The 41,203-nt window shown below is 72.0% G+C and carries 32 protein-coding genes; 10 read left to right on the top strand and 22 right to left on the bottom strand.

The window, feature by feature from the left end:
* On the top strand, positions 1–938 hold a 938-nt coding region (locus E1262_RS26445), incomplete at its 5' end, for a L,D-transpeptidase family protein (protein ID WP_203454483.1).
* A 22-nt stretch (positions 939–960) separates the two neighbouring features.
* Here the strand turns inward: E1262_RS26445 and E1262_RS26440 are convergent.
* Genes E1262_RS26440 through E1262_RS26430 form a run of 3 tightly spaced genes read right to left on the bottom strand, consistent with a single transcriptional unit; the run spans position 961 to position 4,393 of the window.
* The gene (locus tag E1262_RS26440; protein WP_132107285.1) at positions 961–1,623 is read right to left on the bottom strand and encodes a class F sortase; all 663 of its coding nucleotides are present in this window, start codon (positions 1,621–1,623) and stop codon (positions 961–963) included.
* Entirely contained in the window at positions 1,620–2,450 is an 831-nt protein-coding gene (locus E1262_RS26435; RefSeq protein ID WP_132107283.1) for a DUF4397 domain-containing protein, read from the bottom strand. The genes E1262_RS26440 and E1262_RS26435 overlap by 4 nt, the downstream gene beginning before the upstream one ends.
* Positions 2,447–4,393: a hypothetical protein gene (locus E1262_RS26430; protein ID WP_132107281.1), complete on the bottom strand. Its 1,947-nt coding sequence runs from the start codon at positions 4,391–4,393 to the stop codon at positions 2,447–2,449. The genes E1262_RS26435 and E1262_RS26430 overlap by 4 nt, the downstream gene beginning before the upstream one ends.
* A 358-nt stretch (positions 4,394–4,751) precedes the next feature.
* Between E1262_RS26430 and E1262_RS26425 the strand changes: the two genes are divergently transcribed.
* Positions 4,752–8,468, top strand: coding sequence for an ABC transporter ATP-binding protein (locus E1262_RS26425; RefSeq protein ID WP_162606090.1), 3,717 nt, complete (start codon positions 4,752–4,754; stop codon positions 8,466–8,468).
* 52 nt (positions 8,469–8,520) lie between these two features.
* Here the strand turns inward: E1262_RS26425 and E1262_RS26420 are convergent, their stop codons facing one another.
* From E1262_RS26420 to E1262_RS26385, 8 genes are all read right to left on the bottom strand, one after another.
* A complete protein-coding gene (locus E1262_RS26420; RefSeq protein WP_132107277.1) occupies positions 8,521–9,807 on the bottom strand; it encodes a sugar phosphate isomerase/epimerase family protein in 1,287 nt (428 codons plus the stop codon).
* A gap of 417 nt (positions 9,808–10,224) precedes the next feature.
* Entirely contained in the window at positions 10,225–13,506 is a 3,282-nt protein-coding gene (locus E1262_RS26415) for a family 78 glycoside hydrolase catalytic domain (RefSeq protein WP_203454481.1), read from the bottom strand.
* A 134-nt stretch (positions 13,507–13,640) separates the two neighbouring features.
* Positions 13,641–14,732, bottom strand: coding sequence for a rhamnose ABC transporter substrate-binding protein (rhaS, locus tag E1262_RS26410; RefSeq protein WP_132107275.1), 1,092 nt, complete (start codon positions 14,730–14,732; stop codon positions 13,641–13,643).
* Between the two features lie 23 nt (positions 14,733–14,755).
* Positions 14,756–15,799, bottom strand: a complete 1,044-nt coding sequence (locus tag E1262_RS26405) for an ABC transporter permease (RefSeq protein WP_132107273.1) — start codon at positions 15,797–15,799, stop codon at positions 14,756–14,758.
* Complete coding sequence (locus tag E1262_RS26400; RefSeq protein ID WP_132107271.1) at positions 15,789–16,829, bottom strand: ABC transporter permease; 1,041 nt, start codon at positions 16,827–16,829, stop codon at positions 15,789–15,791. The genes E1262_RS26405 and E1262_RS26400 overlap by 11 nt, the downstream gene beginning before the upstream one ends.
* The gene (locus tag E1262_RS26395) at positions 16,826–18,349 is read right to left on the bottom strand and encodes a sugar ABC transporter ATP-binding protein (protein WP_132107269.1); all 1,524 of its coding nucleotides are present in this window, start codon (positions 18,347–18,349) and stop codon (positions 16,826–16,828) included. Before E1262_RS26395 ends, E1262_RS26400 begins: the two co-directional genes overlap by 4 nt.
* A 152-nt stretch (positions 18,350–18,501) precedes the next feature.
* Positions 18,502–22,359, bottom strand: coding sequence for a family 78 glycoside hydrolase catalytic domain (locus E1262_RS26390; RefSeq protein WP_203454479.1), 3,858 nt, complete (start codon positions 22,357–22,359; stop codon positions 18,502–18,504).
* A gap of 152 nt (positions 22,360–22,511) precedes the next feature.
* Positions 22,512–23,201: a FadR/GntR family transcriptional regulator gene (locus E1262_RS26385; RefSeq protein WP_203454474.1), complete on the bottom strand. Its 690-nt coding sequence runs from the start codon at positions 23,199–23,201 to the stop codon at positions 22,512–22,514.
* Between the two features lie 65 nt (positions 23,202–23,266).
* Between E1262_RS26385 and E1262_RS26380 the strand changes: the two genes are divergently transcribed.
* Both E1262_RS26380 and E1262_RS26375 read left to right on the top strand, forming a co-directional pair.
* Positions 23,267–24,478, top strand: a complete 1,212-nt coding sequence (locus tag E1262_RS26380; protein WP_132107267.1) for an alpha-hydroxy acid oxidase — start codon at positions 23,267–23,269, stop codon at positions 24,476–24,478.
* 30 nt (positions 24,479–24,508) lie between these two features.
* On the top strand, positions 24,509–25,360 hold the full coding sequence (locus E1262_RS26375) for a fumarylacetoacetate hydrolase family protein (RefSeq protein WP_132107265.1): 852 nt from the start codon (positions 24,509–24,511) through the stop codon (positions 25,358–25,360).
* Positions 25,361–25,475: 115 nt separating this feature from the next.
* On the opposite strand, the gene E1262_RS26370 is transcribed toward E1262_RS26375, so the two are convergent.
* The 3 genes from E1262_RS26370 to lysS all read right to left on the bottom strand — a co-directional run bounded on the left by E1262_RS26370 (position 25,476) and on the right by lysS (position 27,977).
* On the bottom strand, positions 25,476–25,811 hold the full coding sequence (locus E1262_RS26370; RefSeq protein WP_132107292.1) for a histone-like nucleoid-structuring protein Lsr2: 336 nt from the start codon (positions 25,809–25,811) through the stop codon (positions 25,476–25,478).
* A gap of 76 nt (positions 25,812–25,887) precedes the next feature.
* Positions 25,888–26,475: an amino-acid N-acetyltransferase gene (locus E1262_RS26365; RefSeq protein WP_132107262.1), complete on the bottom strand. Its 588-nt coding sequence runs from the start codon at positions 26,473–26,475 to the stop codon at positions 25,888–25,890.
* Entirely contained in the window at positions 26,472–27,977 is a 1,506-nt protein-coding gene (gene lysS, locus E1262_RS26360) for a lysine--tRNA ligase (protein WP_420810561.1), read from the bottom strand. The genes E1262_RS26365 and lysS overlap by 4 nt, the downstream gene beginning before the upstream one ends.
* A gap of 223 nt (positions 27,978–28,200) precedes the next feature.
* Here lysS and E1262_RS26355 point away from each other — a divergent pair, with 223 nt between their 5' ends.
* Positions 28,201–28,533, top strand: a complete 333-nt coding sequence (locus E1262_RS26355) for an STAS domain-containing protein (protein ID WP_132107260.1) — start codon at positions 28,201–28,203, stop codon at positions 28,531–28,533.
* 7 nt (positions 28,534–28,540) lie between these two features.
* On the opposite strand, the gene E1262_RS26350 is transcribed toward E1262_RS26355, so the two are convergent.
* Positions 28,541–29,476 (bottom strand): NAD-dependent epimerase/dehydratase family protein, encoded by a 936-nt coding sequence (locus E1262_RS26350; protein WP_132107258.1) that lies wholly within the window; start codon positions 29,474–29,476, stop codon positions 28,541–28,543.
* 70 nt (positions 29,477–29,546) lie between these two features.
* Between E1262_RS26350 and E1262_RS26345 the strand changes: the two genes are divergently transcribed.
* Complete coding sequence (locus E1262_RS26345) at positions 29,547–30,455, top strand: RNA polymerase sigma-70 factor (protein ID WP_203454472.1); 909 nt, start codon at positions 29,547–29,549, stop codon at positions 30,453–30,455.
* 25 nt (positions 30,456–30,480) lie between these two features.
* Here the strand turns inward: E1262_RS26345 and E1262_RS26340 are convergent, their stop codons facing one another.
* The 6 genes from E1262_RS26340 to E1262_RS26315 all read right to left on the bottom strand — a co-directional run bounded on the left by E1262_RS26340 (position 30,481) and on the right by E1262_RS26315 (position 36,476).
* Entirely contained in the window at positions 30,481–31,263 is a 783-nt protein-coding gene (locus E1262_RS26340) for a type III pantothenate kinase (protein ID WP_132107256.1), read from the bottom strand.
* Positions 31,264–31,328: 65 nt separating this feature from the next.
* Positions 31,329–32,219, bottom strand: coding sequence for a carboxylating nicotinate-nucleotide diphosphorylase (gene nadC / locus E1262_RS26335; RefSeq protein ID WP_132107254.1), 891 nt, complete (start codon positions 32,217–32,219; stop codon positions 31,329–31,331).
* Between the two features lie 2 nt (positions 32,220–32,221).
* On the bottom strand, positions 32,222–33,877 hold the full coding sequence (locus E1262_RS26330; RefSeq protein ID WP_132107252.1) for an L-aspartate oxidase: 1,656 nt from the start codon (positions 33,875–33,877) through the stop codon (positions 32,222–32,224).
* Between the two features lie 27 nt (positions 33,878–33,904).
* Complete coding sequence (panC, locus tag E1262_RS26325; protein WP_132107250.1) at positions 33,905–34,783, bottom strand: pantoate--beta-alanine ligase; 879 nt, start codon at positions 34,781–34,783, stop codon at positions 33,905–33,907.
* Between the two features lie 38 nt (positions 34,784–34,821).
* Complete coding sequence (locus tag E1262_RS26320) at positions 34,822–35,835, bottom strand: hypothetical protein (protein ID WP_132107248.1); 1,014 nt, start codon at positions 35,833–35,835, stop codon at positions 34,822–34,824.
* Positions 35,829–36,476: a hypothetical protein gene (locus tag E1262_RS26315; RefSeq protein ID WP_132107246.1), complete on the bottom strand. Its 648-nt coding sequence runs from the start codon at positions 36,474–36,476 to the stop codon at positions 35,829–35,831. The genes E1262_RS26320 and E1262_RS26315 overlap by 7 nt, the downstream gene beginning before the upstream one ends.
* Before the next feature lie 109 nt (positions 36,477–36,585).
* On the opposite strand from E1262_RS26315, the gene E1262_RS26310 reads away from it, so the two are divergent.
* From E1262_RS26310 to E1262_RS26300, 3 genes are read left to right on the top strand one after another with little or no spacing between them, the layout of a single operon-like run.
* A complete protein-coding gene (locus E1262_RS26310) occupies positions 36,586–37,380 on the top strand; it encodes an ABC transporter permease (protein ID WP_132107244.1) in 795 nt (264 codons plus the stop codon).
* Positions 37,373–38,188: an ABC transporter permease gene (locus E1262_RS26305; RefSeq protein WP_203454470.1), complete on the top strand. Its 816-nt coding sequence runs from the start codon at positions 37,373–37,375 to the stop codon at positions 38,186–38,188. The genes E1262_RS26310 and E1262_RS26305 overlap by 8 nt, the downstream gene beginning before the upstream one ends.
* A complete protein-coding gene (locus E1262_RS26300; RefSeq protein WP_132107243.1) occupies positions 38,185–39,177 on the top strand; it encodes an ABC transporter ATP-binding protein in 993 nt (330 codons plus the stop codon). Before E1262_RS26305 ends, E1262_RS26300 begins: the two co-directional genes overlap by 4 nt.
* Here the strand turns inward: E1262_RS26300 and E1262_RS26295 are convergent, their stop codons facing one another.
* On the bottom strand, positions 39,178–40,068 hold the full coding sequence (locus tag E1262_RS26295) for a Rossmann-like and DUF2520 domain-containing protein (RefSeq protein ID WP_238993060.1): 891 nt from the start codon (positions 40,066–40,068) through the stop codon (positions 39,178–39,180). It lies immediately after the preceding gene.
* Between the two features lie 219 nt (positions 40,069–40,287).
* On the opposite strand from E1262_RS26295, the gene E1262_RS26290 reads away from it, so the two are divergent.
* Positions 40,288–41,203 (top strand): DUF222 domain-containing protein (locus tag E1262_RS26290; protein ID WP_132107239.1); only part of this gene is annotated, 916 nt, incomplete at its 3' end.

The following is a 41,203-nucleotide window of genomic DNA, read 5'->3' as shown; positions in this document are numbered from 1 at the left end:
CCCCCACCCCGACGCCGACTCCCACCACGACACCCACGCCGGAGGCGCTGATGGCCGCCGGCGCAAGCGGCGACCAGGTCCGCGAGCTGCAGGCCCGGCTCAAGCAGCTGCAGTGGTACGAGCCCGACATCACCGGCGAGTTCGACGACGTCACCGTCGCCGCGGTCTCCGGGTTCCAGGAGAAGCGTGAGCTGCCGGCCACCGGCGCCGTCGACCAGGCGACCTGGGACACCCTCGTCGGGATGACCCGCACGCCTACTGACGACGAGCTGCACAACCGGCTGACCCCCGGCCCGACCATCCTCGGCCCAGGCGACACCGGCGACCAGGTCCGCGAGCTGCAGGCCCGGCTCAAGCAGATCGACTGGTTCGACGGCGACGTCACCGACACCTACGGCGACACCACCACCGCGTCGGTCAAGGGCTTCCAGGACAAGCGCGGCTTCCCCGTCACCGGCGAGGTCGACCAGCGCACCTGGGACAAGCTGGTCGAGATGACCCGCAACCCCACCGACGACGAGCTGCACAACCGCGAGCCCGGAAACAACGGCGGCAGCGCCGACGGCCTCGACCCGCGCTGCCTCACCGGCCGGGTGCTGTGCATCGACAAGTCGTCGAACTCCCTGCGCTGGGTCATCGACGGCGAGGTGCGCATGACCCTGGACGTCCGGTTCGGCACCGAGCTGACGCCGACCCGCGAGGGCGAGTTCGAGGTGTACTGGAAGTCGCGCGACCACGTGTCGTCGCTCTACGACACCCCGATGCCGTTCGCGATGTTCTTCAGCCGCGGCCAGGCGGTGCACTACTCGCCCGACTTCGCGGCCAATGGCTACAACGGCGGGTCGCACGGGTGCGTGAACGTCCGCGACCGCGACGGCATCGAGTCGCTGTTCGACCAGGTGCGGGTCGGCGACGACGTCATCGTCTACTGGTCCTGACGCGTGGGGGCGGCGGCCGGCCCTAGCCGGTCGCCGTCGCGAACACCACCAGGTTGTCGACGTAGTGCCCGGCGGCCTCGTCGAACGTCTGGCAGGTGATCAGCCGGAGCTGCCGGTCGGGCACCGGGCCGTAGACCTCCTCGGTCGGAAAGTCGGCCTGCGGCACCGTGCGGCTGCCATCGACCTCGAACACCGCGACAGTGCCGTCGCTGAGCTCGACCTCGATCCGGTCTCCGGGCCGGAGCCTGGCCAGGTCGGCGAAGACAGCGGGGCCGTCCGGCGAGTCCACGTGCCCGGCGAGCACGGCCGGGCCGGGCATGCCGGGCACCGGGCCGCCGGCGAACCAGCCGGCCGACTGCCAGTCCTCCGGCGCGGCCAGCCGGCCGTCGTCCTCGCGGTGCAGGGTCTCCATCGCGCTGTCGACCCCGATCGCCGGGATCCGCACTCGCACCGGCACGGTGTCGGCGACGGGGATCGGCCGCGGGCCGGCCGCCGGGCCGCGCCCCGCGCCGGTCGCCAGGTCGGTTGCCGGGTCGGACGGCGTCGGGGGCGCGGCCGCGCCCGACGGGGTAGGCGCGGCCGCGCCGGCTCCGGCCGCCGAGACCGTTCCGTCGCCAGCGCCGCAGGCGCCGGCGGCCGCGACCAGGATGGCCGCGACCGCCAGCGCCGTCGCGGTCCGTCTCATGCCGCCCGGCGGCGCATCCAGGCGCCGGCGCCGGCCAGCAGGAGCACGGCGAGTCCGAGCGTCGCCGCCGGCACCGCGGCGGACCGTTCCTCAGCGAGCCCGCGGCCGCCGGTCTGCATCCCGCCCGCCGGGGCCTCCGGCGTGCCGGTGCTGTCGACCACGCCGATGACGTTCAGCTCACCGTCGATGTCGAGGACGAAGAGCGTATTGACGCTGCCTGCGGCGAGGTCGACGTCGGTACTGCCGGTGCCCGCGTCGCTGCTGATCTCAAGGGTCCAGCGACCGCCGGCCAGCTCGGTGTAGTCCGTCGCCGTGCCGAACGCGGCGTCGGCGGCCAGCACCGTCCCGGTGTCGGTGCTGACGTCGACGGACGGTGACGAGACGGCGGCCGAGATCAGCCGGACGCGCGCGTTGCCGGCCGCCGGCGCCGTCAGGTCGTCGACGAGGATCCGGCCGGACAGGTCGGCGTTCAGGCCGACCGCTGCCACGGTGATCGCGACGCCGTCCTGGATCTCGACCGCCGCCGTGATCACCGGCTCGGAGTCGGCCGGCGCGCCGGCCGGGCGCATCGCGGCGGTGTACGTCCCGACGGGCAGCCGCGCGTAGTTCGACACGTCGCCGTAGCCGACGTCCTGCAGCTCCAGTACGGACTGGCCGTCGAGGCCGGTGAGGCTGACGTCGACCTCCGGGGTGTCCGGCGACAGGTGCGCCAGCCGGGCCCAGCCCGCGGCCGCCGGCTCCTCGGTCCCCTGGGCGCCGGTTGCGGTGCCGGCGGCCAGGGCGATCACTCCCACGGCCGTGGCCAGGGACATGACGATGCGATTCATGCGTTCTCCTCTGGGGTGTCGTCCAACGGTGGAGCGGGGAGCAGACCGCGCGGCGCGGCCAGCGAATAGGTGGCGATGACGGTGGTCCCGTCGGTGTCGACCTGCGTCGGCGTGAACGGCGCCGGTTGGCCGAGCAGCCAGAGCGCCAGCCGGGCCGCCTCGTCCTCCGTCGACAGCCCGCCGAGAACCAGCCGCCGGCGCACCCCGTCCCCCTCGCCCGGCAGCGCCGGCAGCGACACGTCCAGCTCGTGGGTGCCGGAGAGCTTGCCGAGGACGAGCACCAGCCGCGGGTCGATCCGCCCGGCGCCCGCGACGGCGCGCGCGGCGGCGTCGAAGGTCAGGGCGTCGTTGCGCAGCAGCTGGCCGGTCGCGTAGCGGATCGTGCGCCGTTCGTCGGCGGCCACGGCCTCGGCGACCTCGCGGCCCAGCGGGTGGATCGACCGGATCTCCACGCGCCCGTCGCCGCTGCCGAACTCCGCGACGACGGTCGACTCGGCCAGCGCGGACCGGACGTCGGGCCGGTCGGTGTCGTCGGAGCGCAGCGCCGCCGTCGACACGATGAAGTCGTAGTGGGTCCAGCGCGGCGGCCGCGGCTCGAACGTCCGGCGCGGCGCGACGGCGGGGTCGAGCGGCAGCAGCTCCCCCGGCTCTTCGGCGGCGGGGAGGCTGGCGAACGGCACCACCCCGCCGGCGGAGAACCCGGATCGCAGCAGATCCTCGCGGATCGTGTGGTCGACCACCAGCCGGCTGTCGCGGGGCACGTTGGCCTCGAGCCAGCGCTCGGCCTGGTCGACCGGCGCGACCGCGTCGCCGCGCAGCAGGGGACGCAGCTCACCCGGCCAGGTCGCCGTCACCGCGACGACCAACGCGGCGGCCGCGGTCGTCGCCATGATGGCCAGCGGCATCGCCTCCGGCCGGCCGCGTACCGACAGCAGCCGGACGGCCAGCCCGTGCGCGGTGGCCGGCACCAGCAGCGCCGCCAGCGGCACCGCCGCGATCGGCAGGGCGGCCGGCGCCGGGCCGCCGGGCACTACGATCAGCAGCACCAGGGTCAGCAACGTCGCGGCCACCGGGCGCAGCGGCCGGAACAGCAACGCCGTGCCCGCCGCGGCCGGTCCGACGACCACCAGCACCGGATCCAGCGCCCAGAGTCGTTCGGGCGTCTCGCCGCCGGAAACCGGGCCGGCCAGCGAGAACAGCACGTACGCGTAGCCACCGGCAGTCGTCGCGGCGGCCACCCCGGCGAGCACCCGCCGCCACACCGGCGCCGTCACCTGCTGCCACATCGTCCACACCACGAACGGCGCGATCACGAGGAACGTGGTCTGCGTCAGCACGGCCAGCAGTACCGCGACCCCGGCGGCCGGGAACGCGACCGGCTGCCGTCGGCGCGCCGTCGCCAGCGCGAACGCGAGCAGCGTCCACAGCACGGCGACGTTCTCGACCAGCACCATCCGATGCAGGTACAGGGCCAGCGGCGAGACGGCGAAGACGACGACGGCGACCGCGGCGGCCGGCCGGGGCACGCCCAGACGGCGGGCCAGCGTCCACAGCAGGACGACACCCAGCAAGAGCACGAGCAGCAGCGCCTCGCGGCCGCCGGCGACGGCATGCGTGGCCCGGTCCAGCGCGCCGGCCGGGCCGATCCATGCGGCCAGCTGCGCCAGGCCGAGGTCGGCGTGCAGCGACCAGGCGCCGTCGGCGATCCGCGTCACCGTGCGGCCCTCGGCCTCGCTGAACGCGGGCGAGCGGGTCATCCCGGCGGCGTGGACGAAGCCGGCCAGGGTCAGCAGAGGGGCCAGCCAGGCGAAGTCCGGCCCGTGCCGGCGGAACCAGGCGCGCACCGGGCGGGGCCGCGGCGGCCGCGGCGGTACCGGGATGGGAAGGCGCAGGTCGGCGAGGTCCCGCGGCAATGCAGGCAGGGTCGAGACGGTGTCGCGCATCGCCGACGCCTCCCCCCGAGGTGTCGCACAGACCTGCGCGCCGGCCCCATGGCAGGGCAACGCCGAGCCATGATCGCCAGGCAGGTCAGGCTCGCGGTTCCTGACCATCAGGCGAAAAGCGGTGCCTGGTGCGTCTTCGGCGGGAGTGTATACCCGAAACCGACTATATGAACCGGATTGTCGTGATCCACCTGGAGAACACCGGCGATCAGGCGTGCGATCGGGGCGCCGTTCCGGGTCGACATCGACGTCGCGGAGCCGGCTCCGGACCGTTGATCCACGCGGCCGGCCCGGCGTAGGATCGTCGGCGGCCCCAGTCGGGGCGATCACCATCCGACCGCTGCTCCGGGAGATCCCTGTGCCCAGCCGCACCGCGTCCGCCCGTCCCTCAGCCCAGACCGCACAGCCGTCAACGCCCTCGCTGACCGTCGCGTCAGCCGAACCCTCACAGCCGCCCGGCACGTTCCGCCGGCTCGCTCCCTACCTCCTCCGCCACCGCGGCACCCTGATCGTCTCCGTCGTCGTGGCCTTGGCCTGGGCGGTCACCGTCGCCGCCGTCCCCGTCACCCAGGGCCGGGTGGTCGATGACGCGATCGTCGCCCGGTCCGCGCCGCTGCTGCCGATGATCGCGCTGCTCATCGGTCTGGCGGCGGCCCGTTTCATCCTGTCCGGCTGGTGGCGCTACGTCGGTGGCACCACCGCGTTCCGCATCCAGGACGACCTGCGCCGCGACGTGTACGACACGCTGCAGCGCCTCGACTTCACCGGCCACGCGCAGCTGCAGAGCGGCCAGCTGGTGTCGCGCATCAGCGGCGACCTGCGCTACGTGCACATGCTGCTGAGCTGGATCCCGCAGGTGGCGGCGACGCTGCTGTCGTCGCTGCTCGCGGTGGTCGTCATGTTCACGTTGTCGCCGCTGATCGCCGCGCTCGTGGTCGCCGTCATCGTGGTGGTCTTCGCGGTCACCAACCGGCAGCGCCGCCAGGTGTACGCGGCCGGTTGGGACGCCCAGGACCGGGAGGCGGACATGACCTCCCGGGTCGAGGAGGCCGTCACCGGCGTCCGGGTGGTCCGCGCGTTCGGCCAGCAGCCGGCCGAGACCGCGCGGCTGCACGGCGCCCTGCTCGACATGTTCCAGGCCCGGGTCCGGGCGGTCCGGCTGCGGGCGCCGTTCATGGCGTCGCTGCAGGGCGCCCCGCTGTTCGGCCAGGTGCTGGTGCTGCTGGCCGGCGGCCTGCTCGTGATCCAGGGGCAGCTCACCATCGGTGTGTTCCTGGCCTGCATCGGCTACCTCGCCGAGCTGATCGGCGCGGCGCGGGTGGCCGGCATGGTGCTCACCAACGCCCCGCTGTGCAAGGCGGCCACGGAGCGGGTCGGCGAGCTGCTCGACCTGCAGGCGGAGATCACCGAGCCGCTGCGCCCGGTTCCCGCCGAGGAGCGTGGCGGCGCGGTCTCGTTCCACCGGGTCCGGTTCGCTTACGCCGACGGCGACGGCCACCGGGTGCTGCGCCACTTCAGCCTCGAGGTCCGGCCCGGCGAGACGGTCGCGCTGGTCGGGCCGTCAGGCTGCGGGAAGTCGACGGCGCTGTCGATGCTGCCGCGGTTCTTCGACGCCGACGCCGGCACCATCACCGTCGACGACATCGACGTGCGCCGCTGGTCGCTGCCGGAGCTGCGCCGCCGCATCGGGGTGGTGTTCGAGAACAGCTTCCTGTTCTCCGACACCATCGCGGCGAACATCGCCTACGGCCGGCCCGACGCCAGCATGGACGAGATCCGCTCGGCCGCCCGCGCGGCGCTGGCCGACGAGTTCGTCGAGGCGCTGCCTGACGGCTACGACACCGTGGTCGGCGAGCAGGGCATCACGCTGTCCGGCGGGCAGCGGCAGCGGGTCGCGCTGGCCCGGGCGCTGCTGGCCGAACCCGACATCCTGCTGCTCGACGACGCCACCTCGTCGGTCGACGTCAAGGTCGAGGAGCGCATCCACGCCAATCTCGAGCCGTTCCTCGCCGGCCGCACAGTGCTACTGGTCGCGTACCGGGAATCCACGCTGCGGCTGGCCGACCGCGTCGTGCTGGTCGACGACGGCCGGGTGGTCGACGAGGGCGGGCACGCCGAGCTGCTGGAGCGCAACGCGCTGTACCGCGACCTGTTCGGCGACGGTCCCGGCACCGACGACCATCCCGACGACCTCATGTCGCACGCACGGTCCGGCCGATTCGAGGCGACGGCGTCGGCGTGGGAGTCGCGGCAGGACGCCACCGGCTCGCTGCCCAGCCTGCAACTCGCGGTGCCGCCCGCGGTGGCCGAGCGGATCGCCGCATTGCCACCGCCGAAGGACCCGCCGAACGTCGACCTCGATCGCGAGGGTGGCACCCGCGGCCCGCTGCGGCTGCCGTCGTTCCTGCGCCCGTACGTCGGCGGCCTGCTGGTCGGGCTCGTGCTGGTCGTCCTGGAGGCGGCCATCACGCTGGTCAACCCGATGCTGGTGCAGCGGGCGGTCGACGACGGCATGCGCGCGGGCTCGACCAGCGTGCTGCTGTGGGTGTGCCTCGCGGCGACGGTGCTGGTCGGGCTGCTCTGGCTGGACCAGCGCACCGGCTACCTGTGGACGACGCGCAGTACGGAGCGGCTGCTGCTGGCGATGCGGGTGCGCATCTTCGGCCAGCTGCAGCGGCTGGGCATCGACTTCTACGACCGCACCCAGGCGGGCCGGGTGATGACCCGGATGACCTCCGACGTCGACGCGATCGCCCAGCTGTTCCAGGTCGGGCTGATCAACGCCGTCGTCAGCGTGGCCACGTTCGCCGGCATGACGATGGTGGTCGTCGCGCTGGATCCGATGCTGGCGCTGGTCGTGCTGGGGGTCGTGCCGTTCGCCGGGGCCGTCACCTGGTGGTACCGGCGGCGCGCCTCGGTCGCCTACGACGATGCCCGCGAGCTGTTGTCGACGATCAATGCCGACGTGCAGGAGAGCATGGCCGGCATCCGGGTCACGCACGCGTTCCGGCGCGAGGCGGTCAACCTCGAGCGTTTCGCCGGGCTGGGCCGCCAGTACGTCGCGGCCAGCCTGCGCGGGCTGTACGCGACGGCGGTGTACGTCGCCGCGATCGAGCTGCTCTCGGTGCTGGCCATCGCGGCGGTGCTCTGGGTCGGCGCGCAACGCATCGGGGCCGGCACGCTGGCGCTCGGCACGCTGATCGCGTTCCTGCTGTACCTCGCCCAGGTCTTCGCGCCGGTGCAGCAGCTGTCGTCGGTGTTCGACGTGTATCAGCGGGCCCGTACGGGGTTGGTCCGGGTCCGCGCGCTGCTGGCGCTGGAGACGTCGACACCGGTGCGGCCGGACGCCGTCCCGGTCGACGCGATCGCCGGCGATCTGCGGTTCGATCGGGTCCGGCTGCGCTACGCCGGCGCCGCCGCCGACGCCGTCCGCGACGTCGACCTGCACGTGCCGGCCGGCCAGCGGGTCGCGTTCGTCGGACGTACTGGCGCCGGCAAGTCGACGCTGTCGAAGCTGGTCGCCCGGTTCTACGACCCCACCGACGGCCGGGTGCTGGTCGACGGCCGCCCGCTCGACGGGCTCGACGTCACCAGCTACCGGCGGCACCTGGGGTACGTGCCGCAGGAGCCGTTCCTGTTCTCGCGCACCATCCGCGACAACATCGCCTACGCGCGGCCGGAAGCCAGCGACGCCGAGGTCGAGGCGGCCGCCCGCGCCGTCGGGGCGCACGAGTTCGTCACCCGGCTGCCCGGCGGCTACCACCACGTGGTGGCCGAGCGGGGCCGGTCGCTGTCGGCCGGGCAACGGCAGCTGGTGTGCCTGGCCCGGGCGCTGCTCGGCGACCCGTCGATCCTCATCCTCGACGAGGCGACGTCCAACCTCGACCTCGCCAGCGAACGGAAGGTGAACCAGGCGATGCGGGTGGCGTCGGCCGGCCGGACCACCATCGTCGTCACCCACCGGCCGCAGTCGCTGCACTGGGTCGACCGCGTCGTCGAGGTGGCCGACGGGCGCATCGCCACCGACGAGCCCGCGCCCCACTACGTCGCCCGCGTGCTGAGCCGGGCGAGCTGAGGCGAGCTGATTCACCCGGCCGGCCGGGGGCCACCCGGCCGGCCGGGGAGTCTCAGCGGGCCATGTTGGCCATGTTGGTGCCGCTGATCACCGCGTGCCGCAGCGACCGGCCGGGGTCGGCCGCGCCGCCAGGAGCGGTGTCGTCCTCGTAGTTCGGGTTGTGGTAGCCGCGCGGGCGGTGCCGCCGGAAGATCGCGTCGTAGTCGATGTCGCTGCGCGGGTCACCGAACGGGATCATCCGGTAGCCCTCACCGACCCCGACCGGCTGCTCGTCGCGCCGCTCGCCGTCCTTGGCGTGGTAGAGCGGGTAGCGCAGCGGCTGTGCGGCGATCTGGTCGATCGGGCTGAAGATGCTCTCGCGACGCTGGCCCTCCCAGTCGTAGTACCAGCGGAACCGGTGCTGCGCCGAGTGCGCCCAGTAGATGTCGATCTCGCAGTAGCACTTCGTGCTGGGCGTGATGTCCAAGTAGTACTGCATCTTGCGGATGCCGGACTCGCCGCGCACCATCTGTGGCTGCGGGAGCGGTGCACCGGTCACTCGGTCGACCGTCACCTCGACCATCGGGCCGTCCTGCAGGAAGCCGTAGGCGTCGGCGTGGTTGTGCGGGTAGATCGAGATGCGCCACGGGGTGGCGAGGTCGTTGATCGCCTCCCACTTCTGCGCGGCGAGGTCCCAGGCCTCCTTCGCCGAGCTGCCGGTCGGGTCGCCGCCGGTGCCCATGTACGGCAGGCCGAGGATCGAGGCGAACTCGAGCTCGATCTGGAAGCGGTCGTAGTCGTCGGCCGTCATGCCGCCGTTCGGGCCGCCCGGCCAGCTGTTCGGGATGAACCCGTGGTTGCCGATGGCCTCCAGCCCGGCCTCGTCGAGGAAGCCGCGCAGCGTCCGCGCGTAGTCGAGGTAGGCCGGGAAGTTCTCGCGCAGCAGCCGCCCGCTCTGGGTCAGCGGTGGCACCGGCCCGCCCTGGTTCTCGGCGTGCTGGCCGTAGCCGGCGAACTCGACCTGCTTGAAGCCGGCGTTCGCCAGGAACAGGAACACCTCGCGGAAGCCGCCGGGCAGCGGGGCCAGCGGTCCGAGGTCGTTCGGGTCGGCCGGGAAGTTCGGGCCGCCCAGGTAGCCCATGGTCGGGGCCGGGTTGTTCCAGATGCCGCGCCGCGCGGTGGCGTCGCGCTGCGTGTACAGGATCGTGCCGCGCTTGCCCGGCGGGAGCAGCGGGTTGGGCACGTTCTGCACCAGCTGGTCGGCCAGCGCCGGCGTGGCGGGCGCGATGGCCGCCACCGCCAGCGTGCCGGCGCTGATGGTCAGCAGCCGGCGCCGGCTCAACCTGTGTTCCTGAGCCATGGTCGTCTCCTCGCTCCGTCGAAAGTGGGTGACCGTGCTCGAGATCGCATGCGGCATCGGAGCCCGGGCTGCGGCCGACTTTCTACGGGAGCTGTTGAAAGCCGCCCCGATGTTGGAGAAACACTAGCGGCATCCCGCCGTAACTCGCTAGATCCGAATCGTCCGTTTTTGCGGCTCAGTAGGCGGCCCGGCCGCCGGTGAGGTCGAAGGTGAATCCGGTCGTGAAGCTGCACACCGACGACGCGACGAAGGGCTCGGACACGCTGTGATGGACGCCGGTCGACCCGGCCGTGTGGCCACCACTACCGGAACTTCGCCTGTGCCGAACGGGGTGGTGCGTCGAACGCCTGCCGGAAGGATCCCCCGCCCGAGCCCGCCGCATGCGCGGACGAGGGCAGGGCCGCCGCGACAGCCGGTTCACGGCCGGTCCGCCCGCACCGGCGTGTAGGTGGAGGTGCCGGAGCCGACCTCGAAGATCGACCGGCCGTCCTCCTCGCCGATGTACCTGGCCGGGCTGCGGCCGGCGGCCCGGTACGCCAGCCCTTCGGTGACGGGCAGCGCGACGCGGGCCGTCACGTTGACCGGCACATCCAGCTCGAGCCGGACCCCGTCGCCGATGCGCCGCCATTCGACGCTCACGTCGCCGCGCTGGGTCGGCACCATCCCGGACGCCTGCGCCAGGCCGGACGCCGGCGGCGCGATCTCGACGGTGGCCGCGCCGGGTGTGGTCGTCCGCACGCCGAGCAGGGTCTGCTGGATGTCGACGACGGCCTGCGCGCCCCAGCCGTGCGACTGGCTGAAGTTGGACCCAGGGTCGAGCGTCCACGCCTCCCAGGTGAACGTGCCGTCCTGCGCCAGGATGTTCGCCCAGCCCAGATCGTCCTCGTTCGTCAGCAGGTCCAGCACAGCGTCGGGCCGGTCGGCGTCGGCGAGCGCCTGCAGGATCCAGTGCGCCGTCATCGGGCCCTGCTTCATCCCCATGCCGGCGACATACTCGGCGAGCGCCGCCAGGTCGCTCTCCGGCGCCACGCCGTGTGCGATGGCGTACGTCGTGGAGTGCTGTCCGGCGTGCGTGCTCTGGGTGCCATCTGCGTGGAGGCCGTCGACGTACACACCGTCCGGCCGGCGCAGCGTGGCGTTCATCCGCTCGACGAGCTGGTCGGCCCGCTCGCGGAGAGCGTCGACCTCCTCGTCGGGACGGCCGAGCTCCGCGCCCATCGCCGCGACGTCACGCAGCACGGCTACGCTCTGCGCGTTGATGGTGGTGCGGGCGGCGGCACTCATGTCGTAGCCGAACCGGCCCGGCTCGGGCCAGTCGACGATGCCGTACTGATACGCCCCACTGCCGCCCGAAAGCCTGGTCACCAGGCCCGCCGTCGGCCCGTCGGCCGGGATGTGCCGGCGCACGTAGTCGGCGGTCCCGAGGACGAACGGGTACGCCTCCTCGAGCAACTGCCGGTCGCCGGTCTCCTGGTAATAGCGCCACACCCAGTCGACGAACATCAGCGAGTAGTCCGGGATGTCGCGCTTGCCGTCGCCGTTCGGGTAGACCGCGTTGTACCGGCCGACGTCGTTGCCGGTGAACCAGAACCGGCGCGCGGAGTTCACGAACTCGCGGATCGCCTGCTGGGTGGCGTCACGTTCGGCGAAGGCGCCCATGGTGGCGTAGGAGATGTTGACCGCGTCGCCGAGGAACTGGCCCTTCTCGCGCGTCGGGGTGTCGACGAAGGCCTCCTGCACCGAGTAGATCGCCGACCGGACCATGAGGTCCCAGACCTCGTCGAGCGTGGCGTCGGAGCTGTCGAACCTGGCTTCCCGGCCGGGAGGGGTGTCGGTGTGCACCACCGTGGCCTCGACGTCGGCGAGGTCGATATCCTCGCCGGCGTCGGGCAGCTCCAGGTACCGGAAGCCCAGGTGGGTGAAGGCGCGGAACTCCTGTGCGCCGTCGACCTGCGTGTACGGGAAGCTCATATTGGTGCCCTGCGACAAGAGCGTCGACGTGGCCACCCGTCCGGTGTCGGTCAGGTTGTAACCGGCTCTCATCGGCACCGTCCGACCGGCGACTCCGTGGTCGAATCGCACGACGGGCCGGGCCGGGACGACCACGCCGAAATCGACGACGGGCGTGCCGTCGTCGGCCGTCAGCAGCGCGACCGGCTCCACGATGGTCTCGGTCAGCCGGGTCTCCTGGCCGGTCAGGTGGGTGAACGGCGCGGTGGGGTGCGGTCCGAGCACGACGGCGTCGCCCCACCCTGCATCGTCGAAGCCGGTGCGGTCCCAGCCCGCGGGGACCAGCCGGGCGTCGAGGTGCTCGACGTAGTCGCCCTCGCCGTTGCGCCGCGACGTGGCGGCGTACGGTCCGGCGCTGACCTTCCACGAGCCGTCGCTGACCACCACCTGCCGGCTGCCGTCCGCGTAGTCGATCACCATCCGGACGAGCAGTCCCGGGACGCCCGCCGGACGGCCCTGCCCGCCCCCGTACCAGTGCAGGATCGCGCCGAGCGCGATCTCGTCCTTGCCATCGACGAACTCGGTGACGTCGCTGGCCTGGTAGTAGTTCTCACCGCCGTAGCCGAACGACTGACCCCGGTCGGCCCGCTCGCCGTCGATCCGGAGCTCGTAGGTGTGGCTGCCGGCGACGTAGGCGCGGGCCCGGGTGACCGGCTGGTCGCGCAGCACCACCTCGGTGCGGGCCAGCGTCCACTCGTCCGGCTGACGTGCCGGCGGCGCCGTGACCCACGTCGACAGGTCGCCGCTGAAGTCGTCGGCGAAGGCTACGGTGCCGTCGGGCGTGGTCACGACGACGTCGTCGAACTCGCCGATCTCGTTCGACGCCTCGCGCAGGCCGACTCCGCCGGCCGCGAAGCTCGTGTCCTGCCGCTCGTCGACCAGCACGCCGTCGACGTACGTGCGGATGGTCGAACCCTGGAGCTCCATCCGAACCCGGTAGTCGGTGCCGGCCATGACGGTCAGCGGCACCGTCGCGAGCCGGGTGGAGGAGCCGTTCTGGTGCACGTGCGGGTTCAGCCCCTGACCCGGCACCAGCTGCCAGAGGTAGCCGTTGCGCCGGTCGGGGCTGCGGAACACCCAGCCCGCACCCCGGGTGTGCGGCCGGACGGTCAGCTCGAAGGTGTAGTCGGTCAGGGTCCGGTCCATGTCCGCGAGTGTGATGTCGCCGCCGGTCACCCGGACCCGGCCATCGATGATCTCCAGCGGGCTGCGGCCGCCCGGTGGGCGCTGGATCCATCGCGCGCCGTCCCAGGCGTCGTCGGGGATGCCGGTCTCGAACGTCGCCTCGGGCGCCCATGGCGACCGCTGGCCATCGCGGTCCCACGTCCGCACGGTCCATGTGTAGGCGGCGCCCGGCTCCAAAGCCGGGCCCGAGTACGGGACGTAGGACTGTGCGGCGGACGCGACCTTGCCGCTGTCCCAGACGTGATCACCGCCGTGGTCCTCGACGGTGATCTGGTAGGCGGTCTGGATCTCGCCCGGGTCGCGGTCCTGCGGCAGCCAGCCGAACGACGGCGACCCCTCGACGTTCAGCGGATGCACCCGGTCGCCGACCGTGAGGCCGGCCGGTGCGAGCGGCGGCCGGCCGGCGGCTTCAGCGGGACCGATCAGGCCGGCGGCCAGGACCATCGAGCCAACGGCTGCCGCCCCGTAGACGGCTGAGCGACGAAGCGAACTGGAACGGTTCATCTGAACTCCCTGGGCTCTCGCAACACCAGCGGACACGGAGGAGCAGCGCGTTGATCACCAGGGACCGGCTACCCCATGGGGTCTGGCTCCTCGTCGATCACCAGTGCTGCTCGCCGTCGAGGGCGGGCTCGCGGTCAGAAGTCGAAGTCGTCGATGTTGTCGGCGTTGAACCGGGTCGGCGGACCCAGGATGATCACACCGTCGGCGCCGACGGTGTACTCCCCCAGCTCGCCGGCGGTGAAGGTGTCGCCCTCGGCGCCGGTGATGATGCCCGACGCGACGGCGGCGCCGGCGTAGGCGGCCAGCTCGCCGAGTGCGGTCGGGTCCCACAGCGCGAACTCGGTGACGGTGCCGTCCTTGACGAACTCGCGCATCTGGTTCGGCGTGCCCAGACCGGTCAGCGCGATCTGCCCCTTGTACTCCGAGCCCTGCAGGTAGCGCGCCGCCGCGGCGATGCCCACCGTGGTGGGCGAGATGATGCCCTTGAGCTCGGGGTTGGCCTGCAGCAGACCCTGGGTCTCCTGGAACGACTTCTCGTCCTCGTCGTCGCCGTAGACGGTTGCGACCAGTTCGACGTTCGCGTAGTCGGGGTTGTTCGCCAGCTCCTCCTCGATGACCGCGATCCAGGCGTTCTGGTTCGTCGCGTTCGCGGTGGCCGACAGAATCGCGATCTGGCCCTCGCCGCCGATCTGCTCGGACATCATCTCGATCAGCGTGCGGCCGACCTCGGCGCCGTCGACCTGACTGACGAACGCGTCGCGGCAGCTCGGGTCGACGTCGGAGTCGAAGGTCACGACCGAGGTGCCGGCGGCGCGGGCCTGCTCCAGCGACGAGCACAGCGCGTTCGGGTCGTTCGCCGACAACAGGATGACGTCGGCCGCCTGCTGGCTCAGCGTGTTGATGTAGCTCACCTGGGACGACGCCGCGGTGTCGGACGGGCCGGTGTACTCGTACTCGCCCTCGAGCTCGCCGACGGCGGCCTCGGCGCCCTCGCTCGACGCGTCGAAGTAGGGGTTGTTCACCGACTTCGGCAGCATCGCGATGCTCAGGCCGGTCTCGAACTCCCCGCCGGCATCGGCCGTCGCCGCCGGCTCGTCACCGCCGCCGCCCTCGTCCTCGTTGCTGTCTTGGGTGGTGCCTCCACAGGCGGCGACCGTGAGTGCCAGGGACAGGCCCAAGGCGGCTGACGTGAACGCTCTCACCCGGCGGGTTCGGCTGGCAGACATGAGGGTTCCTTTCTCACCTGTTGCTACGACGTCGGAGTCATGCGCAGACGTGCACGGCGACGGGACAGGGTCGTCCGCACCGCGGTGACGACATTGGGGGCGAGGACCGACACGATCAGCAGCGAGCCGGTCACCACGGTCAGCGCCTCGGTGGACACGTCGGCCAGCCGCAATGCGTTCTGCAGCGACGTCAACAACACCACCCCGGCCAGGACGCCCGGCAGCGTGCCCTTGCCACCGAAGATGGAGACACCGCCCAGCAGCACGGCCGCCACCACCGTCAGCTCGAGCCCGGCGGCGTTGTCGGCGCGGGCGCTGGAGTAGCGCAGCGTCCAGAAGACACCGACCAACCCCGCGACGGCACCAGAAGTGACGTAGAGCCAGAACTTGACCCGGCCGACCGGGATGCCCGCGAACGAGGCGGCAGTGGCGTTGGCGCCGGTGGCGACGATGGCCCGGCCAGTGGGTGTCGCATGCAACACAGCGGCGAAGAGACCTGCGATCACGAGCATCGGGATCAGCACGTTGGGGATCGACGACGCCCCGAGGTCGCCAATGGTCCAGCCGGTGAAGTCGCGCGGGAAGTCGGCCACGGCCGTGTCGCCCAGCAGCACGAACGCCAGGCCACGGTACAGCGCCAAGGTACCGATGGTCACGGCGAGGGACGGCAGGCCGAGCGCGGTGACGAAGATGCCGTTGACCGCGCCGAGGACCGCACCGATGACGACGCAGAGCGGCATGATCGTCTCCAGCGGCAGTCCGTTGTTCCACATCACACCCATCGCCGAGCTGGTCAGCCCGACGGTGCTGGCGACCGACAGGTCGATCTCGCCAGTGACGATGATCAGCGTCATCGGCAGCGCCAGTAGCAGCACCGGCGCCAGATCCAGGATCAGGAAGCCGGCGTTGCGCGACGTGCCGAAGTGCTCGACTGTCAGCGCAGCGATCACGATGAACAGCGCCGTGACCACCACGACGGCGCCATCCCAGCCGACCATGCGGCTGGACCGGAGCCGGCCGGACTGTGGCCGATCGGCGACGCGGTCCGGCGCGGTCTCAGTCGACATGAGAGTCCTTCCTCCGCAAGGACGCGGACACCCGCAGCCCCACGAACCGGTCCAGGCCGATGGCGCCGAGAATCAGAGCGCCGACGATGGCCTGCTGCCAGAACTGGTCGACGCTGAGCACCGGCAGCGCGTTGCTGATGACCGTGAGCAGCAGCGCGCCGAGCGCGGCGCCGAACACCGTCCCGCTGCCGCCGAAGATGGCCACACCGCCCACGACAACGGCGGCGACCACGTTCAACTCCATGCCCGAGCCCGCGGAGGCGTCCACCGTCCCGAACCGGGCCGCATGCAGCACCCCGCCGAGACCGGCCAACGCGCCGCACAGCACGTAGGCGGTCAGCAGCCGCCGGCCGGCCGGGATGCCGGCCAGCTTCGCCGCCTCGGGGCTGGAGCCGAGCGCGTACATGTCCCGGCCGGCTCGGTACCGGGACAGAAACACCCCGGCCAGCACCACGACCACCAGCGACACGATGATCAGATACGGAATGCCGAGCACCCGGTCGGTGCCGAAGTCGAGAAAGCCGCGCGGCATGTCCGAAGCGTTGATGCGCGAGCCGCCCGCCACGAAATAGACGATGCCGCGGAAGACGTAGAGGGTGCCGAGCGTGGCCACCAGCGCCGGGACCTTGCCGAAGTGGATCACCGCGCCGTTGACCAGGCCGCAGCCGGCCCCGATGGCCAGCCCGAGCAGCATCGCCACCGGCACCGGGGTACCCGGGTTGACCTGCAGGAAGTCGGCCGTCACGTACGCAGAGAGCCCGAGCACGGAGCCCACCGAGAGGTCGATGCCGCGGGTCAGCACGACCACGGTCATGCCGACGGCCAACAGGATGGTGATGGCCGCGCCGAGAAGGATGTCACGGATGCTCTGCTGGCTGACGAACCGGGAGTTGACCGCCGCCGTCGCCGCGACCATCGCGACCAGCGCGATCAACAGGCCCAGCGCGCGGAACCGCAGCACGGCGTCGAGCAACGTCGAGCCGGTCCTCGTCGTGGGCGCGGAGTCGGTCGGACGTGCGACAAGGGTCATGCCGCCGCCCCCCGACCGGTCGCGAGGAACATCACGGACTCCTCGGTGGCCTCGGCGCGGCTCAGCTCGCCGGCCAGCCGGCCTTCCCGGATCACCAGGACTCGATCGGCCATGCCGAGCACCTCGGGCAGCTCCGACGAGACCATGACGATGGCGACTCCGTCGGCGGCCAGCTGCGACATCAGCCGGTGCACCTCGGCCTTGGTGCCGACATCGATGCCACGGGTGGGCTCGTCGACGATGAGCACCTTCGGGTCGGTGGCCAGCCACTTGGCCAGCGCAACCTTCTGCTGGTTGCCGCCGGACAGGGTGCCGGCCGGGTCGGTCAGCCGGCCGTAGCGGGTCTGCAGGCGCCGAGTCCACTCGGCCGCTTCGCGCCGTTCGGCACCGCCGGTGAGGAAGCCGAACCGGGACAACCGGTTGCGCCGGACCAAGGTGGCGTTGCGCATGATCGACAGGTCGAGGATCAGCCCCTGCTGCCGCCGGTCCTCGGGAACCAGTGCCACCCCGGCCCGCATAGCCGCCTTCGAGTTGCCGGCCGGAAGCGTTCGGCCGGCGACCCGGACGGTGCCGGCGTCGCGCGGGTCGATCCCGAACACTGCCTGCACCACCTCGGACCGGCCCGAACCGACCAGGCCCGCCAGCGCCACGATCTCACCGGCACGGACCTGGAACGAGACGTCGCGGAAGAGACCGGCGCGGCTCAGAGCTTCGACCTCGAGCACGACCGCGCCCGGAACGACGTCCTGCTTGGGGAAGAGCGCACCCAGCTCACGGCCGACCATCCGCCGCACGATCTGATCGATCGTCATCTCAGCCATCAGGTCGGTCGATACGTGCGCACCGTCACGCATCACCGTCACCCGCTGACACAACGCTTCGACCTCGTCGAACCGGTGCGAGATGAACAGCACCGCCGCCCCGGCGTCGCGCAGCCCTCGCACGACGGCGAACAGCCGCTCGACCTCGACACCTGACAACGCCGCCGTCGGCTCATCCATGATCAGCACAGTCGCATCGACGGAGATGGCCTTGGCGATCTCGACGATCTGCTGGTCGGCGATGGACAGCCCCTTCGCCGGCCGCTCCGGGTCCAGGGGCACGCCCAGTCGGGCGAACAATGCTGCGGCCTCGCGGTTCATCACGGCCCGATCGATCAGGCCGAGCCGCGCCCGCGGCTGGCGGCCGACGAAGATGTTCTCGGCGACCGACAGGTCGGGGAAGAGCGTGGGCTCCTGATAGATGACGGCGATGCCGGCGTCCTTGGCGGCGGCGGTGTTCGTGAACTCGACCGTCTCGCCGTTCACCGTGACGATCCCGGTGTCGGGCCGGTGCACCCCGGCAAGGATCTTGATCAGCGTCGACTTTCCGGCGCCGTTCTCACCGACCAGAGCGTGCGCCTCGCCGGGGAAGAGCTCGAGACGGGCGTCGCGAAGGGCCACCACCGAGCCGAACGCCTTGGTCACCCCGTCCAGCGACACGACCGGCCGGAGCTGTGGGGGCTCGGGCGCACTCCCCATAGCGGACAACAGTGTCCTCCAGATGACTGAATCGTTTCATGATCTTGCGTGGACTTTAGGCCTGGCCGTGGCAAAGGTCAACCCTGTCCGGCGAAAGCGTGCATGTCATCTGATGTTCAGGCCAGGGGTCGCCCCGCGCCAGCGGTTGATGATCAGAGGAGAGGGGCGGAGCGGCTGTCGAACCGCCACTCTCCGGCGCCGACGGTGTAGACGACCCAGCCCGGTTCCTCGCGCATGCTGGTGACGAGGCGAGACGGTGCAGCGGTGACCTCGCCCGCGGATGCCCCGGGTACCCACACCTCCGCCGTCGAGCCGACCGGGACCACGACGGTCAGCCGGAGCAACCGGCCGGTCTGGGTCCATGACGACCCCACGCGGCCGCGCACTGATTCGATGGTCAGCGACGCAGAGCCGACCTGGCTGCGCGCGTCCGGCCGGACCCGGAACTCCCGCCACCCGCCGGCCAGATTCACCAGGCCGGCGACGTGCTCGAGCAGCCACTGAGCCACGGTGCCGTGGAAGTAGTGATCGCGCGAGCGGGTGTCGACCTGCCACATCTCCCACATGGTGTCGGCGCCGTTGTCGATCCAGTGCCCCCAGCTCGGCTGGCTGCGCTGCAGCGCGATCTTGGCGGCGGCGTCGGCGTGACCGTACACGGTGAGGACCGGCAGCAGGACGCTGGTGCCGAGGCAGCCGGTGTTGAGGTGCCAGTCGCGCGCCTCGACGTCGGCGACGAGGTTGTCGACCACGGCCTGTACGTGCTCCGGAGGCACGAGCCCGAACGCCAGCGGAACCGCGTTGGACGTCTGCCGGTACCCGGGGTCGCGGGCGGTCCGGTAGAGGCCTCGCGCGATGTCGAGGAAGGTCTCGTTCAGCCGGGCCTTCAGTCCGTCGGCCGCGGCCCGCAGCCGAGCCGCATCGGCGTCGTGCCCCAGCAGGTCGCCGACCTCGGCAGTCGAGATCAGTGCGCGGTACAGGTATGCCGTCGCGGTCAGCCGGGTGTCCTCGGGCGGGTTGCCGCCGGTGCCGGGCGAGAGGTAGTCGCCGAGCGCCGTGACCGCCAGGCCGCTCTGCAGCCGGCCGAGCTCCCAGTCGAGGTAGGTCAGCACGGGCTCCCAGTGCTCGGCGAGGATGCGCTCGTCGCCGTACCAGCGGTGCATCTCGCGCAGCACGAACGGGTAGACGGTGGTCCACTCCGGCGCGGGTGCCAGCTCCTGGTAGCCCCAGCCGCCGCTGGGCACGATCACCGGGACCTGCCCGGAGCCGATCTGACTGTCGCGCAGATCGCCCAGCCACTTGGTGAAGAACCGGGCCATCCCGAGCGTCCCGGCCATGGTGGGCGCGCCGACCTGGGCGTCGCCGGTCCAGCCGTTCTTCTCGAACATCGGGGTATCGGTCGGGATGCTGTGCAGGTTGTTCAGGATCGTCCGCCGCATCATCCGCTCCAGCTGAACGTACATCGGCTGGTCGCAGTCGAACGTGGCGACCTCGACGACGTCCGAGTGCACGACCCGCATGGTGACGGTGTCAGCCGTCGGCGCCGCGGGCAGTCCGTCGAGCTGGACGTACCGGAAGCCCTTGTACGAGAACTTCGCCTCCCACACCTCCTCGCCGTCGCCGCGCGTCGTGTACTCGTCGAGCTGGAACCGGCCCGGGACGTGCCCTGTCGAGGCCTGGACGGTGCCGTTCGCGGCGACGGTCTCGCCGTGCCGCAGCCGGATCGTGGTGCCGGCCGGCGCAGTGACGCGCAGCCGGGTCCAGCCGGCCGCGGTGCGGCCGAAGTCAGCGACCCAGCTGCCCGGGACAGGCTCGGTCAGCCGGACCGGCGCGACGTCCTCGACCACGCGGATCGGCTCGTTCTCCTGGGCTCGGAGCGTTCCGGACGGCGCCGGGAGAACGGCCGCCGCGGACCAGGCGGAGGCGTCGAAGCCGGGCTCGGTCCAGCCGTCGGGAACCAGCCGGGCATCGAAGCTCTCCCCGGCGTAGAGGGAGTTCGACACCGTTGGCCCGCCGGTGACCCGCCAGTCCTGGTCGGTGGTGATCTCGGTGACACTCCCGTCGGCGTGCTCGACGACGAGGCGAGCGATCAGCCGGGGTTCGCCGTGCCACGGCGTCTGGTGCCACCGCCACACGTTGTCGGTGGTCATTCCGTAGAAGCCGCGGCCGAGTTCTGCGGCGAGAGTGTTTTCGCCCTGCCGCAGCAGGTCGGTGATGTCGTGTGTGACGTAGAGGACAGTCTCTTCGTAGTCGGTGAACCCAGGGTCCAGCACGGAGTCGCCCACGCGGGCGCCGTTGAGGTGAAGGTCGTGGTAGGCGACGCCGCTGGCGTAGAGACGGGCTCGCCTGACGGGTTTCGTCAGGTCGAACGAACGGCGCAGCAGCGGAGCCGGCTTCTCCGGCCGGGCGATGACGACACTGTTGCCCCACGGCCCCTGGCCGTACGGGGCGAGCACGGTGACGGCGTCCCATGCGGAGTCGTCGTGACCGGGCTGCTCCCAGCCGGGCGCCTCGGTGCCGGAGCTGCGCCAGGAGCCGTTGGTGACGAAGACCATGTCTTCCTGGTCGGCCGTGCGGACCAGCAGCTTGGCGATCAACCCGGCCGGGTTGACCGACGGGCCGGGCCGGTTCGTCGCACGGGCGGCGAACACGAGCTCGCCGCCGACGGCTCCGGCCACGACTGGCGTCACGTCCGCGATCTCCGCCGAGCGCCACCCGTCCACCTGCTGCGGCGCGGACAGGACGACCTCCCCGTCGAGGTATGCGGTGTAGTCGTCGTCGGCGGTCATCACGAGTTCGGCGGAGAGGACGCCGACGTCGGGCGGCAGCGCGAAGCGGCCGCGGAACCACTGGCTGCCCTCGGGCGCGTCCGATGTCGTCGCGCCCAGGCCCCACACCCACGACGCGCCGAGCAGGTCGAGCGTCTGGCGCTGCGGCACGGTGACCTGGCTGCCCCAGGGGCCCTGGCCGTACGGGGCGAGCACGGTCACCGCGTCCCAGCCGGTGTCGTCGTGGCCGGGCTGCGCCCAGCCGTTCCGCTCGGAGCTTGCGCTGCGCCAGGAACCGTCGGTGACCAGGACCAGCCGGTCGCCACTCACCGTCGTCACGACCAGTTTGGCCAGCAGGCCGCCGGGGTTGACGGAGCCCGAGCCGCGGTTGTGCGCGGCCGCGGCGACGACGAGGTCCGCCCCGACGGCGTCCCGGACCAGCGCCGTGACGTCCGCCGTCTCGGCCGTCTTCCAGCCGTCCGTCTGCACCGGAGACGACAGAACGGGCACGCCGCCGAGGTAGGCGGTGTAGTCGTCGTCGGCGGTCATCACCAGGTGGGCCGACGCGACGTCGAGGCCGGCGGGCAGGGCGAGCCGACCACGGAACCAGCCGGGGCCGGCGGGTGCGCCGTTCGCTGTCGCACCAGGCAGCCAGATCCACGACGCTCCGGCGACATCGCGGGGCTCCTGCGCCGGCTCCGGCTCCGCGCCGATCCAGCGAGCGCCGCCGAACCCTTCCTCCCGCAGGCCGGTCTCGAACCAGGCCGGCTCGCTCCAGCGGGCGCCGCGGCCGGACCCGTCCCACAGCCGGGCCCGCCAGTGATACCGGGTGCGCGGCGCCAGCTCCGGGCCGCCGTACTCGATGCCGACAGACGCCGAGTCGTCCACCTTGCCGGAGTCCCAAACGTCGGCTCGCTCAGGCGTGAGCAGATCCGGCGACGACGCCACCAGCACCTGGTACGCCGTCTGGGTGGCGGCGTGCCCGCTCGCCGCCGGGATCCACGACAGCCGCGGCCGCACGACATCAGTGCCGAGCAGCGTCGGCGCGTATTCCGTGGTCAGCCCGGTGCAGCGGAGCGGGCCGGCGTTCGCGACCGGTGCGGCCGACGCCGACGGGGCGCGATCCAGACCCCAGGTGACGGCGCCGGCGCCAACGGCCGCCGAGCCCAGGAACGTCCGGCGGCTCAATGGCCGTCCGCCGATGATCGGGCGGTCGTTCGTCGAGTCGTCGTGTCGGTCGGCCATGGTCGGACTCCTCTATGAATCGTTCCAATGGACGCTGCGCGCCTTCAGCACATGAGGGTTCGCCGGATCTGTCCGGCACAGTACGTTGCGTGGAACGCGGGTGGCAATGATCGCGGCTGGAACCGTCCGCATCGTGCCGCTCTGTCGGACGGTCAGGCGATCCGGGTGGCGCGGTAGAAGCCCTCGATGTGCTCGGCCACCATCCGCGCAGCGTCGTCGCCGTCACCGTCGGCCACCGCCGCGAGCACCGCGCGGTGCTCGGCTCGCAACCCGGCCGCGGCGGCGTCCCAGTCGGGCAGGTTCGGCGCGGCGGCCATGACGTAGCCGTGGATCGCCTCGCGCAGCGACGCCATGATGGTCGAGACCAGCACGTTGCCGGCCAGCGCGGCCAGCGCCACGTGGAACTCCGCGTCGAGCAGGTGGAACCGCTCGCGCGGCAGCCCGGGATCGTCCATCGCGTCGAGCAACAGCCCGGCGGCGGCCAGCTGGACCGGTTCCGCGCGGCCGGCCGCCTCGCGCACCGCCCACGACTCCAGCAGCACCCGGGTCTGGACGATGTCGCCCATGGGCAGGTGGCTGGTGGCCAGGTGCAGCCGCAGCGTCGCGGTCAGCGGCGACGCGGGCTCGGCGACGATGACGGCGCCGGCGTCGGGGCCGGAACCGACCGCGGTCCGGACGACGCCCATGGCCTCGAGGACGCGGATCGCCTCGCGGACCGACGGCCGGCTGACGCCCAGCTGCCCGGCCAGCGCCCGTTCGCCGGGCAGGCGGTCGCCCACGCGCAGCTTCCCGGCCGCCAGGTCGGCCTCCACCTGGCGCAGCACGAGCTCATGGGTCCTCACGAGATTGAACCCTACTGATACCGTGTGGTCTGACCACACATGGCAGACGTCCACGGAGCCGCTCCATGACCGACCGACAACTCCCCCGCTGGTCCGAGCTCAAGCCGCTGCTGCGCACGAAACGGCCTACGCTGAACCCGACGGACCGCCGGCTGGCGAGTGCGCTGACCATCGCCGATCTGCGCCGCATCGCGCGGATGCGCACGCCGCGATCGGTCTTCGACTACACCGACGGCGCGGCGGAGGCCGAGATCAGCCTGCGCCGGGCGCGGTCGCTGTTCGCGAACCTGGAGTTCCGGCCGTCGGTGCTGCACGACGTTTCCGACGTCGACACCACGACGACCATGCTGGGACAGCCGTCCGCGCAGCCGTTCGCGTTCGCGCCGACCGGCTTCACTCGGATGATGAACCACGAGGGCGAGAGCGCCGTGGCCCGGGTCGCCGAACGGGTCGGTATCCCATATTCGCTCTCGACGATGGGCACCACGTCCATCGAGGACGTCGCCGCCGCGGCGCCGCGGGCGCGCAAGTGGTTCCAGCTGTACGTGTGGAAGGACCGCTCGGCCGGCGAGGACCTGGTGAAGCGGGCCGCGAACGCCGGCTACGAGGCCCTCATGCTCACCGTCGACGTGCCGGTGGCCGGCGCCCGGCTGCGCGACGTGCGCAACGGCTTCACCATCCCGCCGACGCTGACGGCGAAGACGGTGCTCGACGCCGCCGCGCACCCGGCGTGGTGGCTGAACCTGCTGACCACGAAGCCGCTGCAGTTCGCCTCGCTGACGTCGTGGAAGGGCACCATCGCCGAGCTGCTGAACCTGCTCTTCGACCCGACGATGACCATCGACGACCTCGCGTGGCTGCGCTCGATCTGGTCCGGCCCGCTCATCGTCAAGGGCATCCAGACCGTCGAGGACGCCCAGCGGGTGGTCGACGCCGGGGCCGACGCGATCGTGCTGTCCAACCACGGCGGCCGCCAGTTGGACCGCGCGCCGGTTCCGCTGCGGATCCTGCCCGAGGTCGCCGCGGCAGTCGGCGACCGCACCGAGATCTACCTCGACACCGGCATCACCAGCGGAGCGGACATCGTGGCGGCGAAGGCGCTGGGCGCCGACGCCTGCCTGGTCGGACGCGCGTACCTGTACGGGCTGATGGCCGGCGGCGAACGAGGCGTGGCCCGGGCCGCACAGATCCTGACCACCGAGGTCCGGCGCACCATGCAGCTGCTCGGAGCCCGTACCGTGGACGAGCTGAACCCCAGCCACGTCCGGCTCCCCTGACCGCACACCACTTCATCGCGAGGAGACGACATGCAACTGATGCGCATCGGTGACCGGGGCGCAGAGCGACCCGCCGTCCGCGGCGACGACGGCACCGTGTACGACCTGAGCTCGGTCACCGGCGACATCGACGGCGCGTTCCTGGCCGGCGATGGGCTCGCGCGGGCCCGCGCAGCGCTGGCCGAGGGCGGCCTGCCGCAGCTGCCGGGCGAGGATGGACGCATCGGCGCGCCGATCGCCCGGCCGGGCAAGGTCGTGTGCATCGGGCTGAACTACCGCGACCATGCCGCGGAGACCGGCGCGGCGATCCCGCCGGAGCCGATCATCTTCATGAAGGCGCCGAACACCGTCGTCGGGCCGAACGACACCGTGCTGGTACCGCGCGGCAGCGTGAAGACCGACTGGGAGGTCGAGCTGGGCGTCGTCATCGGCAAGGAGGCGCGGTACCTGGACTCCCCCGAGGACGCGCTCGACGTCGTCGCCGGCTACGTCATCTCCAACGACGTCTCCGAGCGCGAGTTCCAACTCGAGCGCGGCGGACAGTGGGACAAGGGCAAGTCGTGTGAGACGTTCAACCCACTGGGCCCGTGGCTGGTGCCGGCCGACGAGGTCGACGACCCCGGCAAGCTGGGACTGCGGCTGTGGGTGAACGGCGAGAAGCGGCAGGACGGCACCACGGCCGACCTGATCTTCGGCATCGGGTACGTCGTCTGGTACCTGAGCCAGTTCATGGTGCTCGAGCCGGGCGACCTGGTGAACACCGGCACCCCGGCCGGTGTGGCGATGGGCATGCCCGGCCAGCCCTACCTGCGGGCCGGCGACGTCGTGGAGTTGGAGATCGACGGGCTCGGCCGGCAGCGCCAGGTCTTCGCCGACGCCTGACCTTTCTCCCGTTCCCCGGACACGCGAGGGGCCGGTCGCCTGAACCAGGCGCCGGCCCCTTCCCGCGTCAATCCGCCGTGCACATCTCCGCGGTGATGCGTTGACGACTTTGTCATCACCCGTGAGCGGACTCGTACTTCGCCAGGATGTCGGACGGGATGCGACCCCGGTCGGATACCTTCAGCCCCTGGTCGCGAGCCCATTCACGGATGGCCGTCGTGTCGGTGCGGCTGGCCCGCCCGCCGGTGTTCGCGGCTCGTCCGCGCCCCCGCCGGGCCGACGCCCGGCGAGCCGAGGCGACATACGGTGCCAGGGCGTCGCGGAGCTTGCCGGCGTTCTTGGCCGACAGATCGATCTCGTACGTGGCTCCGTCCAAGGCGAAGCTCACGGTCTCGGTGGCTTCACCGCCATCGAGATCGTCGAGCAGAATCACCTGAACCTTTTGCGCCATCGTTGGTCCTTCCTGCGGGGGGTGCACTCGAAGATTAGTGTGACATCACTATTGTTACGCCCCGGAACACTGATTTTCAATTCGTCTGCCGCGAGTCGTCGCGGTCGTTTTGTGAGGTGCTGCTCATTCGACGAAGCATCCGCACGTTACCCAGAGTATTCGGCTTGACCCGGTCGAGGTCGAGGAACTCGGCAACTCCTTCGTCGGCCGAGCGCAACAACTGTGCGTAGACGTCGGTGTCTACCGGCGTGCCTTCCACTCGCTCGAATCCATGCCCGGCGAAGAAGTCGACCTCGAACGTGAGGCAGAACACCCGTACGACGCCGAGTTCTTCGGCCACCCGCAGCAAACGGGAGAGCAGCGCGTGCCCGACACCATGCCGGCGCCATTCCGGTGCGACGGCGAGGGTACGGACCTCCGCCAGATCCTCCCACATGACGTGCAACGCACCACAACCGACTACAGTGCCCGGCACACCGTCCGAAACCGTTTCGGCCACCCAGAACTCCTGGATGTCCTCATAGAGGGTGACAGTCTCTTTGGATAGCAGGATCCGCTGTGCCGCGTATCCGTCGAGCAGGCCACGGATGTGCCGTACATCGGCGGTACGCGCCCGCCGCACCCGAAAGCTCTGATCCGGCTCGATATCGGCCGGTGGCGTCATTCCGGCTTCACCAGCGGGAACAAGATCGTCTCACGAATGCCCGAGTCGGTGAGCAGGATCATCAGCCGGTCGATTCCCAGTCCCATGCCACCGGTGGGCGGCATGCCGTATTCGAGGGCCCGCAGGAAGTCCTCGTCCAGTTGCATGGCCTCGGGATCGCCGGCGGCGGCCTTGAGCGACTGCGCCGTCAGCCGCTCCCGCTGCACCACGGGGTCGACCAACTCGGAGTACGCCACGCCCATCTCGACGCCGCGGATGACGAGGTCCCACGCCTCGGTGAGCCGCGGGTCGTCGCGGTGCGGCCGGGCCAGCGGCCGGACCTCCTCTGGATAGTCGCGGATGAACGTGGGCATCAGGAACGTGTGCTCGGCCAGCTTCTCGAACAGCTCGAGCACGACCTCGCCATGGCCCCACGTCGGATCCAGCCCGACCTCGTGCTTCTCGGCCAGCTCGCGCAACCGCTCGACCGGAGTGTCGATGGTGACGTGCTCGCCGACGGCCTGTGAGACGGCCCCGTGCAGGGTGACGTGCCGCCAGGGCGCCTCGAGGTCGATCTCGCCGCCACGGCCGTCGGGCACGACGGTGGTACCGATGGCGCGCGCGGCGTCGACCACCAGATCGCGGGTGAGCTCGGCCATCGTGTCATAGTCACCGTACGCCGCGTAGGCCTCGAGCATCGTGAACTCGGGGCTGTGTGTGGAATCGATACCCTCGTTTCGAAAAATGCGACCGATCTCGTAGACCTTGTCGACGCCACCGACGATGGCCCGCTTGAGGTACAGCTCCAGGGCGATGCGCAACGTCATCGGAATGTCGAACGCATTCAGGTGCGTCTGGAATGGACGCGCCGCCGCGCCGCCGTGGATCAGCTGCAGAACCGGCGTCTCGACCTCGATGTAGCCGTGCCGATGCAACGTTTCTCGCACCGACCGCGTGACGGTGGCGCGAGTTCGCACCATGGTCCGCGCGTCCGGATTGACGATGAGGTCGACGTAACGCTGCCGGACCCGGGTTTCCTCATTCAAATCCTTGTGCGCCACCGGCAGCGGGCGCAGCGCCTTGGAAAGCATGGTCCAGCGGTCGGCCGTCACCGACAGCTCGCCGCGCTTACTGACGATGACCTCACCTTCGACGCCGACGTGATCGCCGATGTCGACCAAGTGCTTCCACGAGGCCAGGTTCTCCTCGCCGACGCGGTCGAGCGAGAGCATGACCTGCAGTTCGGTGCCGTCGCCTTCGCGCAGCCGGGCAAAGCAGAGTTTGCCGGTGTTGCGCAGGAAGATCACCCGGCCGGCGACGGATGCGCGGTCGCCGGTTTCGGTACCGGCGGGCAAGTCGGGATAAGCCGCCCGGAGCGCGGCGAAGGTGTGGCTGCGCGGGAATCCGAGACGATACGGCGGCTCGCCCGACGCCAGCAACTCGGCGCGCTTCTCGCGCCGGATGCGCATCTGTTCGGGCAAATCCTGATCGTCGGTCGGCGGCAGTCCACTCATGAGGGCCAAGCCTAGCCAGAGGCGGACCGCCAGGTCGCAGGCGGCGGCGAGTCCCACGAGGGAAAGGAAACTCAGCCAGAGGCGGACCGCCAGGTCGCAGGCGGCGGCGAGTCCCACGAGGGAAGGGAAACCACGCGGTGCGCCGTCCCGGCCGTTCGCGGCCAGGCGGGCAGGCACGGATTGGTTGCCGCCGATACCGCGGACTGTCACGCTGGGTGTGGAGGTGAGGTCGATGAGCACAGTGGAAGTCGTCGACCGTGGCGCCCGTGAGATCGTCGTATTCCTCTCCGGCGAGGTCGGCACCGATCCCGACGACGCCTTCGGCCCGGCCATCGACGAGGTCGACCGCCTGGAGCAGCTGAACGCGCTCGACCACGTGGTCGTCGACATGCACCGGGTCACCGGCATGACCGACGCCGCCATCGAGTTCCTGCGCGAGCTGTCGTCGCGCGGTCAGTCGGCGGGGTTCCAGGTGTCGTTCGCCGCCGTCAGCGGGCCGGCGCACCGGGCGATCGAGGCGAACGGCTGGTCGTTCGTCGAGCACAGCCCGCCGAAGCCCGGCTGACGAACCGTCAGCGCTCGGAGAAGCCCTGCCGCCAGCTCGGGTGGTCGGGCCTCCAGCCGAGCTCGCGCCTGGCCTTGGCATTGGACGCGCCGCGCAGCGTGGTCATGAACGTCACGCCGAACTCGCCGATGAGCGGCCGGGCCAGCCACACGGGGATCCGCCGTGGCGGCTTCGCGCCGAGCGCGGCGGCCAGCGTCGTGATGACCTCCGCGGCCGGCGCGGGGTCGTCGTCGACGATGTTGTAGACGCCGGGCGCGCCGCCCTCGATCGCCGCGAGCGTGGCGCGCGCGGCGTCGTCGATGTGGATGACCGACCACACCGCGGTGCCGCCGCCGACGATCGGGAAGCGCCGCTTGCGCAGCAGGCCGGGGACCTCGTCGCCGGTCAGCCCGGTGCCGCGGCCGTAGAAGCCGCCGTAACGCAGGGCCAGCCCGTCGATGCCGGGCGTGGTGGTCGTGACCCGCTCCACGTACTGGATGGCTCGCAGCGACTCGCGGCACGCGGCCGGCGGGTTCGGTTCCAGCGGGTCGTCCTCGGTCTTCACGGATCCGCCGCTGCGCGCGTTCGGCCAGCCCGTGAAGCTCTGCGCCACGAACCGGGTCGCCCCGGCGGCCAGGGCCGCGGCCATCAGGTGGTCGGTGCCCTCGGTGCGCAGCCGGTTGGTGACCGCGAATCCCTCGTCGAACCGCCTCATGTCACCCATGCCCGCGCTCAGCGCGGTCTGCTGGTGGACGACGACGTCCGGGCGGGCCGCGCGGACGGCAGCCATGACGCTGCCGGCGTCGAGACCGTCCATCACCACGCCCTCGGCGCCGGCGGCGCGCAGCTCGGCCAGCTTGGACTCCGACCGGGTGCTGCCGGTCACCTCGTGTCCGGTCTCGACCAGCATCGGGACCAGTGACCGTCCCACGGCGCCGGTGGCGCCGGCCAGGAAGACTCGCATGTCCTTCTCCTCGTCTCGTGTCCTGCCCCCTCCGACGTGGACACCCGCCGTCCTGTGACAGGATCGGCGCGTGACCGATCTCGCGGTCGCCCACGACGACCTGCGGCCGCTGATGTTCTCGGTGGCCTACCGCATGCTGGGCAGCGTCAGTGAGGCCGAGGACGTCGTGCAGGAGGCGTTCCTGCGCATGCACCGCGCGGCCGAGTCGGGCACCCGCGCGGACTCCCCCGAGGCGTACGCCACCACCGTCACCACCCGGCTGGCCATCGACGCGCTGCGCTCGGCCCGGCACCGGCGCGAGCAGTACGTCGGGCCGTGGTTGCCGGAGCCGCTGCTGACCAGCGATGACGACCCCGCCCGGCGGGTCGAGGAGACCGAGACGCTGTCGACGGCGTTCCTCGTGGTGCTCGAGACGCTTTCGCCGGTGGAGCGGGCGGTGTTCCTGCTGCGCGAGGTGTTCGGCTACGGCTACGACGAGATCGCCGCGATCGTGGAGCGCACCGAGGCCAACTGCCGGCAGCTGATGACCCGCGCCCGCAAGCACATCGAGGAGCGGCGGCCCCGGTTCGAGGCGTCGCGCGACCGCCGCGACGCGCTGGCCCGCGCGTTCTTCGCCGCCGTGCGCGACGGCGACGTCGCCGCGTTGGAGCACCTGCTCGCCGAGGAGGTCGTGTTCCACGGCGACGGCGGCGGCAAGACCGCGGCGGTGCGGAGGCCGCTGACCGGCACGCTGCAGGTGGCCCGTTTCCTGGCCAATCTGGGCCGCACCGGCGCCCAGCTGGGCGTCGTCATGGAGCCGGTGACGGTGAACGGCCAGCGCGGTGCCCGCGTCTCCGCCGCCGACGGCGCCGTGCTGGGCGTGCTGTCGCTGACCATCGCCGACGGCCGGGTCGTCGGCGTGCATAACCAGATCAACCCCGACAAGCTGCACCACCTGGGCCCGGTCGGCGACCTCAACGCGCTGCTCGGCAGCCGATGAGGCCCGTGTGCCGGGGCCATCCACGTCAGGCGGCGGGGTGGTTGCGGTCGAACACCAGCCGCAGGCCCATCAGCGTCAGCCAGGGCTCGTGGTGCTGGATCGTGGTCGACTCGTCGAGCACCAGCGGCGCCAGCCCACCCGTCCCGATCACCGTGACACCGTCGAGCCCCACCCCCAGCTCCGTCGCCATGCGGGTGACGACGCCGTCGACCTGGGCGCTGAAGCCGTACAGTGCGCCGGACTGCAGCGCCTCGACCGTGTTCTTGGCGATGACCGACCGGGGCCGGACCAGCTCGACCCGGCGCAGCTGGGCCGCGGCGTTGCGCAGCGCCTCCAGCGACACGTCGATGCCGGGGGCGATCGCGCCGCCGATGTACTCGCCCCGCGCCGAGACCACGTCGAACGTCGTGGCGGTGCCGAAGTCGACGATGATGCACGGCCGTCCGGTGCCGTACCGGTGCATGGCGGCAAGGGCGTTGACGATGCGGTCGGTGCCGACCTCGCGCGGGTTGTCCATCAGGATCGGCACGCCGGTCTTCACGCCGGGTTCCACCAGCAGTGACGGCACGTCGGCGTAGTAGCGCTGCGTGAGCCATCGCATCTCGCGCTGCACCACGGGGACCGTCGAGCAGATGGCGACACCGTCGACCGGCTCGTCGGTCCCCGCGAACAGTCCGCGCAGCAGCGCCATGATCTCGTCGGTGGTGCGCGTGGCGACGGTGGCCACGCGCCAGTGGTGCCGCACCTCGAGACCGTCGAGCAGCCCGATGACGGTCTCGGTGTTACCGACGTCGATCGCCAGCAGCATTGTGCCTCATTGCCTTTCCCTTGTGGGACTGGCCGTCGCCCGGGACCTTGCGGTCGGCCTTGGGTCTACTCCGCCTCGACGGCGACCACGTCGAGGCCGAGGTCCAGCGCCTGGACGGAGTGGGTCAGGGCGCCGGTGGACAGGTAGTCGACGCCGGTGGCGGCGTACGCGCCGGCTTGCGCCAGCGTCAGCCCGCCACTGACCTCGAGCCGGGCCCGTCCGTCCACCACCTTCACGGCCTCGAGCACGTCGTCGACGCCGAAGTTGTCCAGCAGCACCAGATCGGCACCGGCCTCGACCGCCTCGCGGGCGCCGTCGACGTCGTCGACCTCGATCTCGACCGGGATGTCCGGATAGGCCCGCCGGACCGCCTGGAACGCCGCGGTGATGCCGCCGGCCGCGGCGATGTGGTTGTCCTTGATCAGCGCCGACTCGGACAGCGTCGACCGGTGGTTGACCCCGCCGCCCACCCGCACCGCGTACTTCTCCAGCGGGCGGAGCAGCGGCGTGGTCTTGCGGGTGTCGCGAACGGCGGCGGACGTGCCGGCCAGCGCGTCGACCCAGGCCCGGGTGGCCGTGGCGATGCCGGACAGCCGGCTGGCGAGGTTCAGCGCGGTCCGCTCGGCCAGCAGCAGCTGGCGCGTGCGGCCGTGCACCGTCAGCACCTTCGCGCCAGCCTGGACCTCGGCGCCGTCGGCGGTGTGCCGCTCGATCTCGACGCCGGCGTCGGTGGCCGCGAAGACCGCCTCGGCCACCGGGAGCCCGGCGAGCACGCCGGCCTCGCGGACTCCGAGCACGGCGGCGGCCCGCTGGTCGGCGGGCACCGTCGCGGCGGTGGTGACGTCTTCGCCGCCACCGAGGTCCTCCTCCAGGGTGGCCCGGACCAAGTCCTCGACGTATCGGGGATCGAGACCCGCCTCGCTCAGCGCGAGTGTCACGGGCTCGGGCAAACTCATCGTTACTCCTTCATGGGCTCATATGTCGTCATGAGGACGCCGTCCGGGTCCACGACGCTGACCAGGTGGCCGCGCCAGCGAGCGTCGTCCCGGTCCGGGAAGTCCTCACGCCAATGACCGCCACGCGTCTCTTCCCGCATGGCGGCATGCCGACCGAGCGTAACGGCCACGGTGTGCAGATTGGTCGTCTCCCACGAATCCGGTGTCATTCCGTCCGCAACGGGCTCGGCGGCGAGACTCGCGAGCCGGGCCGCGAGCGTCGTCAACGACGACTCCGAGCGCAGCACACCGGCGCCGGCCGTCATCGCGGACTGGACGAACGGGCGCGCGTCGGCGTCGAGCAAGCCGACCGGCCCGCTGCGCTCGACCGGGTCGCCGGGGCGCGCGTCGCCCAGCGACGCCGCGAGGTCCTCGGCGATGCGATGCCCCCAGACGAGCCCTTCGAGCAGCGAGTTCGACGCGAGCCGGTTGGCGCCGTGCACGCCGGTGCAGGAGGCCTCGCCGCACGCGTACAGACCGGGAACGCTGGTGCGGCCGCGACGGTCGGTGCGCACGCCGCCGCTGGCGTAGTGCTGGGCCGGCGCGACGGGCACGAGGTCGGTGGCCGGGTCGATGCCGTACGAGCGGCAGCGGGCGACGATGGTGGGGAACCGCTCTTCCAGGAACGCCCCGCCGAGGTGCCGGGCGTCCAGCCAGACGTGCTCGGCGCCGGTCTCGGCCATCGCCGTCATGACGCCCTTGGCGACGACGTCGCGCGGGGCCAGCTCGGCCAGCTCGTGCCGGCCCTTCATGAACCGGCGGCCCTCGACGTCGCGAAGGACGGCGCCCTCGCCGCGGACCGCCTCGGAGATGAGCGGCTGCTGCCCCTTCGCCGACCGGCCGAGCCACAGCACCGTCGGGTGGAACTGGACGAACTCGAGGTCGGCCACCTGCGCGCCGGCCCGCAGCGCCGCCGCGACGCCGTCGCCGGTGGAGACCGGCGGGTTGGTGGTGGACGCGTAGACCTGGCCGAGCCCGCCGGTGGCCAGCACGACCGCCCGGCCGAGCGCCGCGCCGACGCCGCTGGTGCTGCCGGCGCCGATGACGTGCAGCACGACGCCGCAGGCGTGACCCGTGGCGTCGGTGAGGACGTCGGTGACCAGCGCGTGCTCGACGACCTCGATCTGCGGGTCCTCGCGGACCGCGGCCAGCGCGTCGAGCAGCGCCCGCGAGATCTCCTTGCCGGTCTGGTCGCCGCCGGAGTGCGCGATGCGGTCGCGGCGGTGGCCACCCTCGCGGGTCAGCGCGATGGAGCCGTCGGCGGCCAGCTCGAACTCCGCACCCAGCTCGACCAGCTCGCGGACCCGCCGTGGTCCCTCGGTGACCAGCGTGCGGACGGCGTCCTCGTCGCACAGGCCGACACCGGCGACGAGAGTGTCGCGCAGATGCTGCTCGGGGCTGTCCTCTGGGTCGAGCGCCGCGGCGATGCCGCCCTGGGCCCACGCGGTGGCGCTGTCGGACAGCCGGGTCTTGGTCACCAGCAGGACCCGGCCGGCCTTGCGGGCCTCGAGCGCCGTGGTCAGCCCGGCGATGCCGCTGCCGACCACGACGACGTCGGCGGACACCGTCCAGCCGGGGTCCTCGGTGCGCAGTCGGCGGGGGATGCGTACTCCGGTCACGCCGCAAGAGCCTACGCCCCGGGTGCGTCAGGGCAGGTCGACGGCGATGTTGTCGATCAGCCGGGTGGCGCCGGCGCGGGCGGCGACCAGCAGCCGGGCCGGGCCGTGCCGCGGGTCGGGTGCGAGGTCGGCGGCGCGCAGCTCCAGGTAGTCGACGGCGACGGCGTCCGGCTCGCGGTCGAGCTCGGCCCGGGCGGCGGCGAGGACGGCGTCGGGCCCGCCCGCTGCGGCGTCCGCGCCCGCCAGCAGCGCCCGCGAGAGCACCAGCGCCGCCGTCCGCTCGCCGGCCGAGAGGTAGCGGTTGCGGCTGGACAGCGCCAGCCCGTCCGCCTCGCGCACCGTGGGCACGCCGACGATCTCGTACGGCAGCTCCAGGTCGGCCACCATGCGGCGGACCAGAGTGAGCTGCTGGTAGTCCTTCTCGCCGAACAGCGCGTAGCTGGGCACGGTGAGGTTGAGCAGCTTCGCGACCACAGTCAGTACGCCGGAGAAGTGGCCCGGCCGCACCGCGCCCTCGAGCTCGGCGCCCAGCGGCCCGGGCGCGACAGTGACCTGCGGCTCGCCGTGCGGGTACAGCTCGTCCGTGGCCGGCGCGAACACGACGTCCACACCTTCGTCGGCGCACATGGCGCGGTCGGCGTCGAACGTGCGCGGGTAGCGGTCGAAGTCCTCGCCGGGGCCGAACTGCAGCGGGTTCACGAAGACCGTCACGATCACCGTGCCGCCGGTGCCGACCTCGTCGCGGGCCGCGCGCATGAGGGCGCGGTGTCCCTCGTGCAACGCGCCCATCGTCATGACGACGGCGCTCTCGTTCTCTCCGCGCGACAGCGCCTCGGCGAGCTCGTCGCGGGTGCGGGCGACGATCGGGTCGGTCACGGTCACACTCTGACGTGTCGGGCCGTGCATGCGCCAGTTTGCAGCGTGCCGCTCTCGTCACACCGGCCTCACCGGGTGACGATCGTCTGCACCTCCGCGACCGGCAGGTCGAACGTGGCCGACGTGGTCTGCGGGTCGAGCGGGCCCTGCGGCTCGCCGTTGGCGAACCACTCGATGCTCCACCGGCTCTCCGCCAGCACGGTCGAGACACCGCCGGCGAGGTGGGCGCTGGACCGGGTGAACGTCAGCGCGCAATCGGAGGTCGCGCCGGATGTCCAGGCGACGCCGTGGCCGTCGCAGGCGACCGGCGCGGCGTTGCTGGCGGAGAAGTTCATCCCGCTCAGCGTCGCGTCGACGCGGGCCTCGTTGTCGCCGGCCGCGGCGTGCACCTCCAGCTCCACCGGGCCGTCGTCCAGCCACAGCCAGGTGGGCACATTGACGACGGTGGCGCCGTCGCCGTCGCGCCGCGGGTTCCAGCCGATCTGCGGGTCGGGCAGCGTCAGCTCGTCGTAGGCGACCTCCATGAGCAGCCGCGGCGGGATCGGCGGGACGGGGACCGGCTCACCCGGCCGGACGTAGACGCCCGGGTGCTCGTCGAACCACTCGTCGGAGTACTCGATGAACTCGCTGATGTCACCGTCGTAGTCCTCGCTGGAGCACATGCCGCCCCACCAGCGGCCCTCGGTGTCGTCCTTGTACTGCTCGTAGTTGGGGTACGGCGGGATCGGGTTGCCGTCGGGGTCGCGCCCGTTGCCGTACTTCTGGATCCACTCGTAGTACTCCTTGCCGGTCTGACCCTGGATGTAGCGGCACGGCGGCAGCACGGTGACCGTTTCGGCCGGGATCTCGTAGCCCTCGTCGCCGGAGGTGGTCCCCGACCCCCAGACGGTGATGTTGATGGCGCCGTCCTCGGCGCCGGGCGTCGAGCCGCCGTCCTCGTCGTCGCAGCTGCCGATGCCGCACCGCGGCGCCGGGTCGGCCGCCGCCGGCGGGACCGCGGCCGCCGTCAGGCCGGTCGCAATGAGCAGGGCGGGCGCCAGGCCGAGAGCGGCGCGCCGGACCATCGGGAGTCGGTTCAGCATGATTCGTCCTCGTCGAGTGTGTTCTCGTTGACTCGCCAGCCGCCGCCGTCGTTGGCCAGCACGGCGTGCATGGGGATGACCGGGTGCTGGTCGACGCCGTCGGGAGCCCGCTCCTCGCCGTCATCGATCAGCACGACCTCGGAGCCGTCGACGCATCCGCCGAGCACCACCAGGGTGTCGCTGCTCTCCTCGACGACAGGCGTGATGACCATCTGGCCGCCGTAGCGGATGCCGTTGTCGACCTGGTACTCCAGCGAGCTCTCGACACCGTCGACGACCGGCGCGGCGGCCAGCCCGGCGAGCTGCTCGCTGAGCCGCACCTCGCCCAGTGACCACCGCCACTCGCGGGCGAACTCGACGTACGTGGCCAGCGCGGCCGCCTCGGCAGGTCCGGACGGCGGCGGCGTGACGATGGTGACACCCGCCTCGGGGAAGGCGTGCTCGGTCGGGCCGGCCTCGGTCGGCTCGTCGGTCGCCGTCGCCTCGTCCGTCGCAGTGGGCGTGGTCGTGGCGGAGGTGGTCGCCTCGTCGAGGCCGGTGGGCTCCTCGCCGCCGCTCTCACCGCACCCGGCGAGCGTCAGCACGCCGGCGCAGAGCGTCAGAAGGGTCGCGCGGAAGCGTCGCGGTGGATGGGCAAGCACGCGCTATCGCTCCTCGCGGACCGGATACGGACGGTTTGCGTGTGCCCGGGCGCAAGGTAACACAAAATCCCGTGACAGCGGTACGGGGGCCGAGTACCGTACGGCGACTGTGCGCCTGTTCGCCACCCTCGTCATTCTCGGGTTCCGCCGGTGGTCGACGTACCGGCTGGCGACCGCGGCCGGCGCCTTCACGAACACCGTCTTCGGACTGATCAAGGCGTCCATCACCGTCGGCGCGATCGGCGCGGCGGGCGGCACGCTGGCCGGCTACGACGCGCTCGCCGGCGCCACCTACGCGTGGGTCGTGCAGGCTCTGGTCGCCCCGGTGAACGTGTTCCAGTGGAACGAGCTGGCGCTGCGCATCCGCGACGGCGACATCGCCGTCGACCTCGCCCGTCCGCTCGACCCGCAGTTCGCCTACCTCGCCGGGTTCCTCGGCCGGGCCATCCACCAGTTCATTCCGCGTGGCGCACCGCCACTGCTGGCCGGCGCGCTGGTCACCGGGCTGGCGCTGCCGACGACGCCCCTGCCGTACCTCCTCGGACTGGTGAGCGTCGTGCTGGGGGTCTCGGTGTCGTTCGCGAGCTGGTGGCTGGTGAACCTGGCGGCGTTCTGGCTGATCGAGCTGCGCGGGCTGCTCACCCTGCACATCGTCGGTATGAGCGTTCTGTCCGGCCTGGTGATCCCGGTGCATTGGTTCCCGGACCGGCTGGCCACGCTGGCCGCGCTGACGCCGTTCCCGTCGATCCTGCAGGCGCCGGTCGACGTCATCACCGGGCGGGCCGAAGGTACGGCGGCGCTCGGCGTGCTGGCCGTCCAGGCGGCGTGGCTGGCCGGCGTCCTGCTGCTGGGCCGGCTGGTGTTCGCGCGCGGCGCCCGGAAGCTGGTGGTGCAGGGTGGCTGATCGATCGGCCGGCCGCTGGCGGCCGTACCGGGTCCTACTCGGTTCGCGGATGCGCTCGCAGACGGCCTACCGGCGCTCGTTCGTGTCCGACGTGCTGGGCAGTGTCGGCATCGGGCTGGTGGAGTTCGCCGAGGTGTACATCCTGTTCGCCAACGTCGACGTGCTCGGCGAGCTGGACTTCGCCGCCGCCGCGCTGCTGTTCGCGCTGGCCAACCTCGGCTTCAGCGTGGCCGACCTGCTCGTCGGGCACGCCGACCACCTGCCGGTGTACCTGCGCGAGGGGACGCTGGACGCGTTCCTGCTCCGCCCGCTGCCCGTGTTGGCGCAGCTGATCACCAGCGATGTCTCGCTCCGCCGGCTCGGCCGGGTCGCCGTCGCCGTCGCGGTGCTCGTCGTGGCGCTGCCGCTCAACGACATCGACTGGACGGCTGGCAAGGTCGCGCTGCTCGTGCTCACGCCGCTGACCGCGACCGCCGTCTTCGCCGCGCTGTTCGTCTGCGCGGCGGCCGTGCAGTTCTGGCTGGTCGAGGGCGCGGAGTTCACCAGCTCGTTCACCTACGGCGGCTCCTACGCGGCGAACTATCCGGCCAGCATCTTCAGCCTGCCGATGCGGCTGCTGTTCACGTTCGTCGTGCCGGCCGCGTTCACCGCCTACCTGCCGGTGCTCGTGCTGCTGGACCTGCCGGGTCCGGCGGGCACGCCGCAGTGGCTGGGCTGGTGCGCGCCGCTGGCCGCCGTCGTCATCTGGGCCGTCGCCCTGACCGGCTGGCGGGCCGGCCTTCGCCACTACACCGGGACGGGATCATGACCGAGCCGATCATCCAGGTACGCGACCTGCGCCGCGAGTTCGTCGTCCGCAGCCCGGCCGGCCGGCTGCGCCGCGCGCGCACCGTCGTCGCCGCTGTCGACGGCCTGACCTTCGACCTCGCCGAGGGCGCCGCCGTCGGGTACATCGGGGCGAACGGGGCCGGGAAGTCCACGACCATCAAGATGCTCACCGGGATCCTGGTCCCGACGGCGGGGACGGTGCGCACCTGCGGGCTGGACCCGGTGCGCCGGCGCCGCGAGCTGGCCCGGCAGATCGGCGTCGTGTTCGGCCAGCGCAGCCAGCTCTGGTGGGACCTGCCACTGGCCGAGTCGTTCCGCGCGCTCGCGGCCATCCACCGGCTGCCGGACGCGACCTGGCCGGCCCGCCGCGACGAGCTGGTCGACCGGCTGGACCTCGGCGCGTTCCTGGCGACGCCGGTGCGGCAGCTCTCGCTCGGCCAGCGGATCCGGGGCGAGATCGCGGCCGCGCTGCTGCACTCGCCCCGGCTGCTGATCCTCGACGAGCCGACCATCGGGCTGGACGTGCTGAGCAAGGAGCGGCTGCGGGTCTTCCTCGCCGAGCAACGCACGCTGCACGGCACGACCTTGCTGCTCACGACGCACGACATGGACGACGTGCAGCGGCTCACCAACCGCATCCTGGTGGTCGACCACGGCCGGCTCGTCTACGACGGGACGCTGCCCGGCCTGAGCGCACAGGTCGGCGCGGAACGCGTCATGGTCGTCGACCTGGTCGAACCGGTGCCCGACCTCGGTGCCATCGACGGAACCCGCCGCGTCGCCGTCGAGTCGGACGGGCTGCGGCACCGGCTGGCGTTCACCCCGGAGCGGACGACGGCGGGCGCGATCCTGGAGGCGGTCGGCCGCCACGGCCAGGTGCGCGACCTCGCCATCGAGGAGCCCGACATCGAGGACGTCGTGCGCCGCCTCTACTTGGCCCAGGTCACCGGCGACGGCCGCGTGCCGTGATCACGGCGCCGGCGGCTCCGCGAGCACGTCGAGCAGCGCCTCGGCGTCGCCGGCCTTGAGCCGTCCGGCGGCCAGCGCCCGCCCGGCGGTGCGCCGGGCCAGCGCCACGTAGGTGCTCACCGACTCGGGGCGGGCAGCGGCGATCTCGGCGAGGTGACTGGCGACGGTGCCGGCGTCGCCGCGCGAGACCGGCCCGGTGAGCGCGTCGTCGCCCTGACGCAGGCTGTTGTCCAGGGCCGCGGAGAGCAGCGGCGCCAGCACCTTGTCGGGCTCGGCCACGCCGGTGGAGCGCAGCAGGTCCATCGCCTCGTTGACCAGCGTGACCAAATGGTTCGCCCCGTGCGTCAGCGCCGCGTGGTAGAGCGCGCGGTGCTGCTCGGCGATGCGGATCGGCTCGGCGCCCATCTCGACGACGAGCGCCTCGGCGACCGGCCAGAGCGGCTCAGGCGCCGTGATGCCGAACGTCGCGCCGGACAGCCGCTGGAGGTCCACCGACGTGCCGGTGAACGTCATCGCCGGGTGCAGCGCCAGCGGCAGCGCACCCGCCTTCGTCGCGGGGTCGAGCACGCCCACGCCGTACCGGCCGCTGGTGTGCGCCACGAGCTGCCCAGGCCGGATGGTGCCGGTGGCGGCCAGCCCCTCGACCAGCGCGGGCAACGCATCGTCGGGGACGGCGAGCAGCACCAGCCCGGCGCGGGCGAACACCTGCGGCACCTCGACCAGCGGCACGTCGGGCAGCAGCGCGCCGGCTCGGGTGCGGCTGGTGAGCGAGACGCCGTACCCGGCGACCACGTGGTGGCCGGCCCGCGCCAGCGCCGCGCCGAGCGCCGCGCCCACCCGCCCGGTGCCGACGACACCGACGTCGAGTCGCGCCGGCCGTTCCTCCGTCACAGCGACCAGGCTAGATCAACCACGCCGCTCAGCGTGCGTCCCGCTGCGGTTCACGCTCGTCGAACCGACGCTGTCGGTGGGGCCGGTTAGAGTTGGCCGCATGTTCGAAGAAGCGCTGCTGACTGCTCCGTCACCGGGTGTCGACCCGCTGGCGGAGTGGACGGTGGCGTGGCCGTATGACTCGGTCGACGACGTCGACCCGGTGCTGCTGCGGGAGCTGTGCACCGGCGAACCCGCCCCACGATCACCGACATCGGCGAGGTGCCGGCCGGCCCGGAACTGGCCGCGCGGCTGGCGCTTGTGGACCCGTCGGCGGCGGACGCGCCTGATCTGGTGGAGACGATCGGGGGCTGGGCCCGGCTAGCCGCGTGGGCCGCCGCGGGTGAGGCGGCCGCGTCGGCCGAGCTCGCGTCGCGGCCGCAGATGCGCCCCGATCACACGGGGTATCGGTCGGTGAACCCGGTCACCAACACTGCCGTCGAGATCGCCGGACGCTGCCAACTGACCACCCGGCAGGCGGAGAACCAGGTCGGCCATGCGGTGCAGTTGGTGGAGGACTTCCCCGACACTCACGCCGCGCTCGCCTCTGGGGTGATCGATCTGCGGCGGGCGCGCGTGATCACCGACGAGCTGGGTGGGCAGGACCCCGATGTTCGGGTGCGGGTGGAGGCGGCGGTGCTGCCGAAGGCGCCGTTCCTGGACTCGGTCGCACTACGCAAACTGATCAAACTGCTGCTGCACGAACTCGCCCCGGTGCAGACCGCGGAACGGCACGAGAACGCTCGCGACCGCCGCTACGTCGCGGTGACGCCGGCGTCGGATGGCATGACGCATCTGGAGGCGTCGCTGCCGGCCGAAGACGCGATCGCCCTGAACACCGCGTTGAACGCCGCCGCGGCGGATGCCAAGCGCGCCGACGCCGCGGCCGGCCGCCCGGCCCGCACGCAGGACCAGCGCCGCACGGACGCGCTCGCCGACCTGGGCTGGGCCTTCCTCACCGCCTGCACCGACACCGCCACCGGCCCGACCTGCCACGCAGCCGACCAAGCCACCGCCAGCCGCACGACCGGCCGCGCGAGCAGCCCTGCCGGCCACGCAGGCCCCCGGATCACGCACCCCACGTCCGGCGACGCCC

Origin of the sequence: Jiangella aurantiaca (assembly GCF_004349105.1) — a bacterium.
Lineage (GTDB): Bacteria > Actinomycetota > Actinomycetes > Jiangellales > Jiangellaceae > Jiangella > Jiangella aurantiaca.
The sequence above is the reverse complement of the archived record's forward strand: the minus strand, read 5'-3'. Positions and strand labels throughout refer to the sequence as shown.

Coding starts and splice junctions, on each gene's coding strand:
- E1262_RS26365 (WP_132107262.1), bottom strand. CDS start 26,475: ATGACGCCACCGGCCGATATCGAGCCGGATCAGAGCTTTCGGGTGCGG.
- E1262_RS26355 (WP_132107260.1), top strand. CDS start 28,201: ATGAGCACAGTGGAAGTCGTCGACCGTGGCGCCCGTGAGATCGTCGTA.
- E1262_RS26440 (WP_132107285.1), bottom strand. CDS start 1,623: ATGAGACGGACCGCGACGGCGCTGGCGGTCGCGGCCATCCTGGTCGCG.
- E1262_RS26435 (WP_132107283.1), bottom strand. CDS start 2,450: ATGAATCGCATCGTCATGTCCCTGGCCACGGCCGTGGGAGTGATCGCC.
- E1262_RS26390 (WP_203454479.1), bottom strand. CDS start 22,359: ATGGCCGACCGACACGACGACTCGACGAACGACCGCCCGATCATCGGC.
- E1262_RS26350 (WP_132107258.1), bottom strand. CDS start 29,476: ATGCGAGTCTTCCTGGCCGGCGCCACCGGCGCCGTGGGACGGTCACTG.
- E1262_RS26380 (WP_132107267.1), top strand. CDS start 23,267: ATGACCGACCGACAACTCCCCCGCTGGTCCGAGCTCAAGCCGCTGCTG.
- E1262_RS26420 (WP_132107277.1), bottom strand. CDS start 9,807: ATGGCTCAGGAACACAGGTTGAGCCGGCGCCGGCTGCTGACCATCAGC.
- nadC (WP_132107254.1), bottom strand. CDS start 32,219: ATGAGTTTGCCCGAGCCCGTGACACTCGCGCTGAGCGAGGCGGGTCTC.
- E1262_RS26300 (WP_132107243.1), top strand. CDS start 38,185: ATGACCGAGCCGATCATCCAGGTACGCGACCTGCGCCGCGAGTTCGTC.
- E1262_RS26340 (WP_132107256.1), bottom strand. CDS start 31,263: ATGCTGCTGGCGATCGACGTCGGTAACACCGAGACCGTCATCGGGCTG.
- E1262_RS26375 (WP_132107265.1), top strand. CDS start 24,509: ATGCAACTGATGCGCATCGGTGACCGGGGCGCAGAGCGACCCGCCGTC.
- rhaS (WP_132107275.1), bottom strand. CDS start 14,732: ATGTCTGCCAGCCGAACCCGCCGGGTGAGAGCGTTCACGTCAGCCGCC.
- E1262_RS26370 (WP_132107292.1), bottom strand. CDS start 25,811: ATGGCGCAAAAGGTTCAGGTGATTCTGCTCGACGATCTCGATGGCGGT.
- E1262_RS26400 (WP_132107271.1), bottom strand. CDS start 16,829: ATGACCCTTGTCGCACGTCCGACCGACTCCGCGCCCACGACGAGGACC.
- E1262_RS26430 (WP_132107281.1), bottom strand. CDS start 4,393: ATGCGCGACACCGTCTCGACCCTGCCTGCATTGCCGCGGGACCTCGCC.
- panC (WP_132107250.1), bottom strand. CDS start 34,783: ATGCACGGCCCGACACGTCAGAGTGTGACCGTGACCGACCCGATCGTC.
- E1262_RS26320 (WP_132107248.1), bottom strand. CDS start 35,835: ATGCTGAACCGACTCCCGATGGTCCGGCGCGCCGCTCTCGGCCTGGCG.
- E1262_RS26415 (WP_203454481.1), bottom strand. CDS start 13,506: ATGAACCGTTCCAGTTCGCTTCGTCGCTCAGCCGTCTACGGGGCGGCA.
- E1262_RS26405 (WP_132107273.1), bottom strand. CDS start 15,799: ATGTCGACTGAGACCGCGCCGGACCGCGTCGCCGATCGGCCACAGTCC.
- E1262_RS26395 (WP_132107269.1), bottom strand. CDS start 18,349: ATGGGGAGTGCGCCCGAGCCCCCACAGCTCCGGCCGGTCGTGTCGCTG.